Below are 57671 nucleotides of genomic sequence, written 5' to 3' on the forward strand. Positions count from 1 at the left end.
AGGCCGGCCTCGATCCGCTTGGCGAGGTCGACCTCCTCCTCGGCGGTGAGCAGCGCGACCTTGCCGATCTGCTTGAGGTAGGCCCGGACCGAGTCGGCGGAGGCGGTGAGCTCGGCGTCCTTGCGCGCCTTGCGCAGCGCCTCGGACTCCTCCTCGTCCTCCCACTCCGAGTCGGCGGCGGGGGTGCCGGCGTCGCCGTCGGCGTCGTCGTCCTCCGGGCCCTCGGCGACGCCGTCCTTGCCGACGACGGCGGACTCGTCCAGCGCGAGGCCCTTCGCGCCGCCGACGACGGCGACGGTGCTGTCCTCGGTGGCGACCGCGGTGAGGACGGTGCCCTCGGGGGCGTCCTGGCCGGGGGAGGGGGAGATGGTGGGCTTGGTGCGACGGGGACGCTTGGCGGCGGCAGGAGCCGTGGCGCTGGCCCCGGCGGACTTGGCGGCGGGCACTCGAGTTCCTTCCCGTGCTGCGGCGCGTGCCCCGGCGCCGTCAGGCTGACCGGCGACGCTCGGGGACGCCGACAGTGTAGCGAGGGTCACGTCGCCGGCGGCGGGATCCGGCACGCGGCCGGTCCGGAACGGTTGTGCGCGACCGGCTACTGGCCGATGCGCTGCTCCGCGGCGAGCGCGGCGCCCACGATCCCGGCGTCGTTGAGCAGCTCCGCGGGCACGACCCGGGTGCGGGTGGACAGCAGCGGCACCCACTTGTGCGCCTTCTTGCTGACCCCGCCGCCGACCACGATGAGGTCGGGCCACAGGCCCCGCTCGAGGGTGTCGAGGTAGCGGTCGACCCGGGCGGCCCAGTCGGGGTAGGAGAGGTCCTCGCGCTCGCGGGCGGCGGCCGAGGCGGCCTTCTCGCCGTCCTTGCCGTCGACCTCGATGTGCCCGAACTCGGTGTTGGGCACCAGCACGCCGTCGATGAACAGCGCGCTGCCGATGCCGGTGCCGAAGGTCAGCATGAGCACCAGGCCGCGCTGGCCCTTGCCGGCGCCGTAGGCCATCTCGGCCAGGCCCGCGGCGTCGGCGTCGTTGAGGGTCTGCACGGTGCCCGGGACGCGGGTCTCCACGGCCTTGGCCATGTCGGTGCCGATCCAGGAGGGGTCCATGTTGGCGGCGGTGTAGGCCACGCCGCTCTTCATGACGCCGGGGTAGGTGACGCCGACCCGGCCCTCGTACCCGAACTGGCCCACGACGTCGGCGATGACGTCGCACACCGCGTCCGGGAGGGCGGGCTGCGGGGTGGGGATGCGGACCCGTTCCCCGATGAGCTCACCCCGGTCCAGGTCCACCAGGCATCCCTTGATGCCGCTGCCACCGACGTCGACTCCGAAGCCCTGCACGCCGACAGGCTAGTGATCCGGGTCGCGGTCGGCTGCACCAGCCGTGCGCGGCCTCACCCGGCAGGATCAGCGCGTGACCGCAGACCCCCGTCCCGCCCCCGCCGAGCTGCTGGACCTGGCCCTGGCCACCGCCCGCGAGGCGGCCGCCCTGGTCGCCGACGGCCGGGCCAGCGCCGCCGACGACGTGCAGAGCAAGACCACCACGGTGGACGTCGTCACCGCGGTGGACAAGGCCAGCGAGCAGCTGGTGGTCGACCGCCTGCTCGCCGCCCGCCCCGACGACGGGGTGCTGGGGGAGGAGGGGGCCTCCCGGCCGGGCAGCAGCGGTGTGCGCTGGGTGGTCGACCCGATCGACGGGACGGTGAACTTCCTCTACGGCCTGGGCTCCTACGCGGTGTGCATCGCCGCCGAGGTGGACGGCGTGGCGGTGGCCGGCGTGGTGGCCGACGTCCCGACCGGTGAGGTGTACGCCGCGGTGCGCGGCGGCGGGGCGTGGGTGGAGCGCGACGGCGTCCGCACCCCGCTGCGCTGCTCGTCCCCGGCCAGCCTGGAGGTGACGCTGGTGGGCACCGGGTTCGCCTACGACCGCGGCATCCGCACCTGGCAGGGCGAGGTGCTGGCCCGGCTGCTGCCCGAGGTCCGCGACGTCCGCCGGTGGGGGTCGGCGGCGGTGGAGATCTGCCTGGCCGCCGCGGGCCGGGTCGACGCGTTCTACCAGCTCGACCTCAAGCCCTGGGACTTCACGGCCGCCTGCCTGGTGGCCGAGGAGGCCGGCCTGGAGGTGCAGGTGACCACCGGCCAGCGCATGGCCGACCCCCTCGTCACCGCCGCCCCCGCCGGCGTCGCGGACGCGTTCCGGGCACTGGTCGCCCGGGCGCACACCCCCTAGCAGGCGGCGGCGGAGGCGCTGGCTGCGGGCGTGAGGGCGGCGGCGACCGCCTCGGGGGTGGCCAGCTCGGTGAACTGCGGCCCGATGACCAGGTCGACCGTGGCGTCGGCGCGGGTGTCCTGGTACTCGCCGGCGCCGGGCAGGAACAGCTCCAGGTAGCGGGCGGCCTCGGCGCCGCGGGGGCCGAAGCGGACCTCGCCGACCCCGGCCACCTCGGCCCGGCGGGGGGAGGAGTCGTTGGCGAACTCGGTCACGACGAACCCGCGCGACTGCATGGTGGCCGCGACGGTGCCGGCCAGGCCGGCGGTGTCGGTGGCGTTGAGCACCCGGATCTGAACGGTGGTCGGGTCCAGCGAGGGCGCGGCGGCCTCGGCGCTGGAGCAGGCGGCGGCGTCGGCGCGGGCGCCGGCGGCCTCGGTGCGGAAGACGTTCCACCACACGCCGAGGGCGGCCAGGGCGAGCACGAGCAGGAAGATGACCGGGACCAGGGGACGGCGGTCGCGGCTGGCGCGGGCCGGGCGCCGCTCGCTGGTCTGGGTCAACTGCGCTCCACTCCGGGCAGGTCAGGGATCGGCGAGATCGTAGTGCGGCCGGGGCCGCTCAGACCGCACCGTCGGCCAGCGCGGCGCGCCCCAGCGCGACGCAGGGCCCGATCTTGTCCGCGTACCCGGTGGCGTCCTTGCCGGCCATGGCGCCGGCGGCGGAGCGGGCGACGATGCCGGCCAGGATGGAGGCGAACTTGAAGTAGGCGAACCCGACGTACCAGGACAGGTCGCCCAGGTCGGTGCCGGTGCGCGCGGCGTAGCGCTCGGCCACCTGGGCGCGGGTGGGGAAGCCGGGCAGGGTGGTGACCGCCGAGAGGGCGACGCCGCGGTCCTCGCCGGCCTCGGGCCAGTAGACGAAGAGCATGCCGAGGTCGGTGAGCGGGTCGCCGAGGGTGGACATCTCCCAGTCCAGGACCGCCCGCACCCGGCCGGGCACGTCGGGGTCGAGCAGGCAGTTGTCCATCCGGTAGTCGCCGTGGACGATGCCGCTGCGCTGGGTGGCGGGGACGGTCGCGGCCAGCTGGGCGGCCAGGGCGTCGAGGTCGGGCCGGTCGGTGTCGCGGGTGGCCTCCCACTGCGTGGTCCACCGGCGCACCTGGCGGGCCAGGAAGCCCTCGGGCCGGCCGAAGTCGGCCAGGCCCACCGCCGCGGGGTCGACGGAGTGCAGGTCGGCCAGCACGTCGACCAGGCCGTCGCCGAGGGCGCGGCGCTCGCCCTCGGTGTCGGCGTAGCCGGGCGGCAGCTGGTCGACGACGTGCACGCCCTCGACCCGCTCCATGACGTAGAAGGGCGCGCCGAGCACCTCGGGGTCGGTGCACAGGTGCAGCGTGCGCGGCACGGGCACGGGGGTGCCGGCCAGCGCGCTGACCACCCGGTGCTCGCGGGCCATGTCGTGCGCGGTGGCCAGCACGGCACCGGTGGGCGGGCGGCGGAGGATGACCGCGTCGGAGGCGGGGCCCTCGGCGGGGGTCACCACGTAGGTGAGGTTGGACATGCCCGCCGCGATGAGCGACACGTCGACCCGCTGCCAGCGCGGGTCGTCCAGGACGGTCGCGAGGTAGGGGCCGACGACCCCCGGGTCGGCACCCACGATGGCGGTCATCGGCGCAGGGTAGCCTCTGGCGCTCCCGCCCCGGACGACCCCGTTCCGCGGCCGCGCGACGACGCCCACCGGACACGGTGTGTGACGCCCGCCGACCCGGGCACAAACGCGGCACCCGCCACGTTGGGTGGCCTGCCGGAGTCCGGCAGCACCGCGAGCGGGGCCCCGAGGGCCGGCCCGAGACCGCGGCGGCCGGACGGGGCGAGGACAACGGGCCAGCGGCCCGCACGACGAAGAGAAGAAGAGGGGCACACCATGGCCACCGACTACGACGCCCCACGACGCAACGAGGCCGACGAGCTCGGCGAGGACTCGCTGGAGGAGCTCAAGGCCCGCCGGGCCGAGGCGCAGTCCTCCTCGGTCGACGTCGACGAGACCGACTTCAACGAGGCGCTGGAGCTGCCCGGCGCCGACCTGTCCAACGAGGAGCTCACCGTCCGGGTGCTGCCGAAGCAGGAGGACGAGTTCACCTGCTCCAGCTGCTTCCTGGTGCACCACCGCAGCCGGCTGGCCAGCACCAAGGGCGACCGGCTGATCTGCCGCGACTGCGCCTGATCGACCCGGAGGCCACCGTGCAGGAGGAGCCGCGCACCGCACCGGCCCGGGACGTCCCGCGTCCCCGGCCGGTGGCCGAGGCCGTCGACGACACCGCCAGCCCGCTCGCGCGGGCGGCCCGGTCGGTCGCCGACGCGGTGGGCGGCCTCCTGGCCGACCGGCCCGCCGGCGAGGAGCCGCCGGGCAAGGGCGGCCGGGCCGGGGCGGTGCTGCGCGACGTCGTCACCGCCGTCGCGTCGGCGGCCCGCGCCGGCCGCGGTGACGGTGCCGACGACGCCGAGCGCGCCCCCGCCGGCGAGGAGGACCGCGGCGGCGGGTGGCGGCCGGGCACCGTGCTCACCGACCTGCTGCACGCCGCGGCGCCCCGGCTGCCGATCCGGGACGCCGCACGGCTGCGGGCGGCCTACCCCGGCATGGACACTGACGCCGTCGCCGACGCCCTGGTCACCCGCTACGGCCGCATCACCGCCGGCATCGGTGCGGCCACCGGCGGGCTGACCGCCGCGCAGTGGTTCGCGCCGCCGTCGATGGTGGCGCTGCCGCTGGAGCTGGGCGCCGAGACCGTGCTGGTCGCCGCGGTCGAGGTGGTGCTTATCGGCGAGCTGCACGAGCTGCACGGCCGGCCCGCGCCCGGCGACGCCCGGGCCCGCGCGGCGGCCTACCTGACCAGCTGGACCCACCAGCGCGCCGTCGACACCGGCGACGGGGGCGGCGGCGGGCTGCTGGCCACCCTGGGTAGCGCCGGGGTGAACGCGCTGCGCCGCCGGGTCACCCGCCGGCTGGCCCGCAACGTCTCCTCGGCGGCGCCCATGCTGCTCGGCGCCGGCCTGGCGGCGCGCAGCAACCGGAAGGCGACGTCCCAGCTCGCCGAGGCCGTGCTCGCCGACCTGCGCGCCCCCGGCCGGCACTAGCCTCGGCCCGTGCCGTCCCCGTCCGCACCCCTCCCGGCCGCCGTGCCGGTGCCGGTCGTCCTCGCCGAGGGCGCCGTGGCGCCGTCCTACGCGCAGCCCGGTGACGCCGGGGCCGACCTGGCGCTGACCGAGGACCTCGAGCTGGCCCCGCACCAGCGGGCGCTGGTGGGCACCGGGGTGGCGGTGGCGATCCCCGAGGGGTACGCCGGGTTCGTGCACCCGCGCTCCGGCCTGGCCCACCGGGTGGGCCTGGGCATGGTCAACGCCCCGGGCACCATCGACGCGGGCTACCGGGGCGAGATCAAGGTCAACCTGGTCAACCACGACCCCGAGCGCACCATCCGGCTGCGCCGTGGCGACCGCATCGCCCAGCTGGTCGTGCAGCCGGTGGTGCAGGCGGAGTTCCGGCCGGTCGCGGAGCTGCCGGCCAGCGCGCGCGGCACCGGCGGGCACGGCTCCACCGGCGGGTTCACCGCACCGACAGCGACACCGACGCAGACAGAGGGGCAGGCCTGACATGCCGTTCGGACGACGGCGCAACCGGATCGAGCGCAGCGTGCGGGAGCGGGGCGTCCCCCCGGAGCCGCAGGTGCGCGAGCGGCCGCACGAGGAGACCACCGGCCCCTTCGACGAGACCGACGCGCCCGAGGACGGCGTGCAGCGCGTCGACCTCGGGTCGCTGCGGCTGCCCGCCGTCCCCGGCATGGAGCTGCGGGTCGACGTCAACCAGGCGCAGAAGGTGATCGGCGCCAGCCTGCGCTCCGGCGACTCGCTGCTGCAGGTGTCGGCGTTCGCCGCGCCCCGCGCCGGGGGCATCTGGGAGGGCGTGCGCGCCGACCTGGTGACCAGCGCCCGGGGCCAGGGCGGCACGCTCACCGAGCAGGACGGGCCGTTCGGCCCCGAGCTGGCCGGCGTGGTCACCGCGGCCGCGCCGCCGCAGCCCGGGCAGACCGCCCCCGCGGCGCCGGTGCGGCGGGCCGCCCGGTTCATCGGCGTCGACGGCCCGCGGTGGTTCCTGCGCGGGATGATCTCCGGCCCCGCCGCGGAGACGCCCGAGGCGGGGAAGGCCCTGGAGGACGCGTTCCGGCGCATCGTCGTCGTCCGCGGCACCGAGCCGATGCCGGTGCGCGAGCAGCTGCCGATGACGCTGCCCGCGCAGGCCGCCCAGCAGGTCGCCGCCCAGCAGGCGGCGCAGAAGGGTGTGGCGCAGCAGTCGGGGCCACCGGCGGGCACCGGTCCTACCCTGGAGGCGTGACCGAGACCCGTCCGAAGGGCTGGCTGGCCCAGAAGCTGGCCAAGCTGACCGCCGACGACCAGACGATCGACGCGCAGGAGCTGCAGTCCGACGTCGTCAGCTCCGGCTGCGAGCCGGTGAGCATGTGCCAGAAGGGCAAGGTCGTCGCGGTGACCGGCCGGCTCAAGTCGGTGGTCTACACCCCGCGGGAGACCGTGCCCACGCTGGAGGCCGAGCTGTTCGACGGCTCCGGCTCGGTCACGCTGGTGTGGCTGGGCCGCCGGCGCATCCCCGGCATCGAACCGGGCCGGTCGCTGACCGCCCGCGGCCGGTTCGCCTCCTTCGAGGGGCGCAAGGTCATCTACAACCCCTGGTACGAGCTGAGCGCCGGGTGAGCTCTGCGCAGGGGCGCAAGCCGGTCTCCTTCGACCGGCACCTGGTGCTGGAGCAGCTCGGCGGCTGGCGCGGGATGGTCGACGTCTCGCTGCCCACCGTGGCCTTCGTCGTCGCCAACGGGATCGGCGGGCTCACCGTCGGCATCTGGGCCGCCCTGGTCGCCGCGGTCCTGGTGTTCGGGCTGCGGCTGCTGCGCAAGGAGAGCGTGCAGCAGGCGGTCAGCGGGCTGATCGGCGTCGCGATCGCCGTCGCCATCGCGCGCGCCTCCGGCGAGGCCCGGGACTTCTTCGTGCTCGGCCTGGTGCGCAACGCCGCGCTCGGCGTCGTCCTGCTGGGGTCGGTGCTGGTGCGCTGGCCCCTGGTCGGCGTCGCGGCGGAGTTCCTGGCGCCCAGCCACCTGGGCTCGATGGCCGACCACAGCGTGGGGGGCAAGCTCGCGGGGCGGCTGCGCGCCCGCGGGGCGGCCGTCGTCGAGGCGGCCGAGCAGGCCGCCGGGCCCGACGAGGGGACGGCGGCCGAGCGGGAGCCGGACGCCGCCCCGGAGCGGCACTGGCGCGACGACCGGCGGGTGCTGCGCGCCTACACCTGGCTGACCGTGCTGTGGGCGGGCACGTTCCTGGTCCGCTTCGCCGTGCAGGGCGTCCTGTACTGGCAGGACCAGGTCACCCTGCTGGGCACCATGTCGGTGGTGCTGGGCCTGCCGGTCACCGGCGCGGCGCTGGTGGTCACGCTGTGGGTGGTGGCGCGGCTGCACCGCCACCGCACGGCCGACAGCTAGGCCGGCCTCCCGGAGAGGACCTCCTGCAGCTCCTCCTCGACGTCGCCGTGCATGACGAACAGCAGCTCGTCGCCGGCCTCGAGCGGCTCGTCGGGGGAGGGCGTGATGACCCGCTCGCCGCGCAGGATGGCGGTGAGCACTGTCTCCCGCGGCAGCGGCACGTCGCGCAGCGCTCGGCCCACCCAGGGGGTGTCCTCGGCGAGGGTGATCTCGGTGAGGTTGGCCGCGCCCTTGCGGAAGCTCATCAGCCGGACGACGTCGCCCACCGTCACCGCCTCCTCGACCAGCGCGGCCAGCACCCGCGGGGTGGAGACGGCGACGTCGACCCCCCACGCCTCGGTGTAGAGCCACTCGTTGCGCGGGTCCTTGACCCGGGCGACGACGCGGTTGACCGCGAACTCCGTCTTGGCCAGCAGCGAGACGACCAGGTTGGCCTTGTCGTCGCCGGTGGCGGCGATGACGACGTCGCAGGTCGCCAGCTGCGCCTCCTCGAGCGCGGTGACCTCGCAGGCGTCGGCCTGCACCCACTCGGCGCCCGGCACGGCCTTGGCGCGCACCTTCGAGGCGTTCTTCTCGATGAGCATGACGGCGTGGCCGTTGCCCAGCAGCTCCCCGGCGATCGAGCGCCCCACGGCGCCGGCCCCCACGATGGCGACCCGCATCAGTGGTGCCCTCCTTCGGGTGCGTTCTCCACGACGTCGTGCACGGCGGTGGCGATCTCGTCGGTGGCCGCGACCACCAGGTGGTCCCCGGCCTGCAGCACGGTGCCCGAGTGCGGCAGCTGCGCCTCGCCGAAGCGGACCAGCCAGGCCGCCCGGGCGCCGGAGGCGCGCTCGAGCTCCTTGAGCGGCCGGCCGACCCAGCCGTCGGTGACGGTGACCCGCATGAGCAGCACGGTGCCGGTCGGCTCGCGCCAGATCTCGGTGACCTTGACGCTGAGCAGCTCGCGCATCAGCCGGTTCACCGTCCACGGCACGGTGGCGACGCTGGGGATGCCCATCCGCTCGTAGACCTCGGCGCGCTTGGAGTCGTAGATGCGGGCCACGACGTGCTCGACGCCGAAGGTCTCCCGCGCCACCCGGGCGCTGATGATGTTGGAGTTGTCGCCGCTGCTCACCGCGGCGAAGGCGCCGGCGGAGTCGATGCCGGCGTCCAGCAGCACCTGCCGGTCGAAGCCGAGGCCGGTGACCTGGCGGCCGTTGAACTCCGGGCCCAGCCGGCGGAAGGCCTCGGCGTTCTGGTCGATGACCGCGACGCTGTGCCCGATCTTCTCCAGCTTGCGCGCGATGGCCGATCCGACCCGGCCGCAGCCCATGACGACCACGTGCACGTGCGCTCCTGCGGGGTCCAGCCGCCCGGCGCGGACCGCCGTGGCGTACAGGCCGCGAAGCTACACGTGTGCGCGACCCCACCGGCGCGGACGCGGTGGGGGCCTCCCGCGTCCGTACCATCGCCGCGTGCCTTCGCTGTCCGACCTCGGGCAACTCCCCAAGCGCCTCGTGCTCGGCCGCCCGGTCCGCAGCGACAAGGCCGGGGAGTCCCTCCTGCCCAAGCGGCTGGCGCTGCCGATCTTCGCCAGCGACCCGCTCTCCTCCGTGGCCTACGCCACCCAGGAGATCCTGATCGTGCTGACCCTGGCGGGGACGGCGTTCCTCTTCCTGGCGCCGTGGCTGGCGGTGGCCGTCGTCCTGCTGCTGGTCGTGGTCGTGCTGTCCTACCGCCAGGTGGTGCACGCCTACCCCTCCGGCGGCGGGGACTACGAGGTGGCGGCGAAGAACCACGGCCGGTTCGCCTCGCTGGTGGTGGCCAGCGCGCTGCTCACCGACTACGTGATGACGGTGGCGGTGTCGGTCGCCTCGGGCACCGACAACATCATCTCGGCGTTCCCGCAGCTGGCCGAGCACCGGGTGCTCATCGCCGTCGGGCTGGTGGCCTTCCTGGCCGGGGCGAACCTGCGGGGCCTGCGGGAGTCGGGCAAGGGCTTCGCGGTCCCCACCTACCTGTTCGTGGCCGGGATCCTGGTCATGGTGGTGACCGGGTTCGTCCGGTACTTCTTCACCGACGCCTCCCTGGTCGCCGAGAGTGCCGGGTACTCGATCACCCCCGAGCCGGAGTACGGCGACCTGGCCGGGGTGGCCCTGCTGTTCTTCGTGCTGCGTGCGTTCGCCTCGGGCTGCACCGCGCTGACCGGGGTCGAGGCCATCGCCAACGGCGTGCCCGCCTTCCGGCCGCCGAAGTCGAAGAACGCCGCGACCACCCTGGCGCTCATGGGCGGCATCGCCGCCGCCATGTTCGCCGGGGTCACCGCGCTGGCGCTGTTCGCGAACGTCAAGTACGCCGAGTTCCCCTGCGACCTCGAGGGGTTCGCCGACTGCGAGACCCAGCCGCAGCGCACCGTCATCGCGCAGGTGGCCAGCGCGGTGTTCGGCGGGGACAGCTCGGTGGGCTTCTTCTACATCCAGGCGACCACGGCGCTGGTGCTCATCCTCGCGGCCAACACCGCGTTCAACGGCTTCCCGCTGCTGGGCTCGGTGCTCGCGCAGGACCGCTACATGCCCAAGCAGCTGCACACCCGGGGCGACAAGCTGGTCTACAGCAACGGCATCCTGCTGCTGGCCGGGTTCGCCGTGGTGATGATCGTGGCCTTCGAGGCCGACTCCACCCGGCTCATCCAGCTCTACATCGTCGGGGTGTTCACCAGCTTCACCATCGGCCAGTGGGGCATGGTCCGGCACTGGAACCGGGAGATGAAGCTGGTCGAGGGCGCCGAGCGGGCCCGGATGCGGCGCTCCCAGGTGATCAACGCCCTGGGCGGGTCGATCACCACGATCGTGCTGGTGATCATCGTGCTCACCAAGTTCACCCGCGGCGCCTGGATCGTGCTGGTCGCGATGCCGTTCATCTACCTGCTGATGCGGCAGATCAACCGGCACTACACCCACGTCGCCGACCAGCTGGTGCCCAGCGGCGACTCCCGCACGCTGCCCGCGAAGGTGCACGCGGTCGTGCTGGTCAACAAGGTGCACAAGCCGACGCTGCGGGCGCTGGCCTTCGCCCGCGCGACCCGGCCCGACCAGCTCACCGCGCTCACCGTCAACGTCGACGAGGCCGACACCCGCGCGCTGCAGGCCGACTGGGAGCGCTACGACATCCCGGTGGCGCTGACCGTGCTGGAGTCGCCCTACCGGGAGATCACCCGGCCGGTCGTCGACTTCGTCAAGGACATCCGCCGGGACAGCCCGCGCGAGCTCGTGGTGGTCTTCGTGCCGCAGTACGTGGTCGGCCACTGGTGGGAGAACGTGCTGCACAACCAGAGCGCGCTGCGGCTGCGCACCCGCCTGCAGTTCCAGCCCGGCGTCATGATCACCACCGTGCCGTGGCAGCTCGAGGGCTCCCGCGACCGCGAGGAGGTGCTGCTGCGCCAGCCCGAGGGCCCGGCCCCCGGTGACCTGCGCCGCGGCTTCGCGGAGGACCCTGGCGAGAGATGAGCGACGACGGCGGTACCTGGGTCGGGCAGCGGTTCGAGGTGACCGTCGGGCCGGTCGCGCACGGCGGGCACTGCGTGGCCCGGCACGAGGGCCGGGTGGTCTTCGTCCGGCACGCCCTGCCCGGCGAGCGGGTCGTCGTGGCCGTCACCGAGGACCGGCACGCCGGCTACTGCCGCGCCGACGCCGTCGAGGTGCTCGACGCCAGCCCCGACCGGGTGCAGCGGCCCTGCCCCGCGTCCGGCCCGGGGCGCTGCGGGGGCTGCGACTGGCAGCACGTCGACCCCGCCGCGCAGCGCCGGCTCAAGGCCGACGTGGTCACTGAGCAGTTCGCCCGGCTGGCCGGGATGGACGTCGCCCTCGACGTCGAGGAGCTGCCCGGCGGCCCGCTGCGGTGGCGCTCCCGCGCCCGGTTCGCCGTCGACCGGTCCGGGCGCCCGGGTCTGCGCCCGCACCGCTCCCGCGACGTCGTCGTCCTCGAGGACTGCCCGATCACCGTCGAGCCCGCGGTCGAGGCGGTGCTGGGTCGCCGGTGGGACGGCGCCGGGGCGGTCGACGTCGCGGTCGACTCCGTCGGCGGGGTGACGACCACCGTGCTGGACCGGCGTGGGCACGCCCGCTCCACCAAGGTGGCCCGGCCGACCGGGGCCGGGGCCACCGGGTCGCGCGCGGAGCGCAAGGCCTGGCACCGCGACTGGCAGGTCGAGGGCACCGGCTTCTGGCAGGTGCACCCCGCCGCGGCCGACGCCCTGGTCGGCGCGGTGGCCGGGTTCGTCGGCGTCCGGCCGGGGGAGCGGGTGCTCGACCTGTACGCCGGCGCGGGCCTGTTCGGCGGGTCGCTGGCCGCCGGGGTCGGCACCGGTGGCCAGGTGGTGTGCGTGGAGGCCGACGCCGGGGCGTGCGCGGCCGCCGCGGACAACCTGGCCGACCTGCCGCAGGCCGAGGTGTGGCAGGGCGACGTCGACGGCGAGGGCCTCAGCGGGCTGCTCGCCGAGCTGGACGGCCCGCCCGACGTCGTCGTCCTCGACCCGCCCCGCTCGGGCGCCGGCCGCGAGGTCAGCACGGTGCTGGCCGCCTCCGGGGCCCGCGCGGTGGCCTACGTGGCGTGCGACCCTGCGTCGCTGGCCCGCGACGTCGCGGTGTTCGCCGCGGCCGGCTGGCGGCTGGCCGGGCTGCGCGCCTACGACGCCTTCCCCATGACGGCGCACGTGGAGTGCGTCGCCCTGCTGGTGCCCGGTGATCAGCCGGTGGCCAGCCCCGAGAGGTCGTAGAGCTTCGTCGTCCCGGCCGGGACCTGCCGGCCGTGGCCCTGCACCCAGGCCAGGATGCGGGCCGCGTCGGGGCCGCCGCCGGTGCCGCCGACGTAGTAGTGGATCCGGTGCGCGGCGACGTCGGCGGTGAACTGGTCGAGGGTGATGTCGGGGTCCTGCCCGGAGAAGCCGCCGATGTCCATGACGGGCGAGCCCACGGCCAGCTGGATGGATGCACCGTGGTGGCCGGTCGTGGCCGCGACCCAGGTGTAGCCGTCGCCACCGGACTCCAGCAGCTGCAGCGCCCGCGGGTCGACGCCGGCCCCGTCGTGCGGCCCGACCCGCCAGCCGGCCGCGGTGACCGGCGGCGGGGTGGCGTAGACGTTGCTGCTCTGGTTGACCGCCGCGGCGGTGCTCACCGACCAGGTCAGCGGCGCCAGGGTCAGCGCCAGGGCCGCCGCGCCGAGGAACACCCGCGGCCGGCCGGCCCGCCAGGCCACCAGCCCGCCGAGGACGACGGCGCCGAGGACGCCGGCCAGCACGGCCGCGGCCCCGGGGTGGTGCCAGTGGTACTGCGCGTCGACGGCGGTCCACCCCGCGCCCAGCACGACCCCCACGGCCAGCACCGCCCGCCCGGCCCGGCCGCGGCGCCACAGCAGCGTGCCGCCGAGGGCGACCAGCGCGGCGATGGCCGGCGCCAGCTGCACCGCGTAGTAGCTGTGCTCGATGCCCTTCATGGTGCTCAGCACCCCGGCGGTGACGGCCAGCCAGCCGCCCCACATCACCAGCGCACCGCGCACCCGGTCGGTGCGGGCGGCCCGCGCGGTGACCACCAGCCCGGCGACCAGGGCCAGCACGGCCAGCGGCAGCAGCCAGCCGGCCTCGTCGCCGCCGGAGCCGACGAGGCGCCAGACCGAGGTCGCCGTCCGGTGCAGCCCGCCGCCGCCGGACATCTCGTCGCCGTCCAGCCGGCCCAGGCCGTTGTAGCCCAGCGCCAGGCTCAGCGGGTCGTCGTCCTTGGTGCCGCCGACCCAGGGCCGGTCCGCGGCGGGCACCAGCCGCACGGCCAGCACCCACCAGCCCGCCGCGACCACCAGCGCCGCCCCGGCGCCCAGCAGCTGCAGCACCCGCCGGCCCAGCCGCGGGGGGCCGGCCAGCAGGTAGGCCGCCGCCAGCCCCGGCAGCACCAGGAAGGCCTGCAGCGACTTGGTGAGGAAGGCGACGCCGAGGAAGGCCCCGGCCAGCAGCAGCCAGCGGGTGCGGCCGTCCGCGACCGCCCGGCCGACCGCCCAGGCGGCCAGCACGCACAGCAGGGTGAGCAGCGCGTCGGGGTTGTCGTAGCGGAACATCAGCGTGACCACGGGGGTGACCGCCAGCAGCAGCCCGGCCAGCACCCCGGCCCACGGGCCGAGCACCCGCCGCACGGTCGCGGCCAGGACGGCGACGGCCAGCACACCCATGAGCGCCTGCGGCACCAGCAGCGACCAGCTGGACAACCCGAACAGCCGCACCGACAGGCCCATCACCCACAGCGCCGCCGGTGGCTTGTCCACGGTGACCGAGCCCGGGGCGTCGGAGGCGCCGAAGAACCAGGCCGACCAGCTCTGCGACCCGGCCTGCGCGGCGCCGGCGTAGAACGCGTTGCCCCAGCCCGAGCGCGGCAGGGCGACGGTGTACAGCGCCGCGGTGCCGGCGAGCAGCGCGACCAACGCCAGCCGGTGGGCCGGGGGGCGGCGGCGGGTGCGCGCGGGGGCGGGCCCGGTGGCCGGCGCGGGGGCGTCGAGCAGGGTGGTCACGGCTGAGGACGGTGTGCCCGGATGCTGACAGGGAGCTCCGGGCCGGCTGTGGACCAGCCCCGGATCGACTGTCCGGGGGATGTGCAGCGGCCTCACAGGTCGCCTCCCGGGACCTCCCAGCCCGCACCACGACGGTGCCGGGTGTCGATCGAGGAGGATCCCGTGCTCAGCCACCTGTGGCGTTGGTTCATCGCCCTGCACCTGGTCACCGGCCCGCTCTACCAGGCCCTGGTGGCCACGCTGTTCGTCGGTCTGGCCGTGCTCCTGGTCGCCCACCGCCGCCGTCGCTGGTTCACCCGCCGGGTGCCGCTGGCGCTGCTGGCCGCCGCCGTCCTGCTCGGCATCGCCCAGCTGGTCCTGGTCGTCACCAAGCCCTTCCCGGACGGCCTGCCGTGGCTGGTGCCGCTGTGGATCGGCCTGGGCCTGCTCGGCATCACCCTGGCCGTGGCCGGGTGGTCCGGTCAGCGCTGGTGGCGCCGCGGCATCACCGTGCTCGCGCTGGTGGGCGTGCTGCTGGGCGCGGCCAACGCCGTCAACGCGGTCTACCAGCCCTTCCCGACGGTCGCCGCGGCCCTGCAGCTGCCGCCCTACGACCAGGCCGACGCGCAGGACGTGCTCACCACGGCCACCGTCTCGCCGGACAGCCTGGCCGACTGGACGCCGCCGGCCGGGATGCCGTCGACCGGGGCGCTCGCCCAGGTCACCATCCCGGCCACCGCGTCGGGGTTCCCGGCCCGCCCGGCCTGGGTCTACCTGCCGCCGGCCTACCTCAGCTCCGACCGGCCCGACCTGCCGGTGTGGGTGCTGCTCGGCGGCCAGCCGGGCAGCCCGCGCGACTGGATCGACGGCGGCCAGCTGGCCCAGCGGCTGGACGACTGGGCCGACGCCCACCACGGCCTGGCGCCGGTGGTGGTGATGCCCGACGACCTGGGCGGCGAGGGCAGCAACCCGCTGTGCATGGACTCCGCGCTGGGCAAGGCCGACACCTACCTGTCGGTCGACGTCCCGGACTGGATCGCGAAGAACCTGCAGGTGGACACCGACCACAGCCACTGGGCCGTGGGCGGGTTCTCCTACGGCGGCACCTGCGCGCTGCAGCTGGCCACCAACCACCCCGACCTGTTCCCGACCCTCTTCGACGCCTCCGGCCAGCGCGCCCCGACGCTGGGCAGCGCGAGCAGCACGCTGGCGGCCACCTTCGGCGGCCGGGAGGCCCCCTTCGACGCGGTCGACCCGCTGCACCTGCTGGCCGCGCACCGGTACCCGCAGCTGTCGGCCTACCTGGTCGTGGGCGAGGACGACGCCGACTACCGCCCGCAGCAGGAGGAGGTCGTCACGGCGCTGAAGGGGGCCGGCGTCTCCGTCACCTCCACCGAGCTCCCCGGCAGCCACTCGTGGGACGTCTGGGGCCCAGGGCTGCAGGGCGCGCTGCCGTGGCTGGCCCAGCACACCGGGCTGCCGGCATGAGCGCCGCCGCCCCCCGGGGGTGGGCGCTGCTGCGGCGGCTCCCGGTCACCGCGGGGCTGCTCGTCGTCCTGCTGGTCGGGGCACCGCTGGGCACGGCGGCGGCCCTCGGGACCGGCGGCGGGCCGCTGGCCGCCGGACGGTGGTGGACGCTGCTGACCGCCGGCCTGACCGTGGCCACCCCGGCCGGGACGGCGATCACCCTGCTGCTGGTCGCGGGCCTCCTGGGCACCGTCGAGCACCGGGTGGGCAGCGCCCGTGCGCTGGCCGCGCTGGTCGGCGGACAGGTCGCGGCCGGGCTGGTGGGCACCGCGGCCGCCGCCCTGCTGGCCGCCACCGGGGACCGCTGGGGCGGGCTGCTGGTCGGCGCGCTCGTCGTCGGCCCGCTGCCCGGCGTGCTGGCCGCGGTGGCCGCGGCGTCGGCGACCGCGACCCCGCTGGCCCGCCGCCGGGTGCGGGTGGTGCTGAGCACCGGGCTGGTCATGCTGGTGCTCTACGGCGGCACCGGGGGCGACGTGCACCGGTTGGCCGGCTGGCTGGTCGGCCTCGCCGCCGGTGAGGTCGCCCGGCGCGGCCGCGGCCGGCTGCGCGAGCACGCACCGGTCAGCCGCCGGGAGTCCCGCGCCCTGGTCGCACTGGTCGTCGCGGCCGCCGCCGTCGGCCCCCTGCTGGCCGCACTGGCCCGCACCTCCGCCGGGCCGTGGTCGGTGCTGTCCCACCTGTTCGTCGCCGGTTCCCCGGACAGCGGGCTGGTGCGGCAGGTGTGCAGCACCACCGGCGAGGCCGCCGACTGCCGGGTGCTCACCGGCCGGGCCCACCTGGCCGGCCTCGGCCCCACCCTGCTGTCGGCGTTGCCGGTGCTGCTGCAGCTGGTGCTCGCCGAGGGCCTGCGCCGGGGCCGCCGGGCCGCCTGGGTGGGCGCGGTGCTCTTCACCGCGGCGCTGACCGCGGTGGGCGCCGCCGTCGTCGTGGCGGTGCTGACCCGCCCCGCCGACGCGCTCACCGTGCTGGGCACCCCGCGGGCCGGGCTGCCGGTCGTCGCGGTGTGGGCCCCGCTGGTGGCGCCGCTGTCCCTGCTGGTGCTGCTGCTGGCCACCCGCGGCCGGTTCGCGGTGCCGGCCGCACCGGGCACCGCCCGCCGGTGGGCCACCCTGGCCGGCGGCGGGCTCGCCGCGGTGGTCGTGCTGTACCTGGGGCTCGGGCTGCTGCTGCGCGGGGAGTGGGCCACCCCGGCCACGCTTCCCCGGCTGCTGCTGGACCTGCCCGCCCGGATGCTGCCCCCGGGCTGGCTGGGGGAGGTGCTGCCCCGGCTGGCCCCGCTGCGCGGCACGGCGCGGGTGCTGGCCAACTGGACCGGTGTCGCCTGCTGGGCGGTGCTCGTCGGCTCGGCCTGGGTGGTCGTCCGGCCGGCCGTGCCCAGCGGCGACGCCGCCCGGGCCCGCGCCCTGGTCGACCGGGACGGCGACACCGCGCTGTCGTTCATGACCACCTGGGTGGGCAACCGCTGGTGGTTCACCGCCGACGGCCGGGCCGTCGTCGCCTTCCGGGTGGTCGGCGGCGTCGCGCTGACCACGGGTGACCCGGTCGGCCCGCCGGGTGCCCGCGCCCGCGCGGTGCCGGAGTTCACCGCCTGGTGCCAGGCCCGTGGCTGGACCCCGTGCTGGTACTCCGTCACCGACGCCGTCGCCGAGGCGCTGCCCGGCGCCCGCCGGCTGCAGGTGGCCAGCGAGACCTGGCTGCCGCTGGGGTCGCTGGCCTACACCGGCAAGAAGTGGCAGGACGTCCGGACGGCGGTCAACCGCGCCGCCCGCGACGGCGTGCAGGCGCTCTGGGTCACCTGGGCCGACGCACCGCTGGCGCTGCGCGAGCAGGTCGCCCGGTCCTCGGAGGAGTGGCTGGCCGGCAAGGGCCTGCCCGAGATGGGGTTCACCCTCGGCGGCCTCGACGAGCTGGAGGACCCCGCCGTCCGGTGCCTGCTCTCCGTCGGTCCCGACGGCCACGTGCACGGCATCACCAGCTGGCTGCCGGCCACCCGCGACGGCGTCCGGGTGGGCTGGACGCTGGACCTCATGCGCCGCAGCCCCGGCTGCCCGCCCGGCACGATGGAGTTCCTCGTCGGCACCGCGGCGCTGACCTTCCAGGAGGAGGGTGCGGAGTTCGTCAGCCTGTCCGGTGCGCCGCTGGCCCTGCCCGCCGGCAGCGCCGACGACCCGCTGGCCCGGCTGCTGGAGGCCACGGGCCGGCTGATGGAGCCGGTCTACGGCTTCCGCTCGCTGCTGTCGTTCAAGGCGAAGTTCCAGCCCCAGCACCGGCCGCTGTGGCTGGTGCACCTGGACACCGCCGACCTGCCCCGGATCGCCCGCGCGGTCTCGCAGGCCTACCTGCCGCACCTGTCGCCACGGCAGGCGCTGCGGCTGGGCCGTGCCCTGCTGCACGGACGGCGCCCGCGGCCCGCGCCGGCGCCGCAGCCGGCCGAGCCGCCCCGCGAGCTGGTCGGGTCGGGGCAGCGGTGACCCGACGGGCGGTCGTGCTCGGGGCCGCGCTGCTGGCCGTCGCCGGCTGCGCGGGCCAGGTCGCGCCGCCGACCGCGGCACGGGGGACGCCGGCCGCGGCCGACCCGGTGGCCGTGGTGGCGGTGGGGGACTCCATCACCGAGATGGACAGCCCCGACTTCGACGCCGGCCGGATCGGCCGGGGGTCCTGGGCGTGGTGGGCCGTCGGGCACGGCGTGGACGTCCTCGGCGGCTGGGCGCACGCCGGGGCGACCACCGACGACATGCTGGAGGGGGTCGAGAACGCCGGCGTGGGCGACCCGCACCCCGACGTCCTGGTGCTCATGGGCGGCAACAACGACATCGACTGGGGCATCCCCGCCGAGGACACCCTCGACGACCTGGTGCAGGTCGCCGCGCTGGTGCACGCCCACCGCGTGGTGCTGTCCGCCGTCGCCCCCGAGGACGGCCTCGGCGAGCAGACCCTGGCGCTGGACGCCCGGCTGGCCACGCTGGCCCAGCAGCGCGGCTGGCTGTACGTCGACCCGATGACCGGCTGCCGGGACGCCGACGGCGACTACGCGCCGGGCACCACCCTGGACGGCGTGCACCCCACCGAGCAGGCCGCCGCGGCCATCGGCGCGGCGCTGCACGAGGCGCTGGCCGACCCCTCCGGCGGCGCCGCGGCGGGGCAGACTGGGTGACGTGCCCGCCGCCGACCGCCCGCCGCCCGGGCGGGACGGCACCGCGCCGCCCGGCTGGCCGGAGGAGGTGCGCCCGCCCGGGGCCCCCGACTGGGAGCGCACCGCGGTCGCCTGGCTCTACGACCTGGTGCCGCCGGAGTACCGCAGCCACGAGGTGCTGCGCCGCTACCCGGTGCTGCTGGCCCGCTTCGCCGGCGACCACGTCACCGCCGGCCTGGAGGCGGCCCGCGCGGGCTGGCGCACCGTGCGGGTGGAGCTGGCCGGCGAGCTGCCGCCGGAGGCGATGGAGGCGGCGATGACCGCCTACGAGCGCGAGGGCACCCGGCTGGCCGCCGCCGCGAAGGGCGTGGCCCTGGTCGGGGCCGCGCTGCGGGGCGAACGGTGGAACCCGAAGCTGTGAGCCAGGCACCGCGGCTACCCTCGGGTGGTGTCCCTGCTGCGCGACCTGACCGGCCCGGCCGACCTGCGGGCACTCGCCCCCGACCAGCTCCCGACCCTGGCCGCCGAGGTCCGTGACGCGCTGGTCACCAGCGTCGCCCGCACCGGCGGGCACCTGGGGCCCAACCTCGGCGCGGTCGAGCTGACCATCGCGGTCCACCGGGTCTTCGACTCCCCGCACGAGCCCGTCGTCTTCGACACCGGCCACCAGTCCTACGTGCACAAGCTGCTCACCGGCCGGCTCGAGGGGTTCACCGGGCTGCGCCAGCGCGGCGGGCTGTCGGGCTACCCGGCGCGCGCGGAGAGCGAGCACGACTGGGTGGAGAACAGCCACGCCTCCACGTCGCTGTCCTACGCCGACGGGCTGGCCAAGGCCTTCGCCGTCCGCGGCGACGTCCGGCCCGTGGTGGCGGTCATCGGCGACGGCGCGCTCACCGGCGGCATGGCCTGGGAGGCGCTGAACAACATCGCCGCCGCCCAGGACCGGCCGGTGGTCATCGTGGTCAACGACAACGGCCGCTCCTACTCGCCGACCATCGGCGGGGTCGCCGACGCGCTGGCCAGCCTGCGGCTGCGGCCGGGCTACGAGCAGGCCCTCGACGCGGTCCGGGCCTCGGTCACCCGCACCCCGGTGGTCGGCAGTGCGCTCTACGACGCGCTGCACGGCATCAAGAAGGGCCTCAAGGACGTGCTGGCCCCCCAGGGCATGTTCGAGGACCTCGGCATGAAGTACGTCGGCCCGGTCGACGGCCACGACATCGCCTCGCTGGAGTCCGCGCTGCGCCGGGCCCGCGCGTTCGGCGGACCGGTCATCGTGCACGCCCTCACCGTGAAGGGCTTCGGCTACGCCCCCGCCGAGCGCGACGAGGTCGACGCGTGGCACGCCACCGGCGCCTTCGACCCCGACAGCGGGGTCAGCGCGGCCACCGCCGGCCGGGACTGGACGACGGCGTTCTCCGACGCGCTGGTCGAGGCCGGCGCGCAGCGGCCCGACGTCGTGGCCATCACCGCCGCGATGCTGCACCCCACCGGCCTGGCCGCCTTCGCCGCCCGGTTCCCCGAGCGCACCTTCGACGTCGGCATCGCCGAGCAGCACGCGCTGACCTCGGCCGCGGGCCTGGCGATGGGCGGCCTGCACCCGGTGGTGGCGGTCTACTCCACCTTCCTCAACCGGGCCTTCGACCAGCTGCTCATGGACGTCGCGCTGCACCGCCAGCCGGTCACCGTGGTGCTGGACCGGGCCGGGGTGACCGGCACCGACGGCGCCTCGCACAACGGCATGTGGGACACCTCGATCTGCTCGGTGGTGCCCGGCCTGCGGATGGCGATGCCCCGCGACGAGGCCACCCTGGTCGAGGAGCTCGACGAGGCGCTGGCCGTCTCCGACGGGCCGACCGTGGTGCGCTTCCCGAAGGGCTCGGTGCTGCCGTCGCTGCCGGCGCTGGAGCGGGTCGGCCCGGTCGACGTGCTGCGCCGCGGCGCCTCGGCGGAGGTGCTGCTGGTCGCCTGCGGGGCGATGGTCCCGGCCGGGCTCGCCGCCGCCGAGCGGGCCGGGAAGCAGGGCATCGAGGTCACCGTCGTCGACCCGCGGTGGGTGCTCCCGGCGTCCCCGGAGCTGGTCGAGCTGTGCCGCGGCCACCGGCTGGTGGTCACGCTGGAGGACGGCGGCCGGTCCGGCGGGGTGGGGGAGACCCTCGCCGCCGCGCTGCGCGACGCCGAGGTCGACGTCCCGGTGCGCTGCATCGCGCTGCCGCAGGTGTTCCTGGACCACGGCAGCCGGGCCGAGGTGCTCGCCGAGCACGGCCTGACCGAGCAGGACGTCGCCCGCCGGGTGGTCGAGTGGGCCGCCCGGATCGCTGACCGCACCCCGTCGGAGGACACGCATGCTGATCGCTGAGATCCAGGTCGCCCCCAGCCCGCCCGGCACCGCCGAGGAGCCCTACGCGCACGTCAAGGCGGCGATCGCGGTGATCCAGGCGTCCGGGCTGTCCTACGAGGTGGGCGCGCTGGGCACCACGCTGGAGGGCGAGGCCGACCAGGTGTGGGCCACCCTGCGCGGGGTGCACGAGGCCATGCTGGCCGCCGGCGCGACCGCCGGGATCAGCCACATCAAGGTCGCCGAGGTCAACCGCACCATGGACTCCCTCACCGACGGCTTCCGGTAGCCCCCGCCCAGAGCTGCGCGGCGCGGGCGGCTGCGGCGGCCACCAGCTCGGTGAGCTCGGGTCGGTCGGGCACCGGGAAGGACGTGTAGGCGCCGCGCCCGCCGGCGGTGGGCCGGCCGTAGGCCTTGGCGGCGGTGCCGCCGTCGGGCAGCGGCCGCACGGTGAGGGTCTGCAGGGTGAACTCCTCGCCCCGCCGGACGTCGGTCCACCGCAGGTGCTCGGGGACCACCACGTTCAGCGCCAGCGCGACCACCTCGACGTCCACGCCGCCCAGCATGGCGCGCCCCGCAGCGGGGCGCACCGTGCTCAGAGCGCGCCGACCCGCCGCAGGTGGGGGCTGATGCCGCCGAGCCAGAACGGCCAGCCGGCACCCAGCAGCATGGCCAGGTCGATGTCCTCGACGGCCTGCACCACGCCCTCGTCCAGCATCAGCGCGATCTCCTCGGCCAGCGCCCGCTCCGCGTTCGCCCGCAGCTGCCCGGCGTCCGGCCCGGTGCCCGAGGAGGTGAACGCCTCGGCCAGCTCGGGGTCGACCACGCCGGGCTCGCTGAACACCGACGGCTTGCCGAGCTCGACCATCCGGCGCAGCCCGTCGCCGACGGCGAACCGGTCGGGGAAGGCCTCGTGCATCCGCTCGGCGACGTGCAGCGCCACCGGCGGGCCGACCAGCGACAGCAGCTCGAACGGCGTCATGGGCAGGCCCAGCGGGTCCAGGGCGCGCTCGGCGACCTCGACCGGGGTCCCGGCGTCGACCGCCGCGGTGACCTCGCCGAGGAACCGGGTGAGCAGCCGGTTGACCACGAACGCCGGGGCGTCGGCGACCAGCACGCAGGACTTGCCCAGCTGCCTGCCGACGGCGAAGGCGGTGGCCAGCGTGGCGTCGTCGGTCCGGGCGGCCCGCACGACCTCCAGCAGCGGCAGCACCGCGACCGGGTTGAAGAAGTGCATGCCGACGACCCGCTCGGGGTGGCGCAGCTGCGCCGCCATGTCGGTGATCGACAGCGCCGAGGTGTTGGTGGCCAGTACGCACGTGTCCGACACGACCGCCTCGACCTCGGCGAACACCTGCTGCTTGACCGACAGCTCCTCGAACACGGCCTCGACGACCAGGTCGGCGTCGGCGAACGCGGTCTTCTCCAGCGACCCGGTGACCAGGCCCTTGAGCCGGTTCAGCGCGTCGGGGGACAACCGGCCCCGGCCGGCCAGCTTCTCCAGCTCGCCGTGCACCCAGCCCACGCCCTTGTCCACCCGGGCCTGGTCGACGTCGGTGAGCACCACCGGCACCTGCAGCTTGCGCAGGAACAGCAGCGCCAGCTGGGAGGCCATCAGCCCCGCCCCCACGACACCGACCTTCGTGACCTTCCGTGCCAGGGCCTTGTCCGGCGCCCCGGCCGGGCGCTTGGCCCGCTTCTGGGTGAGGTCGAAGGCGTAGAGCGAGCTGCGCAGCTCCGGCGTCGTGATCAGGTCGGCCAGCGCCTCGTCCTCCGCGGCGGTGCCGTCGGTGAACGCCGCGTCGCGCGACAGCTCGAGCAGGTCCACGGCCCGGACGGCGGCCGGCGAGGCACCGCGGGTCCGCGCGGCCACGACCTGCCGGGCGCGGGCGATCGCGTCGTCCCAGGCGGCCGTGTCGACGGCCGGGCGGTCGACCGTGACCGCACCGGTGAGCACGCCGGCGGCCCACTCCAGCGAGCGCTCCAGGAAGTCGGCCGGCTCGAACAGCGCGTCGGCGATGCCCAGCTCCGCCGCCCGCGGACCCGACGTCATCCGGTTCTGCGACAGCGCGTTCTCGACGACCACCGTGACGGCGGCGTCGATGCCGATCAGCCGGGGCAGCAGCTGGGTGCCGCCCCAGCCCGGCACCAGGCCGAGGAACACCTCGGGGAAGGCCACGAACGCGCCCGTCGAGACGGTGCGGTGGTCGGCGTGCAGGGCCAGCTCCAGCCCGCCGCCGAGCGCCGCGCCGTTGACGAACGCGAAGGTGGGAACGGCGGCGTCGCGCAGCCTGGCGAACACCCGGTGGCCCTGGCGGGCGATCTCCAGCGCCTCGTCGCGGCTGCCGATGCGCGGGACGCCGGAGAGGTCGGCGCCGACGGCGAAGACGAACGGCTTGCCGGTGACGGCGATGCCCGCGACGTCGGCGGCGAGCGCCTGGTCCAGCGCCGCGTCCAGCGAGGCCAGCCCGCCCGGGCCGAAGGTGGAGGGCCGGGTGTGGTCGTGGCCGTTGTCCAGGGTGATCAGCGCCAGCGGCTTGCCGACCCCGGGCAGGTGGACCTGCCGCAGCAGCGCCCGGGTGACGACCTCGTCGGGGAACTGCTCGCTCACTTCGCGCCCTCCCAGGCCGGGTTCTCCCAGATGACCGATCCGCCCATGCCGATGCCGATGCACATCGCCGTCAGCCCGTACCGGACGTCGGGGCGCTCGGCGAACTGCCGCGACAGCTGCGTCATCAGCCGGACGCCGGAGGAGGCGAGCGGGTGGCCCACCGCGATGGCCCCGCCCCACGGGTTGACCCGCGGGTCGTCGTCGGCGATGCCGAAGTGGTCCAGGAAGGCCAGCACCTGGACGGCGAAGGCCTCGTTGAGCTCGAACAGCCCGATGTCGTCGATGGTCAGGCCGGTGCGGGCCAGCGCCTTCTCCGTCGCCGGCACCGGGCCGATGCCCATCACCTCGGGCTCGACGCCGGTGAAGCCGAAGCCGACCAGCCGCATGCCGATCGGCAGTCCGAGCTCGACGGCGACGTCCTCGGCGGCCAGCAGCGAGGCGGTGGCGCCGTCGTTGAGCCCGGCCGCGTTGCCGGCGGTGACGTGGCCGTGCGGCCGGAACGGGGTCCTGAGGTCCGCCAGCGCCTCGACGGTCGTGCCCGGGCGGGGCGGCTCGTCGGCGGTGGCCAGGCCCCAGCCCTGCTCGGCCGAGCGGGTGGCCACCGGCACCAGCTCGGGGCCGATCTTGCCGGCCGCCAGCGCGGCGGCGTACTTGTCCTGGCTGCCGACGGCGAAGGCGTCGGCGCGCTGCTTGGTCAGGTGCGGGTAGCGGTCGTGCAGGTTCTCCGCCGTCGAGCCCATCACCAGCGCCGAGGAGTCGACGATCTTCTCGGACACGAAGCGCGGGTTGGGGTCGACGCCCTCGCCCATCGGGTGGTGCCCCATGTGCTCGACGCCGCCGGCGATGGCGACGTCGTAGGCGCCGAACGCGATGCCCGACGCGGTGGTGGTCACCGCGGTCATCGCGCCGGCGCACATCCGGTCGATCGCGAACCCGGGGACGCTCTTCGGCAGGCCGGCCAGCAGCGCGGCCGTGCGGCCGATGGTCAGGCCCTGGTCGCCGATCTGGGTCGTCGCGGCGATGGCCACCTCGTCGACCCGGTCGGGCGGCAGCTGCGGGTTGCGGCGCATCAGCTCGCGGATGCAGCGCACCACCAGGTCGTCGGCGCGGGTCTGGGCGTACATGCCCTTCGGGCCGGCCTTGCCGAACGGGGTGCGCACGCCGTCGACGAAGACGACCTCGCGCAGGGAGCGGGACACGGGACCTCCGTGGGGGTGCGGGTCGCGGCGGGGACCGCGTCGCGCCACAAGTTACCCGTCGGTAACCCCGCGCCCGCCACCGCCCTCGGACCGCCCTCCGCGCCGGGGCGGGGTCCCGGGTCAGGCCAGCGAGGCGGCGTCCGCGAGCAGGTCGCGGGTCAGGTCGACCTGCCACTGCCGCGCCCCGCCGGCGCGCAGCGCGTCGGCGACCGTCCCCGGGGTGACCTCGGCGGGCGGGGACCACATGAGCCGGCGGACCAGGTCGGGGGAGAGCAGGTTCTCCACCGGCACCGACCACTGCTCGGCCAGCGCGGCGAGCCCGGCGCGGGCGGCCTTGAGGCGCTTGTCGGCGTCGGGGTCGCGGTCGGCCCAGCGGTTCACCGGCGGCGGTCCGTCGCCGGGCAGGCTGTGCGGCGGCAGCTGGTCCTCGGGGACGGCGCGGCCCTTCTGCAGCGCGCCGAACCAGGTGCCGGCGATCTTGCGGTTGGACCGACCGCGGAAGACCGGCAGGTCGGCCAGCGCCTCGACGGTCGCCGGGTCGGCGGCGACCGCGGCCACCATCGCGGAGTCGGGCAGCACCCGGCCGGGGGCCACGTCGCGGCGGCGGGCCAGCAGGTCGCGGGCCTCCCAGAGCGCCCGCAGCAGGGCCAGCTGGCGCCGGCTGCGCAGCGAGTGCATGCCGGAGGTGCGCCGCCACGGGTCGACCCGCGGGGCGGGCGGGCCGGCGGCGAGGATGGCCTCGAACTCCTGCCGCGCCCACTCGGTCTTGCCCTGCTCCTCGAGGATCGCGGCGAGGGCGTCGCGCAGCTCGACGAGCACCTCGACGTCCAGCGCGGCGTAGACCAGCCAGTCGGTGGGCAGCGGCCGGGTGGACCAGTCCGCCGCCGAGTGGCCCTTCTGCAGCGTGTAGCCCAGCAGCGACTCCACGACCGCGCCCAGCCCGACCCGGGGCAGCCCGGCGAGGCGGGCGGCGAGCTCGGTGTCGAACAGCCGGGCGGGCACCAGGCCGATCTCGGCCAGGCAGGGCAGGTCCTGGTTGGCCGCGTGCAGCACCCACTCGACGTCGCCGATGGACGCCTGCACGGGGGAGAGGTCGGGCAGCGGGACGGGGTCGACCAGCCCGGTGCCCGAACCTGCCCGCCTCAGCTGCACCAGGTAGGCCTTCTGGCCGTAGCGGTAGCCCGAGGCGCGCTCGGCGTCCACCGCGACCGGGCCGCTGCCGGCGGCCAGCGCCGCGGCGTAGTCGACCAGGGCGGTGGAGGTCTCGATGACCGGGGGCAGGCCGTCGCGCGGTGCCAGCAGGGGCACCGCGGTCGACTCCGCGGCGGGGACCTCGGCCGGCTCGGTCACGAGATCACCCCGCTCCGGATGCCCAGCGCCACCATGTGCGCGCGGTCGCCGGTGCCCAGCTTGCGCGCGATGCGGGCCAGGTGGCTCTTCACCGTGAGGGCGGACAGGTCCACCAAGTCACCGATCTCCTTGTTCGTGTGCCCCTCGGCGACCAGCCGGAGGATGTCGACCTCGCGGGCCGAGAGGTGGCCGGGGCCGTCGTCGGACGGGATCCGGGTGAGGCCGACGGCCAGGCTGCTGGCGATGCCGGGGTCGGCCCAGACCTCCCCGGCGATCGCGGCCCGCAGGCCCTCGGTCAGCACGGCCAGCGGCGAGGTCTTGAGCAGGTAGCCCTGCACCCCGGCGAGGAACGCCGCCCGCACCACGCCCGGGTCGGTGACCGCGGTCAGCGCCACCACCACCGGCCAGCCGTCGGCGCGCAGCACGGGCAGCAGCTCCAGGCCGCGGCCCGGTGGGCCGGGCACCGGGCCGGTGCCGTCGGGCAGGTCGACGTCGAGCACGCACAGCGCCCGTGGCCCGGAGACGTGCGCGCGCACCCGGGCCTCGTCCAGCCCGGCCGCCTCCTCGACGTCCCGGGCGCCCAGCGCGCGCAGCCGCCCGGCGAGCGCCTCGCGGACCAGGGGCGCCGGGTCGACGACGAGGGCGGTGGCGTCGGGGGGCAGCAGCGCACCGTCGGCACGCGTGTGTCCCAGGGTCACCGGCGGTCGCTCCAGCGTCACGGCCGTCCCGTGCGTCGCCGCAGCCGGCCCATCCGTCGTTGCTCCGGATGGAGCAGCCAGCCCACTCTAGGAGGTCGCGCCGCCCGGTGCCCGCCCCTGCCCGAGCAGGTGCACCCCCGGAGGGGGGAGGCCGGCGGCGTTGCCGAGGACTTCGAGCCAGGCGCCGAGGTGGCGGTCGAGGTCGGTGCCGACCGCGGTCCAGGACGCCCGGATCTCCACGTCGACGGAGTGCTCGGGCCCGGCGATGTCGCCGAAGCGGGTGGAGGCCGTGCGGGTCACCGTGCCGCCGAGGGAGTGGTGGTCGGCGCCGTGGTCGACGAGGGCCTCGACCAGCCAGCTCCAGGCCACCGACGAGAACATCTCGTCGTCGACCATCGTCTCGTCGGTGACCGCCGAGACGTAGCCGACGCAGCGGGTGGTGCCGTCCCAGGCCTCGTGCCCGGCGGGGTCGTACAGGACGATGAACCGGCCGCTGGCGATCTCCAGGTCGTCCTCGCCGGGGGCATCGCCGGCGGGTTCGGCCACCCGGGCACCGATGGCGTGCGACCAGGGGGCCAGCCGCTGCGGGGCGGGGATGTGCTCCAGCTGGACCTCGCGGCGGGCGCGGACGGTGGCCAGGGCGTCGAGGCCGGCCTGGAACTCGGCCGGCGGCGGGGGCCGTTCGGCGTCCCCTCCCGGCGCGCGCCCCGTGCTGCGCTGTGGATCCACGCCCGAAGGGTAGGTCGCTGTACCGAGGCGGCGCCTGCGCGACGCGCCAACCGGTCATGCACGCAGAGTGATGAGGTACGGCGTGTCGTGTTCGGCGGGTCGCTGACCGGCCCTCGCGGCACCCCGCGGCCGACCCGCACCGGGTCTGGGAGGATGGCTGGTCGTGGGCACAGCAGCAGGACCGGACACCGCCAGCACGCCGTCCCCGGCCGACTCGGCCCTCGTGCGCGCCGCGCTCGGCCGACCGGTCGACCGCACCCCGGTGTGGTTCATGCGCCAGGCCGGCCGGTCGCTGCCCGAGTACCGCGCGCTGCGCGCCGGCACCGCCATGCTGCAGGCCTGCCAGGACCCCGACCTGGTCACCGAGATCACCCTGCAGCCGGTCCGCCGGCACGGGGTGGACGCCGCGATCCTCTTCTCCGACATCGTGCTGCCGCTGGTGGTGGCCGGGGTGGACATCGAGATCAAGGCCGGCATCGGCCCGGTGGTCGCGCAGCCGGTGCGCAGCGTGGCCGACGTCGACGCCCTGCCCGACCTCGAGCCCGAGGCCCTGGGGTTCCTCACCACCGCGGTCGGCCGGCTGGTCGGTGAGCTGGGCGCCACGCCGCTGATCGGCTTCGCCGGTGCGCCGTTCACCCTGGCCACCTACCTCATCGAGGGCGGGCCCTCCAAGGAGCACGCCCGCACCAAGGCGTTCATGCTCTCCGAGCCCGAGGCCTGGCAGCGGCTGCTGGCCAAGCTGGCGGTCTCGGCGTCGGTGTTCCTGCGCGCCCAGGTCGACGCGGGCGCCTCCGCCGTCCAGCTGTTCGACTCCTGGGCCGGGGTGCTGTCGGCGGCCGACTACGCCGCCCGGGTGCTGCCGCACTCGCGCGCGGTGTTCGACGGCCTGGGCGACCGCGCCGCCGGCGAGCGGGACGTGCCGCGGATCCACTTCGGCGTCGGCACCGGGGAGCTGCTGCCGCTGATCGGGGACGCCGGCGCCGACGTCGTCGGGGTGGACTGGCGGGTGCCGCTGGACGAGGCCGCCCGCCGGGTGGGTCCCGGCTACTCGCTGCAGGGCAACCTCGACCCCGCCGTCCTGCTGGCCGACCGGGCCACCCTGGACGCCGAGGTCCGGCGCATCGTGCAGCAGGGCCGTGCAGCGCGGGGGCACATCTTCAACCTGGGCCACGGCGTGCTGCCCGACACCGACCCGGGCGCGATCACCCACGCCGTGGAGCTGGTGCACGAGCTGAGCGGGTCCGGGGACACCGAGCTGACGGCCCGGGCATGAGCCGGCTGGTCGTCGTCGGGGCCGGCATCACCGGGCTGACGGCGGCCTGGGCCTGGCACCGGGAGCACCCCGACGGCGAGGTCGTGGTGCTGGAGGCCGGTGACCGGGTCGGCGGGAAGCTGGGCCGGGTCCGGCTGGCCGGCACCTGGTACGACACGGGCGCGGAGGCCGTGCTGGCCCGGGTGCCCGACGCGGTCGCGCTGATGGCCGAGCTGGGCCTGGAGACCGTCGTCCCGGCGACCACCTCGGCGTCCGTCGTGCTGCCCACCGGCCGGCACCGGCTGCCGGCCGGCACGCTGCTGGGCGTGCCCACCTCGCCCGACGGGCTGGACGGCGTGCTGTCGCCCGAGGGCGTCGCCCGGGTGCGCGCGGAGGCCTCGTTGCAGCCGCTGCACTTCGACGCCGACCGCACCGTCGGGGACCTGCTGCGCGAGCGCCTGGGTGACGAGGTGGTCGACCGGCTGGTCGAGCCGCTGCTGGGCGGGGTGTACGCCGGGCAGGCCGACCGGCTGTCGGTGCGGGCCACCATGCCGGCGCTGGCCGCGCAGCTGCCCCGGCACACCTCGGTGGTCGCCGCCGCCGCGGCCGCCCGCGACGCCGGGGCGCGCAGCCGGGAGGCCGCCGCGGGCACCCCGGACGGCCCGGTCTTCGTCACGCTCCCCGACGGCGTCGCCGGCCTGCCGCACGCGCTGGCCGCCGCGCTGCCCGGGGGCGCCGTCCGGCTGCGGACCCCGGCGCACACCCTGCGGCGCGATGGCGCGGGGTTCGCGCTCACCGTGGGTGCCGACCACGAGCCGGTGACCGCGGACGCCGTCGTCGTGGCGGTGCCGGCCGGCAAGGCCGCGAGGCTGCTGGCCGACGTCGCGCCGGGCGCGGTCGAGCCGCTGGGCGGCATCCCCTACGCCTCGATGGCGGTGGTCGCGATGGCGTTCCCCGGCCAGGAGGTCGCGGCCGGCTCGGGGTTGCTGGTGCCCCCGGCGACCGGCCGGCTGGTCAAGGGCGTCACGGTGTCCTCGCAGAAGTGGCCGCACCTGTCCGGCGACGGTCTGCTGCGGGTGCGCTCCTCGGTGGGCCGCTACCTGGAGGAGGAGCAGCTGCAGCGCAGCGACGCCGACCTGACCGCCGCGGTGGTCGCCGAGGTCGCCGAGCTGCTCGGGCTGTCCCGGCCGGAGCCGGTGGAGACCCACCTGGTCCGCTGGGGCGGCGGGCTGCCGCAGTACCTGGTCGGCCACCCCGAGCGGGTGGCCGCGGTGCGCGCCGCGGTGGCCGACGTCCCCGGGCTGGCCGTGGCCGGTGCGGCCTACGACGGCGTCGGCGTGCCGGCGTGCATCGGCAGCGGCCGCCGGGCGGTGGCGACCCTCACCTGACCGGCCCCGGTCGGCGGGGGAGAATGGCGGGCATGACCGACCAGCCCGAGCAGAAGAGCATCGGCAAGCGGGCCAACGAGCTCAACGCCACCATCCGCTACACCATGTGGTCGGTGTTCCGGCTCGCCCGGCCCTTCGGCGACGACGACCGGCAGGGCGCGGCCGACGAGCTGCAGTCGCTGGTCGAGGAGCTGGCCGGCAAGGACGTCGTCGTCCGCGGGCTCTACGACGTCGCGGGCCTGCGGGCCGACGCCGACGTCATGGTCTGGTGGCACGCCGCCGACGCCGAGGCCCTGCAGGAGGCCTACACCCGGCTGCGCCGGTCCGCCCTGGGCCGGCGCCTGGAGCCGGTCTGGTCGCAGATGGCCCTGCACCGGCCGGCGGAGTTCAACCGCTCGCACATCCCGGCGTTCCTGGCCGACGAGGAGCCCCGCCGCTTCGTCTGCGTCTACCCGTTCGTGCGGTCCTACGAGTGGTACCTGCTGCCCGACGAGGAGCGGCGGGACATGCTCAAGGAGCACGGCATGCAGGCCCGGCCCTACCCCGACGTGCGCGCCAACACGGTCGCCTCGTTCGGCCTGGGCGACTACGAGTGGATCCTGGCCTTCGAGGCCGACGAGCTGCACCGCATCGTCGACCTCATGCGCGACCTGCGGGCCAGCCGGGCCCGGCGGCACGTGCGCGAGGAGATCCCGTTCTACACCGGCACCCGTCGCTCAGCGGGGGAGCTGGTGGCCGGGCTGGCCTGAGCGGCCGCGCAGCGCCAGGTCCAGCAGCCGGCAGCTGCCCCAGCCGACCAGCACGGGGCCGGCGACGCACACCAGCAGGGCCGTCGAGCAGACCAGGATCGCGCCCCAGTCGGTCGGGCCGGGCTCGCCGGAGGAGATGTTGCGGCCGTCGATCCCGACCATCAGCCCGATGAGCATCCAGGGCGCGATCGCCAGGGCGGGCAGCGCGGCGAGGGCGCCGAGCACCCAGCCGGAGGCGATCGCGGCGCCGTGGCGGCGGGGACGGGGCGGGCGGTTCACGGGGTGCACCTCCGCACGCTCAGCCGGCGCTCAGGGTCGTCGACGGCCTGCTCCCCCACACCGGCCGGTCGGACAGCCAGACCAGCGCGACGTCGACCTCCTGCCCGGCGGTGTCGGTGTAGGTCAGCGACGGCCGCAGCGGCCCGGTCGCCGTCCCGGCCCCGCAGTCGACCCGGGGGTCCCCGCCGGGCGGCTCGTCCGGGTTGACCGGGCCGGTCGTGACCGACGAGCCCACGGCGGTGGTGGACGCCGAGCGGACCACCACCCGGGTGGGCCGCTCGCCGGGGGTGCACGACGCGGTCGCGGAGATCGCCGTCCCGGCCGGGACGGCGACCACGACCCGCTCGGGCGGTGTCGTCCCCGAGGTCACCTCCACGGGCAGGACGGCGGCGACGCGGGTGAGCTCGGCGTCCCAGGCGGCCGCGTCGAAGGGCGCCAGCTCCTGGGTCCACGGCGGGATCGTGCTGGTGGTGTCCAGCGTGGCGTCGTCCAGCCGCACGGTCAGGGCGAGCATCTCGGCCCGGCCGTCGCGCTCGCGGCCGAGGGCCAGCTCGCCCTCCTCGGCCCACCGGCCGACCGAGTCGGGAGACCCGGGCGTGGTCGACCAGCTGCCCAGTGCCAGGCCGCGGGCGCAGGTCTCGTCGGTCGCCCGCACCACGCCGGGGACCAGCGGCAGGACCCCGTAGGCCTGCACGTCCTGGCCGGCGAGGGCGTCGACGACCGCGTGGCAGCGGGCGGTGAGGGTCGCGGCGAGGAGGGGCGACGCCTCGGGGGTGTCCAGGCGGACGGGTGCGCTGATCGACCAGTGCTCGCCGATGCTGCCCCAGGCCTCGCCCTCGGGTTCACCGACGCCGAGCGCGTCGTGCACCTCGGCCGGCAGCGTGGCCCACTGGGCCCGGGCGGCTGCGACGTCCTCGGGCCGGGTCATGCACCCGGCGAGGGCGGTCAGCAGGACGGCGGAGGCGAGGGCACCGGCGACGGCGGTGGTGGTGGGGCGCACGGTGCCCACCCTGGTGGGCGGGCACCGTGCCGCACCTGAGCAGGACTGCTCAGTTCTCCGCGGGGGCGAGCGAGATCGACACGGAGTTGATGCAGTAGCGGTCGCCGGTGGGGGTCTGCGGCGCGTCGTCGAAGACGTGGCCCAGGTGGCTGTGGCAGGTGCCGCACAGCACCTCGGTGCGCACCATGCCCAGCGACCGGTCCGACTTCAGCACCACGTTGTCGCGCGCGGAGGGCTCGTAGAACGAGGGCCAGCCGCAGTGCGAGTCGAACTTGGTCTCCGAGCGGAACAGCTCGGCGCCGCAGGCCCGGCAGTGGTAGACGCCCACGGTCGTGGTGTCCACGTACTCCCCGGTCCAGGGCCGCTCGGTGCCGGCCTGGCGCAGGACCGCGTACTCCTCGGGCGAGAGCTGGGCCCGCCACTCCTGCTCGCTCCTGGTGACGGCGGGCTGCTTGTCGGTCGAGGTCCCGGGGTGCTGCGTCATGCATGCCACGGTACGACCGGGCCGCCACCCCCGCCCCCGGCCGGGGGCGGGGGTGGCCGGTGGTCAGCCGAACAGGCCCAGCAGCCGGTCCACCAGCTCCTGCAGCAGCGACCGCAGGGTGATCGAGGTGCCGGCCGTGTCGCCGGAGGTGCCGGTCAGCACCACCGGCTGCTCGCCGGGGCCCAGCAGCACCGGCACCCGCGGCTGGAGCACCACGGTGCCCTGCGCGTCGGCGGTGCCCGAGCCCGCCGAGCGGCCACCGATGGTCACCGTGACCCGCTCGCCCGGGGCGAACCCGGTGCCGGTGACGGTGACCCGGTCACCGCGGAAGGGCCGGTCCTCGTCCACCGCGGCGGTGGCCGGGGCGTCGAGGGTGAAGCCGATGACGGTCGGGTTGTGGTCGCTGGCCCGGTACGGGTCCGGCGCGTAGAGCGGGTCCACGCCCGAGTCGTACTGGTAGGCGAAGGACTCCACCGCGTTGGTCTCCCACACCGTCAGCCCGGTGGCCTGGGCGGCCAGGGACGGGGTGGCGAAGGCGTGGTCCAGCGAGCCCGAGCCGCCGTCGAAGACGTAGCTGTACTCGTCGGGCGCGAAGGTCTCGCCGAGCTCGGTGTAGCCCGCGCCGCGGACGACGTCCAGCGGGTCCTCGTACCGGTAGGAGTTGAAGTCGCCGGTCAGCAGGACGTCGGGGTCGCCGCTGGTCTGCGCGACCTGCTGGGCGAAGGCGACCAGCTCGGTGGCCTGCTGGGTGCGGTCGCCGTTGCAGTTGCCCGCCCCGCCGACGGTGTCGTCGTTGCCGGTGGCGCAGGCGCTGCCCTTGGACTTGAGGTGGTTGGCGACCACGCTGAAGACCTCGCCGCCGTCGAGCGTGCGGAACGTCTGGGCGATCGGGCTGCGGGCGTTGTCGAAGGCCGGGCTGGTGTAGGCCACCGGCTCGCCGACGGGGGCCAGGACGTCGGTGCGGTACACGACCGCGTTGGTGATGACGTCGCTGTCCTCGTGGGCGGGGGCGTAGGCCCAGGTGTGCCCGTCGGCGGCCGACAGCGCGGCCAGCAGGGTCTCCACCGCGCGGTACGGGGTCGCCGGCGTGGTGATCGCGGAGTTCTCGATCTCGTGCAGGGTGATCACGTCGGCGTCCAGGGCGCGCAGACCGGCGACGATCTTCGCCTGCTGCTCGGCCAGCTCGGCCTCGTCCGCCGCCCCGCGGGAGGCCCCGCCGAAGGTGACGAAGTAGTTCAGCACGTTGTAGTCGGCCACCCGCAGGTCCCCACCGACGGGTGCGGGGGCCGCGGTGCGCGGGTTGGTCGGGGTGAACGTCGTCCCCGAGGTGTCGCCGCCGGCCGGCTGGAGGCGCCAGGTGCCGAAGCCGGCCGAGAGGACGACCGGGCCGAGGTCGGCGGTGTCGCCGATCCGGACCGGGTCACCGGGGGCCAGGTAGGGCGGGACGCTCCCCGAGGCGAGCCGGGTGGACCGGCCGTCGTCGAGGGTGATCGAGCGCAGCACGTTCTCCGCGGCGACGGCCGCGGCGGGGGCACCGGGGTCGGCGGCCTGGGTGGGGGAGAGCAGGCGGCCGCCGGAGGACAGCAGCACCTCGCCGAAGCTGGTCAGGTCGAACAGCTCGGAGACGGTCAGCTCGGTGCCCGGGGTGACGAGCATGCCCTCGTACGCCTCGCGGGTGGCGTCGTCGCTGGGGATCGGCAGCACGGCGGGCTCGGGGAGCTCCGCGGTGCCGCACTCGCTGTAGGACGCCTGGGTCAGCTGGGTGACCGCCAGCGGGTCGTCCGCCGGGAACTCCGCGGCGGTGCCGGTCACGGTGACGACGTCGCCGAGGTCGACCTGGCGGCCGCCGGGGGCGTAGACGAAGACGGCGTCGGAGGTGGCCGGGTCGCCGTCACCGGCGTCCTGGACGTGGAAGCCGTCGAGGCCGCCGTCCTGCAGGTCGGCGACGACGGTGCCGCGGACGGTCACCTGCTGGCCGGCGACCGGGGTCGCGGCGCCGGAGCCCTGCACGCTGCCGATCGGGACGGCCGTGGCGGTGCAGTCCGGGCCGGTCGGCTCGGGCTCGGGCTCGGGGTCGGTGCCGCCCCCGCCGTTCGGGCTGCCGAAGGTGGACGCCAGCGGTCCGGTCCAGGCGCCGTCGACGAGCTGGAGCGACTGCCCGGCGGGTTGGTCCCCGGTCTCCGAGACGCCGATGTCGGTGCTGGTGAGGCCGGCGGCCGGGCCGTTGCTGGCGGTGACCACGCCTTCGTAGGACAGGAACTGCACCACGGTGCCGTCGGCGGCGACGAGCGCGACGCCGTCGGGGGAGCCGTTCTGGATGCCGTTGGCCGGGTAGGTCACGACGGCGATGCCGGTGTCGGAGGCCGGGACTGCCTTGGTGCCGTAGGTGGTGGCGGCCGCAGCGCTGTTCCCGTTGTAGAGCACCAGGGACAGGCCGGTCAGGTCCTCCGCGGACGGGGCGGTGACCTCGATCGCCTCGCCCGAGTCGGTACCTGCGTTGTCGTAGTGGATCTCGGTGATCCGGGCGTCGGTGGGGGCGGCGGCGGCCGGGGCGGCGGTGGTCACCAGGCCGCCGGCGACCAGGGCGCCCACCGCGACGCCGAGGACGGCGGGGCGGGCGGAACGGGAGTGGGACACGGTTCTCCTCGCGGCCGGGTGCGGCCGTTCGCCGGTCAGGGGGTCTCCCGATCCTGTCAGCGAGCTGTGCCCAGGTCCATGAACAGCAGGTGACAATCTTCGCCGGGCTCATGACCCCGGCTCATGATCATGCGGCGCGTAGCGTGGCCCGGTGCCCGAACTCCTGCCCGACTCCTGGTTCACCCGCGACCTGCCCGTGCTGCGCGCCGTCGCCCGGCTCGTGGACAGCCCCGAGCACGGGGGAGCGCCCTACCTCGGCCAGGTCGTCCCCGCCAGCGGCCTGCCCCGCGCGGAGGTCGTCGCGTCGATCCGCGGGCTGGTCGACACCGGTTACGTCGCCGCGCTGACCAACGTCGCCGGCGACGTCGTCCGCGTCACCGGCATCTCCGGCGAGGCCCGCCGGCTGACCGGCCTCTGGCCCACCCCGCAGTCGGAGTGGGAGCGGCTCGGCGAGCAGCTGGAGGCCCGTGCCACCCACGCCCCGACCGACGTCGAGCGGGCCCGGTGGCGCGCGCTGGCCGACGCCGCGGCCGCGGTGGGCGAGCACGACGGGGCGCTGCTGATGAGCGCGCTCATCGGCGGCTACGTGCCCCGGGCGCACTGAGCGCACCCCGTAGACGCAGCAGCGCCCCCCGACCGTGAGGTCGGGGGGCGCTGCCGGTGGTTCAGGTGGCTGGGATCAGCCCCCGCTCAGTGGTTCAGAGCGGGTTGACGTTCGCAGCCTGCGGGCCCTTCTGGCCCTGCTCGACGTCGAACGAGATGCGCTGACCCTCGTCGAGCGAGCGGTACCCGCTGGTCTGGATCGCCGAGTAGTGGACGAAGACGTCCGGGCCGCCGCCGTCAGGGGTGGCGAAGCCGAACCCCTTCTCCGCGTTGAACCACTTCACAGTTCCTTCGGGCATTGCTCGCTCCTAGCTGAGGTCGTACGTCGGGGTCCTGCCACTTACAGAGCCTTCCCGACGTCTGAACCCTAACCACACCTGTCCAGTCCCCCGTGCACGGGCACCCCTCAGGAGGGTGTGTCGACCCGGTTGCCCTCGGCGTCCCAGTGCGCGGCGACCTTCTTGCTCGGCTGCACCCGCGGCGGCTCACCGGGCATCTTCGGGTAGTCCGGCGGGAAGTTGAGCTCGCCGCCGGGCAGGGTCTCCCACAGCCGCAGCAGCGGTGCCAGGTCGTGGGCGACGTCGTCCATCCCGGCCCACGGATCGCCGTCGGCCAGCCGCTCCGGGACGGTGGCCAGGTTCAGCTCGGCCGGGTCGTCCAGCTCGGCCAGCTGGGCCCAGGTCAGCGGGGTGCTCACCGGCGCCCCGGGCCGGGCGCGGGGGCTCCAGGCACCGGCGATGGTGCGGTCGCGGTTGTTCTGGTTGAAGTCGACGAACACCCGCTCGCCGCGCTCCTCCTTCCACCACGCGGTGGTGACCCCGCCGTCGCGGCGCTCCAGCTCCCGGCCGAAGCCGATCGCGGCGTGCCGGACGTCCTCGAAGCTGTGCCCGGTGGCGATCCGCACGTAGACGTGCACGCCCCGGTTGCCGCTGGTCTTCGCGTAGCCGGTGAGGCCCAGCTCCTCGAGCAGCTCGCGGGCGACACCGGCCACCCGGCGGGCGTCGGCGAACCCGGTGCCCGGCTGCGGGTCCAGGTCCAGCCGCAGCTCGTCGGGGGAGTCGACCTCGGGCACCCGGACCGGCCAGGGGTGGAAGGTCAGCGTCCCCATCTGCGCGGCCCAGACCAGGTCGGCGGGCTGGGAGGGGCAGAGCAGGTCTGCGGTGCGGCCGCTGGGGAAGGCCACCCGTGCGGTCGGCACGAAGTCGGGCGCGCCCCGGGGGAGGCGCTTCTGGTAGAAGCCGTCGGCGTCCTTGTCGCCGGGGCCGGTGGCCAGCCGCATGCCCTCGTGCCAGCCGTCGGGCCAGCGCTCCATGGCCGTCGGCCGGCCGCCGATGCTGGCCAGCCACACCGCGCCGACCTCGGCGGCGTACCGGCAGACGTCGAGCTTGGTGAACGCCGGGGTGCGGTCGGTGGCGTCGTAGACCACGCGGTCCGGGCTGGAGACCCGGACCTCGTGGTCACCGACCTCGAGGACGACGGGTGCGGTGCGGGCCATCCCGGAACCCTAGGGCCGGACGGGCGGGTGGGTGCGAGCCGGTCAGGCGGGGCAGGTCAGGTCGGCGGTGGGCGCGGCCAGGTCGACGAGGTAGGCGTTGACCGCGTCGGTGACGCACTGCGACTTCGGGTAGGCGGTGTGCCCGCTGCCCTGCCAGGTCAGCAGCACGCCCGAGGTCAGGTCCTCGGCCATGTCCACCGCACCGGGCAACGGCGTCACCGGGTCGCCCTGGGTGCCGATCACCAGGATCGGCGCGGCGCCCTCGGCGTCGCGGTCGGGCAGCGGGGTGCGCGGGGCGTCCCACGGGGTGCAGGTGTACAGCGACAGCGCGGCGTCGGCGCCGAACAGCGGGTACCGGGTGCCCCAGTCGGCGACCAGGGTGCGCACGTCGGACTGCGAGTAGTCCTCGTCGGTGTCCGCGCAGCTGACGGTGATGTTGGCGTCGATGGTGTTGGTGTAGGTGCCGTCGTCGGCCCGGCCGGTGAAGGTGTCGGCCAGGGTGAGGACGCCGGCGGAGTCGCCCTGCTGCGCGGCGGCCAGCGACTGGGCCAGCTGCGGCCAGGCGGCCGGGTTGTACAGCGCGGACCGGACGGCGGCCAGCACCAGGCCGGGGGTGGCCTGACGGGTCTCGCCCTCCCGGCTGGACGGGATGGGCGCGGTCTCGGCCTGGGTGAGCAGGTCGTTGACCGCCGTGCGCGGGTCGGCGCCGACCGGGCAGCCGCTGACCAGCGAGGTGCAGTTCGCGGCGAAGGCGTCGAAGGCCGCCTCGAAGCCCTGGGCCTGGGCCTCGGCGGCGTCCTGCCGGCTGGCGTCGGGGTCGACCGCGCCGTCGAGCACCAGCGCGCGGACCTCGTCGGGGAACAGCTCGGCGTAGGTGGAGCCGAGGGTGGTGCCGTAGCTGTAGCCCAGGTACGTCAGCTGCTCGTCGCCGACGGCCTGCCGGACGACGTCGAGGTCGCGGGCGGAGTCGACGGTGGAGAAGGCGCCCAGGCCCTCGCCGTACTCGTCCACGCAGCCGGCGGCGACGTCGTCGGCGAGCCCGAAGGCGGCGTCCAGCTGGTCGGCCGTGGTCGGCCGCGGCTCGGCGGCGGTGAGCTCGTCCTTGGTCGCGTCGTCGATGCACGTGACCGGCTGGGACAGACCCACGCCGCGGGGGTCGACGCCGACGACGTCGAAGCGGGCCAGCACGGCGTCGGGCAGGGTGAGCGCGGACTGCACGGCGGCGTCGGTGGCCGACAGGCCCGGGCCGCCGGGGTTGACCACCAGGGAGCCGATGCGGTCGGCCTGGGTGCCCGAGACGGCCCGCACGGCGAACAGCGACAGGGTGGGCCCGGTCGGGTCGTCGTAGGACAGCGGCACCTCGATCTGCCCGCAGCCGAAGGTCAGCGGCCGGTCGGCGCCGGGGCGCCCGGCGATGATCGGCGCGATGTCGGCGGTGCAGTCGGTCCACTCCACCGGCGCCACCGACGGCTCGGTCGGCGTGGTCGGCGCGGCCGAGGAGCTGGTCGCGGCGTCGTCGGGGGAGTCGGAGGACGAGCAGGCCGACAGCACCACGAGGACGACGGACAGCAGCGCCACCAGGACGGCGGGACGGCGGGACGGGGCACTCACGGTGGACCACCCTAGGAGGCCCCGGGCCGTCACGCCCGTCCCGTCGGTCCCTCGTGCCCCATCTCTCAGCCCCCCAGGACCTCCGCGAGGTCGTACCGGACCGGCACGTCGAGCTGGTCGTAGGTGCAGTCGGCGGGGTCCTTGTCCGGCCGCCAGCGCTGGAACTGCCCGGTGTGCCGCAGCCGCTGGCCCTCCAGCTGGTCGTAGCGGATCTCGACCACCAGCTCGGGTCGCAGCGGCACCCAGGACAGGTCCTTGCCGGCGTTCCAGCGGCTCTGCGCCCCCGGCATCCGCTGCCCGGGGTGGCCCTCGGACCACTCGGCCTGCGCGTTGGCCCAGCCGCCCCAGGGGTGCTCGTCCAGGGCGGTGGTGCGGTACGGGGCGAGCTCCTCGACCAGCTCGCCGCGGCGCTTGGTGGTGAAGGAGGCGGCCACGCCGATGTGCTGCAGCTCGCCGTCGCGGTGCAGGCCCAGCAGCAGCGACCCCACCAGCGGCTTCTCCGGCGTGGAGGTCTTGTGCCAGCGGAACCCGGCCACCACGACGTCCGCCGTCCGCACGTGCTTGACCTTGGTCATCAGGCGCTGGTCGGGGGCGTAGGGGGAGTCGGCGGGCTTGGCGACCACGCCGTCCAGACCCGCGCCCTCGAACTCGTCGAACCAGCGGCGGGCGACCTCGGCGTCGGTGGTCAGCGTGGTGACGTGCACGGGTGCCTGCACGCCGGCCAGCGCCTCGCGCAGCCGGGCCTGCCGCTCCCGGAACGGGGCCTCGAGCAGCGACTCGTCGCCCAGGGCCAGGACGTCGAAGGCCAGGAAGGACGCCGGGGTCTCCGCGGCCAGCTTGTCCACCCGCGACTTCGCCGGGTGGATGCGCTGCAGCAGGGACTCGAAGTGCAGCCGGTCGCCGCGCGGCACGACGATCTCGCCGTCCACGACGCACCGCTCGGGCAGCTGCGCCTTGACCGCCTCGACCACCTCGGGGAAGTAGCGGGTGAGCGGGCGCTCGTTGCGGCTGCCCAGCTCCACCTCGTCGCCGTCGCGGAAGACGATGCAGCGGAAGCCGTCCCACTTGGGCTCGTAGAAGAAGTCGCCCTCGGGCACCGTCGTCGCCGCCTTCGCCAGCATCGGCTTGACCGGGGGCATCACGGGCAGGTCCACCCGTGCAGTCAAGCAGGCACGGGGCGATGGCGTAGCGGGCCGCTCAGACCAACCGCAGCGGCGGACGCACCTCGTCGGGTCGCTCGGCGTCGCCCGCAGGGTCTGCCGACTCCTGGAGGGACGGCCGACCGGGCGCCAGCGCGACGACGGCGCAGACCAGGAGGACCAGCGCGCCCAAGCCCTTCGGGCTGTGCAGCACGGCGGCCTGGCGCCCCAGTTCAGGCACCACCCAGCGAGGGGTACCCACCACCGCGGACGCCGGGACCGGCTCCAGGTCGGCCACGTCGTTGGCGTCACCCCGCGTCGTGAAGGCGGGTTCGAGGCCAGTGGTGTCCACCCCGACCACGCGGTGGGTGACCAGCTCGCCGGCGCCGCCGGGCCGCACGAAGGTGATGACCTGGCCGACAGCGACCTCGTCCGGGTCGACCGGTTGGGTGAAGACCATCCCGCCCACGGGGATGCCCGGCTCCATGCTCCCGCTCAGCACCGCCAGGGCCTGCCCGCCCGTCACCTGCGGGTAGACGGCCACACCGAGTGCGGTCGCGGTGGTGCCGAGCAGGACGAGACCCAGGACCCAGGCGAGGACCAGCCGGAGGTACCGCACGGCAGATCGCACGCCACGATGCTGGGCGACACCGGCGATCAACCGCATCATCGAAACTGACGATGCCCGACCGGCTACTCGAGCACCACCCTGTCGGGGTGCCGTCATGCCTCCCGGTCCGCGTGCTCGGGAGCCTGGTGTTGGCCGCGTCGGTCGTCCTCGTCCCCGTCCCCGCGCAGGCGGATGTCGCTCTGGTGCCGGGGGCGCAGTGGAGCACCACGGTCGACCTCCCCGATGCATGGGCGTCCCGCGCAGACCAGCTCGCCGTCTCGGTGGCCTCGCTCGACCAGCAGGAGAACGGTTGCCTCCGGCCGGAGCTCGCGGCCGGCGACACCTCGTGCGACGACGACGGGGGCGATCTTGCCTCGATGGTGTCGGCCGCCGTCGCTGCCGGCCGGTACGAGGGTGGGTCGTGCGTACCGGCAACAGCGGCCCAGCCGCTGGACCTGATGGGGTCGGGTGCCGCCCGGGTGGACATCCTCGGCCCCGAGTGCCTGGTCCTGACGATCGACTTCCCGGGCGGGCCCGACGACGACCTCGCGCAGTCCGACGCGTTGGACATCTCTCTGTTCCTCGTGGCGGGCGGGCCGGGCGCGGAGGTCGGGGCCGCGGCCCCGCCGGTGGTGGCGACGGGCCCGGGGCAGCTGTCCTCGGGTGTTGCGTCCCCCGTCGAGGCCGGGAACGGTGACGCCAGCACGGTCGCCGGTGGCCCAGGTGGCACGAGTCGGGTCGTCGGGGGTGCCGCCCCGGGCGCGGTGACCGACCGGTCCGCTACCGGATCCGTGGAACGTCCGGTGGGCGAGGCGACCGCTGACGTCTCGGTCGGCGCGGAGGGCACCGACGTGCAGTCCGAGTCGGCTGAGCGGTTGCTCGACGACCCGTTGGCCCTGGCGGCCCTGCTGCTGGGGACCACCGTCCTGCTCTGGTTGCTGTTCCTGGTCCTGCGACGACGTCGGGGGGAGCGGGCATGAGGGGCCGACAGATGGGTGTCCTGTCCGTCGGCGTGCTGGCGGTCGTCCTGGCCGGTGCCCCCGATGCGAACCGGTCGTCGACGCTGGCTCTGCTGTCGGACCAGGCGGTCGTCGACGGCGCGGCGCAGGCCGCCGTCCTGTCCCTCGACGTCCAGCTCGACGGTGCGGACGGTCAGCCGACGTCGCCACCGGCACTGGAGGACGGCGGGGACGTGGAGGTCACGGTGACCGGGCAGCTCCGGTGGGAGCTCTCGGTGCAGCTGCTCCCGGTGAACGGGGAACCCGGCTGCGCCGGGGAGGCCGGCGCCATGAACGGCGTTGTGCTCGACGTCGCTTCCGGCGCCGTGGTCCGGTCGGTGGCCAAGTGCGCCCCGGCCCAGGTGATCGGGGCCGGGCAAGGACCCGGGGCGCACCGCCTCGCGGTCGCGGCCGCCGAGGGCGTCGGCACGGAGGATGTCCTCGGCCTGCTCCGCATCCGGGTCGCGCAGGTCCCCGGTGGGTTCTCCGACCTGGTCGACGTGCCCGTCCGGCTGGTTGCCGAGGACGGGGGTGCGGACGAGGGGGGCCGCTCGACTGCCGACGACCCGGGTGCATCGGTGGGGGAGGAGCCGGTCGGGGGAGGCGGCTCCTCCTCGCCTGCAGCACCTCCGGTCAGCGGTGCGTCCCCCGGCGTCGAGACGGCGCCCGGGCCCGGCGCCGCGCCGGAGGCCGGGACCTCACCTCCGCCGGCTGCGGAGGAACCGAGGGCTGCTGAGACACCCGTCGGCGACGCGCCGCCCTCGACCGGGTCCGACGACGCAGGCGAGGAGCCCCCTGCCGAGACGGGGACGTCAGCGACCGAGGAGCCGGCGCCCGACCCGGCGAGCTGAGCCGGGCTCCGGCCGGTCCAGCCAGCCGGCTCGCCGGGCGGCGGCCACGGCCTGCAGCTGGGACTGGACACCGAGCTTGCTCAGCACAGCCCTGATCTGCGTCCGCACGGTTGCCTCGCTCACGTGCGCCGACGAGGCGATCGCGGCGGCCGGTAGACCGGCAGCGAGGTGGCGGAGCACCTCTGCCTCGCGCGGTGTCAGGTGCTCGAACACCGCGAGGCGCTCGGCGACTCCGGCGCGGGTGTGCCGAGCGGCGGCGAGCAGGGCATGCCTGCGCCCGGGGTCGACGACGTCTTCCCCGGTCTGCACACGCCGCACGGTGCGGGCGAGCTCGTCGACGTCCACGTCCTTCGGCAGAACCACCGATGCGCCCTGCTCGAGCGCCGTCCCCCAGACGTCGTCCCCCTGCTCGCCGGTGAGGACCAGGACCCTGCAGCCGACGGAGACGATGGGTTCGATGAGGTCCAGGCCGTCGAGGTCGTCGCCCAGGTGCAGGTCCAGCAGCACGGTCGCGGGCGCGGCGGAGCGGCAGGCGTCCAGCACTGCGGCTGCCGAGGAGGGGGTCACCACCTCGACGACTGCGCCGCCGGTCTCGAGCGCGTAGGAGACCGACTGCGCGAACAGCACGTGGTCGTCCACCACGAGCACCGACCCGGTCACCCGGCCAGCCTCAGCCCGGTGCGGCCGTCGACCACGCCGGTGCCCGGCAGCGGCTCGACGGGGACGGGTAGCGGATGGACCGGCAGGGTGAGCCGGAACGTCGCGCCGGCGGTCGCCGGCCGCGAGACGAGGTCGCCGCCGTGCCGGCGGGCGAGGTCGCGGGACAGGGCGAGGCCGATGCCCTCACCCGGGCTGCCGTCCCGCCGTGCGCCGGCCTCGAACGCACCGAGCCGCTGCAGGTCGGTCAGGCCGGGGCCGTCGTCGCTGACCTGGATGGTCAGTACCTCTGCTACGCGGACCCGGACCTCCACCAGGGCGCCCGGGGCATGCACCAGCGCGTTGCCGAGGAGGTTGCCGACGATCACGGCGACGGCGTCGCCATCGGTGCGCACCGGCGTGCCTGTTCCGCCGTCCCACCGCACCCGCAGGCCGCGTTCGCGGTGCACCGTCACCAGGCTGGACAGGAGGACGTCGAGGTCCACCTCGGCCACGGCTGCAGGGCGCTCGGGCATGCGCAGCATGCGTTGGAGCCGGCGCATCTCGTCGGCGGTCGCGCGTTCCAGCTGCTGGCGCCGTCGGGGATCGGACCGGACGGCGGGGTGGTGGGACGCGGACGTGGCTGCCTGGATGCCGGCCAGGGCGGCGCGCGCGTCGTGCAGGCAGCCCCTCGTCTGCTGCAGCACGAGCTCGTGCTGTGCCAGCTGCTCGACCAGCCCGGCAACGTACCGCTCCTGCCCGTCCAGGGCGTCCCCGATGCGACGGAGGGCCGCTGCGGCGGCGAGGACGCCGGCCCCGAGGAGCAACAGGTCGACCAGGCCACCCACCAGCGGACCGGGCGGGACAACGGCCGACACCCCGGTGCACGCGGTGCCGATGGCGAGGGCAGCAGCGACGAGCGCGACCGCTTGCGACGACGCCCGTCCGCTGTCGCCGAGGGGGTCGGCGCGGTCGGCGACCACGGCGACGGCCGCCCAGAGCAGGGCCGCGCCGAGGAACCCGGCCGCCAATGCGCCACGTACGGTGCCGGGGTCGGACGAGCCGAGCAGCCCCAGGAGCAGGACGGCGATGCCGGTCACGGCGGCGACGAGTCCTCGCCGCAGCACGGCCGGGGCCCGGGGGACGAGGGCGCGGAGCGCGCACACCGCGGCCGCCGCGACCATGGCGGCCTCGGTGGCCCGGGCGAGGACGGCTGCGTCGCCGTCGAGGAGGACGCGGACGACGAAGGACGCAGGCAGGTGCAGCCCGAGGATCACCAGCGCGGCACCGAGCTGGCGGCTGCTGCCGCTCCCGGTCAGCCGGCCCCGCATCAGGTGGGCTGCCCCGGCGGCGAGGAAGGCCAACGAGGCAGCCAGCACGAGCAGCTGGTGCCGGTCGTCCCACGGCGCGACCACCAGGAGTACCCCAGCGACACCGAGGACGGCCCCACCGCGCCCGGCGACGACTTCGCCGGCGCGCACCGCTGCGCGACGGACCGAGCTCGACGAGCGGCCGCGCACCCCGCGCGACCTCCAGCTTCCCCGCATCAACCGACCCCCCGTGGTCGGTGCGAACCACATCACACGATCAGGGGACAGTCCATGAGCCCAGAGTGACGATGCGGAACTGTTGCGTAGCGACTCTCGACACGGACGGCTGACGATCCTCAGAACTGACGATGTGGGTGTGCTGTGCGTGAGGCGAACCTCGACGCATTCGCCGAGCAGGGGCCGGCGAGCAGGCGTCGCAGAGCGGCGAACACGTCAGGAGAGCACCGTGAAGAAGATCGTCCTCGCCTCGGCCGCCATGGGTGGCGCGGCCCTCGTCGCCTTCGGCGCCAGCGGCACCTTCGCCGCCTTCAGCGACCAGGACTCCAGCGATGTCTCGGGCGCTCAGGCCGGGACCCTGTACCTCCAGCGCGATGGCAACGTCGTCAGCGACGAAGCCGTGATCGAGAACCTCGCCCCGGGTGACACCGTCGACTACCAGTTCTACGTGGAGAACGCGGGAAACCTCCCGGGCACGGTGACGGCCACCTTCCGCATTCTGTCCGACCTGGAGAACGGCTGTGTCCCGGCCGAGCAGCGCAACGGTGCCAACGACACCTCGTGCGACGACACGCAGCCGGGTGCGGGGGAGCTGGTCGACCAGCTGACCGGTTCTGCGATCTACGGTCCGGCGACCCGTGAAGAGTGCGAGGACCGCGATGTGCCCAGTTCCTTCAGCCCGCCGACCTTCGCTCAGTTCGACGGCGCGGTCGCGCGGGACCAGGCCGTTCCTGCCGGTGAGGGCTTCTGCGCCGTGGTCACGGTGACCCTGCCGGATCGGGCGGACAACAACCTGGTGCAGTCGGACTCGGTAAGCTTTGGGATCGACTACCGGCTTGACCAGGCCTGATCGCACGCGCGCACGACAGGGCGGGTGGTCCGGCTCCGGCCGGACCACCCGCCCGTGCCGTCAGCGGGTGAGGGCGTAGCGGGCGACGAGGACGCCGTCCTCCTCGAGCAGCTGCACCAGGCGGGCCTGCACCGGGGCGGGCAGCGCGTTCCCGCCGAGCACCCCGGGTGCGCCGCCGGTCAGCAGGGGCGCGGTGGTCAGGCACAGCTCGTCGACCAGCCCGGCGGCGACCGCGTCGCGGAACAGCGACGGCCCGCCCTCGCAGAGCACCGACTCGATGCCCTCGGCGGCCAGCGCGTCCAGGGCCGCGGCCAGGTCGACGTCGTCGTCCCCGCTGACCAGCACCCGGACGCCGGCGTCGGTCAGCGCCGCGCGCCGGTCGGCGTCGGAGGAGCCGCAGGTGACCAGCCAGGTCCCGGGTACCGCGAGGCGGTCACCGGGGGACAGCGAGGCCCGTTTCGACACCACCACGACCGGGGCGGTGGCCGGGCGGCCCAGTGCGGTGCGCAGCCGGCCGACGTCGGAGTCGGCCTCCAGCGGGCCGTACCCCTCCGCCGCGGCGGTGCCGTGCCCGACGAGGACGGCGTCGCACCACGCCCGCAGCACGGTGAACACGCGCTGGTCGGCGTCCGAGCCCAACCCGGCCGAGACGCCGTCGACGCTGCTGGCGCCGTCCAGGGCGTGCACGAAGTTCGCCCGGACGAACCGGCCGTCCGGCGGCCGGTACGCCTCGGTGACCGCTGTGTCGTCCAGCCGGGACCCGCTCGGCGGGACCAGACCCCTCACCGGGTGGCCAGCACGGCCGCCGAGTGCGCGGGCAGCGTGACCGTCGCGCCGTCCAGGCCGGGCAGCTCACCGGTGGCGAACAGCACCTCGGTGGGGGCGGCGTCCAGGTCCACGGTGCGCGGCTCGTCGGCCAGGTTGGCCACCACGCGCAGCGAGCCGCGGCGGACCACCAGCCAGCGCTCGGCCTCGTCGTGGTCGACCGCGACCCGGGTGAGGTCGGCGTCGACCAGCTCCGGGTGGGCCCGCCGCAGCGCCAGCAGGTCGGTGTGCACCCGCAGCAGCCCGGCGTGCGGGTCGCGGTCGAGCTCGGACCAGTCCAGCTTCGAGCGGGTGAAGGTCTGCGGGTCCTGCGGGTCGGGCACCTCCGCGGCGTCCCAGCCGTGCTCGGCGAACTCCCCGATCCGGCCCTCGGCGGTGGCCTTGCCCAGCTCGGGCTCGGGGTGGCTGGTGAAGAACTGCCACGGGGTGCTCGCGCCCCACTCCTCGCCCATGAACAGCATCGGGGTGAACGGGCTGGTCAGCGTGATGGTGGCGCCGACGGCGAGCTGCGCGGGGGACAGGGTCGCCGAGATGCGGTCACCGGTGGCCCGGTTGCCGATCTGGTCGTGGTCCTGCAGGTAGGCCAGGAACTTCCAGCCGGGCAGCCGGGTGGTGTCCACCGGCCGGCCGTGGTGCCGCTTGCGGAACGACGACCAGGCGCCGTCGTGCAGGAAGGCACCGGTGAGCACCTTGGCCAGCCCGGCGAGGCCGGCGTCGGCGAAGTCGCGGTAGTAGCCCTGGCCCTCTCCGGTGAGAACGGCGTGCAGGCTGTGGTGGAAGTCGTCGCTCCACTGCGCGGTCATGCCCAGCCCGCCCGAGGCGCGCGGGGTCACCATCCGCGGGTCGTTGAGGTCGCTCTCGGCGATGAGGGTCAGCGGCCGGCCGACGGCGACCGACAGCGCGTCGACCTCGGCGGCCAGCTCCTCCAGCACGTGCGTGGCGCGCTCGTCGACCAGGGCGTGCACGGCGTCCAGCCGCAGGCCGTCGACGTGCATGTCGCCCAGCCACATCAGCGCGTTGTCGATGATGTACCGGCGCACCTCGTCGGAGTGCGGGCCGGACAGGTTGACCGAGTCGCCCCAGGTGTTCGCCCCGCCCTCGCTGAAGACCGGGAAGAACTCGGGCAGGTAGTTCCCCGACGGGCCGAGGTGGTTGTAGACGACGTCCTGGATGACGCCCAGCCCCCGCTGGTGGCAGGCGTCGACGAACCGCTGGTAGGCCGCCGGCCCGCCGTAGGTCTCCTGCACCGCGTACCAGGCGACGCCGTCGTAGCCCCAGTTGTGCGTTCCGTTGAACCCGTTCACCGGCAGCAGCTCGACGAAGCCGACGCCGAGGTCGACCAGGTGGTCCAGCTTCGCCGCGGCGGCGTCGAGGGTGCCCTCGGGGGTGAAGGTGCCCAGGTGCAGCTCGTAGACGCTGCTCCCGGCCAGCGGCCGGCCGGTCCACGCCCGGTCGCCCCAGGTGTGCGCGGCCGGGTCGAAGCGGCGGGAGAGCCCGTGCACGCCGTCGGGCTGGCGGCGACCGCGCGGGTCGGGCCGGGCCGGGGTGGTGTCGTCGAGCAGGAAGCCGTAGTCGGCCTCCGGCGCGGCGTCGACGACGGTGCGCCACCAGCCGTCGTCGTCCCGGGTCATCGGGTGGACCTCGTCGTCGAGCTGGAGGCGGACCCGTTCGGGGAGGGGTGCCCAGACGGCGAACTCGGTGGGCTGGGCCGGGGGCATGCGGGGTCCTCCAGAGGTGCACGGGGTGGTCGGGGCGTCCATGCCCGGGACGGCGACGGCCAACCGTGGGCCTGGTCATCCCCGGGGACGACCCGACACGGCGTCGTATCGGACTCCGGGAGGACCCCAAGGCCTCGCCGGGCGGCTAGCTTGCTGCGCAGCCGACCCGCCGACCGAGACGAGCCGCGATGAGAGCCCTGCGTTCCGTGGTCCTGCCGACCCTCCGACTGCTGGTGTGGGTGGTGATCGCCGTCGCCCTCGCGGTGCTGGCCTTCCGCGGCCCGGCCACCGAGCAGGCCTCGGGCCCCTCGGAGGCGCCGCCGGTCGACCTGGCCAGCCCGCTGGTGCCGGTGTCCCTGGGCACGGTGAGCAACGTGGTGTCGGTGCAGGGCACCGTCGCCGCCGACCCGGCCACGCCGGTGCGGGCCACCGCGGCCGGCACCGTCCGCCGGGTGCTCGCCGCCCAGGGCGCCGCCGTCACCGCCGGCCAGCCGGTGCTGGAGATCCGCTCGGAGACCGAGCGCGACCCGGTGACCAGCACCGACGCCGACGGCAACACCGTGGTCACCCCGCGCGAGCCGCTGGTCACCACGACCACGGTCAAGGCCGCCTCGGCCGGCACCCTGACGGCGATGACGGCGCTGGTGGACCAGGTGGTGGCCGTCGGCGACACCGTGGGCGAGCTGTCCCCGGGCACGCTGTCCATCACCGCGACCCTCACCCAGGACGAGCAGTTCCGGCTGCTCGCGCCGCCGACCACCGCCGAGGTGACCGTGCAGGGTGGCCCGGCCCCCTTTACCTGCGCCGGGCTGGCCCTCGGCGCCGCCACGTCGACGTCGGGCACCGACCCGTCCACCGGCGGGGACCCCTCGGGCGGCACCTCCGGCGCCCCCGGCACCACCGCCCGCTGCTCGGTGCCCGCCGGCACCGCGGTGTTCCCCGGTATGGCGGCCACCGTCGACGTCGACGCCGGCACCGCCGCCGACGTGCTCACCCTGCCGATCACCGCCGTCCAGGGCTCGGTGCAGAACGGCACCGTCTGGCTGGCCGGCCCCGACGGCGGGGACCCGGTCGAGACGCCGGTGACCCTGGGCCTCAACGACGGCAGCCTGGTGCAGATCACCGGCGGGGTCGCCGAGGGCGACCAGGTGCTGGAGTTCGTGCCGGTGCCCGACGACACGGTCGTGGACGGCGGCATGGGCGGGTTCGGCGGATGAGCCAGCTCGAGCTCACCGGGGTCGGCCGCGAGGTCCGGCTCCCCGACGGCGGGGTGCTGCCCATCCTCACCGGCGTCGACCTCGCCGTGGACGCCGGCGAGCACGTCGCCGTCGTCGGCCGCTCCGGCTCGGGCAAGTCCACCCTGCTCAACGTGCTGGGCCTGCTGGACTCCCCGACGTCGGGGGCCTACCTGCTCGACGGCCAGGACACCGCCCGGCTGCGGGGCCGGCGCCGGGCCCGGCTGCGCGGGGAGTGCTTCGGCTTCGTCTTCCAACAGTTCAACCTGCTGCCCCGCCGCACCGCGGTCGAGAACGTCGCCGCACCGCTGCTCTACGCCCGCGGCCGGGCCTTCCTCACCCGCCGCCGCACGGCCGCCGAGATGCTGGACCGGGTGGGTCTCGGCGCCCGCCTGGACACCATCCCGGAGAAGCTGTCCGGTGGGGAGCAGCAGCGGGTGGCCATCGCCCGCGCGCTGGTCCGCCGTCCTCGGGTCGTGCTCGCCGACGAGCCCACCGGCGCGCTGGACGTCGAGACCGGCCGCGCCGTCATGGCCCTGCTCGCCGAGGCGACCGCCGAACAGGGGGCGGCGCTGATCACCATCACCCACGACCCGGCCATCGCCGCGCTCGCCGACCGGCAGCTGAGGCTGGCGGCCGGCCGGCTCACCGCCGGGGTGCCCGCGTGATCGGCCTGCTGGGCACGCTCGCCGAGGCGTGGAGCGAGGTACGGGTGCACAAGGCCCGCGTCGTGCTCTCCCTGGTCGGGGTCTTCCTGGCCGTGTTCGCGATGACCGGCGTGACCGCGCTGGGCCTGATCGTCACCCAGGTGCAGCAGGAGCAGGCCGAGCGGTACGGCGGCCGCTCGGCCACCGTGTCGGTGTCGGCCTACGACGTCGCGACCGGCACGGCGGCCGACGGCGCCGAGTGGGACACCGCGGTCGGCGACCTGCTCACCCGCTACGGCATCACGCAGTACGCCTCCATCGCCTACACCGACGCCCTGGTGCGGTTCCCGGCCGGCACCCAGCAGCTGCAGACGATGGACGTGTCGCCGTCCTACGGGTTCCTGCACCGCATCGAGCCGATCGCCGGCCGCTGGTTCGTCGACGCCGACCGCAGCTCGCTGTCCCCGGCGCTGGTGGTCAACGAGTTCGTCCTGGACCAGCTCGGCGGGGGACCCTTCACCGGACCGCGCGCGGTCGTCCTCGGCGGCGCGGAGCCGGTGACCGCGACCGTCGTCGGGGTCGTGAAGAACGACGGCGGCGACTACCCGGTCGTCTACCGGATCGACGAGTCCGGGACGCCGGGTCGCGGCCAGGGCCCGGGTGGCTACGGGGGCGGCAGCTCGCTGGAGCTGTGGGTGCCGCCGGCCCAGGTGGACGACGTCGTCACCGCGCTGACCAACGACCTGGGCCGGGTGCTGCCCGGGTACCAGGTCAGCGCCTACCGGCTGGACTCACCGGGGGTCGCCGACGGCCTGGCCACCCTCCGGCTGGCCATCCGCGGCGCGGGCGCGGTCGTCCTGCTGCTCGGTGGGCTCGGCGTCTTCAACGTCGGGATGATGGCCGTGCGCCAGCGCATCCGGGAGATCGGCATCCGCCGGTCCTTCGGCGCCACCTCCGGCCGGGTGTTCGCCGCGATCATGCTCGAGTCGGTCGTCGCGACCCTGCTCGCCGGGGTCGTGGCCGTGGGGCTGGCCGTGGTCGTGGTGCGCAACCTGCCCGTCGCCGACTGGTTCAACGGCGGCGTCCCGCTGGCCGACGTCCCGGGCTTCCCCGTCCAGGCCGCAGTCGAGGGCCTGGTCGCCGCGGCCGGGGTCGGGGCGCTGGCCGGTCTGCTGCCGGCCCTGGTCGCCGTCCGCGTCAAGGTCATCGACGCCATCCGCTACTGACGGCGCTCCGCCCGCCCGGTGGGCGGGCGGAGCGTCGGCTCAGTCCTGGACGAGCAGGGCGACCGGGAGGTGCGCCAGGACGTCGGCGAGGCGGGCGCCGGCGGCGTCGCTCACGGTGCGGGTGCCGGTGAGCAGGTCCCGCCAGCCGCCGCCGGGCAGCGCCAGCGCGGTGTCCCGCCAGCCGCCGTCGGCCTCGAGCCGGACCGGCAGCCGGGTGGCGACGGCGACGACCCCGCCGCGGTCGAAGGCGACGACGTGGTCGGCGGCCGGGCCGGTGGCCTCGACCGGGGTGTGGCCGGCGAAGGCCTCCGGGTGGTCCCGGCGGTGCCGCAGCACCCGGGAGACCACCAGCAGCTTCGCCGCGCCCGAGTCGTCCACGGCCGGGACCTGCCCGCCGTCGAGGTCGGCCAGCAGCTGCCGGCGCTGCGCGTAGTCCACCGGACGGCGGTTGTCCGGGTCGACCAGCGACAGGTCCCACAGCTCGGTGCCCTGGTAGACGTCGGGGACGCCGGCGATCGTCAGCTGCAGCAGCTTCTGGGCCAGCGAGTTCGACCGGCCGGGCGCGGTGATCCGCTCGACGACGCGGTCCACCTCGGCGCGCGTGGTGGGGTCGTCGAAGGCGGCGTCGACCAGCGCGTGCAGCGACGCCTCGAACTCCTCGTCCACCGCGGTGTAGGTGGTCGACGTCCCCGCCTCGCGTGCGGCCTTCTCGGCGTAGGCGTGCGCCCGCTCCCGGCTCAGCGGCCAGGCGCCGACCAGGTTCTGCCACACCTGGTGGGCCAGCGGCCGGTCGGTGAGCGGGTGCCGGTCCAGCCAGCCGCGCACCAGCCCGGCCCACTCCTCGGGCAGCTCGGCCAGCACGGCGAGGCGGGCCCGCACGTCCTCGCTGCGCTTGGTGTCGTGGGTGGACAGCGTCGTCATCGAGACCGCGCGCTCGGCGGCCCGCTGCTGCTGCGCGGCGTGGAAGTCCGCGACCGGCAGGCCGAAGCGGGTGGGGTCGCCGCCCACCTCGTTGAGCGCGACGAAGCGCGACCACCGGTAGTAGGCGCTGTCCTCGACGCCCTTGGCCATCACCGGGCCCGACGTCTGCTCGAACCGGGTGGCCAGCTCCGTGCCCGGCGTGCCGAGCAGGGGGTGCAGACCGTCCAGCGCCGCGGTCAGGTCCGGCCGGCGCTCCCGGACGGCGGTGACGGTGGCGTCCAGGTGCGAGCGGCCGTCGGGCAGGTAGGTGCGGTAGACGTCGAAGGAGGCCAGCAGCTCGGCCAGCGCCTCGGTGACCTCGTCCGCGGTGGTGCCCGGCAGCTCGCCGACCAGGCGGGCCAGCCGGGCGACCTCGGAGCCCAGGATGCCGTCGGTGACCTCGCGCTTGCTGTCGTGCACCAGCTGCGCGTAGTCGACCGGGTGCCCGGCGACCTCGGTGTCCAGCGCGGTGAACGCGGCCTCGCCGGCCGGGTCGACCAGGACGCCGTCCACCTCGGCGAGCGCGTCGTACCCCGTCGTCCCGGCGGTCGCCCAGCTCTCGGGCAGGTCCTCGCCGGGCTCCAGGATCTTCTCCACCACGGTCCAGCGGTGCCCGGACAGCTCGGCGAGCCGGTCCAGGTAGCCGCGCGGGTCGGCCAGGCCGTCGGGGTGGTCGATGCGCAGGCCGTCCACGTACCCGGCGTCGAGCAGCTCGCGGACCAGGGCGTGGGTGGCCTCGAAGACCCGCTCGTCCTCGACCCGGAGCCCCGCCAGGGTGTTGATGGCGAAGAACCGGCGGTAGTTCAGCTCGCGGTCCGCGCGGCGCCAGCCGACCAGCTCGTAGTGCTGGCGGGCGTGCACCTCCTGCGGGGTGCCCTCGCCGGTGCCGGGTGCGACCGGGAAGCGGTGGTCGTAGTAGCGCAGCTCGCCGTCCTCCACGCGGAGCTCGGCGACGTCGTCGTCGGAGCCCAGGACGGGCACCCGGACCTTGCCGCCGCCGGCCTCCCAGTCGACGTCGAAGGCATGCGCGTGCGGGCTGTCGGGGCCGAGCTCGAGCAGGGACCACCACCAGCCCGAGGCGTGCGCGTCCTCGACGCCCATGTGGTTGGGCACCAGGTCCAGCACCAGGCCCAGGCCGTGCTCGTGCAGCGCCGAGACCAGCCGCTCGAGGCCCTCGCGGCCGCCGCGCGCCTCGTCGACGTGGGCGTGGTCGGTGGTGTCGTAGCCGTGGTTGGAGCCCTCGGCCGACCGCAGCAGCGGCGAGGCGTAGGCGTGGCTCACCCCGAGGTCGGCCAGGTAGCCGGCGAGCTCAGCGCCCTGGTCGAGGGTGAAGTCGGCGTGGAACTGCAGCCGGTAGGTGCCCGAGGGCACCCCGCGGGGGGCGCTCCCGGTCACGAGATGCTGCGCAGGACGACCATCGCCCGGCCCTTGACGGTCAGGACGTCGCCGGCCTGGCTCTCGTTGGGCTCGACCGGGCCGAAGTCGGCGGTGTCCACGACGACCGTCCAGCTCTGGGCGTACTCGCTCGGCGGCAGGGTGAACTCGATGTCCTCGTGCCAGGCGTTGAACGCCAGGATGAAGCAGTCGTCGACGACGGCCTCGCCGCGCTCGTCGGTGGACCGGATGCCGTGCCCGTTGAGGTAGACGGCGACGGACTTGGCGAAGTGCGCGTCCCAGTCCTCCTCGGTCATCAGCTCGCCGGCCGGGGTCAGCCAGGCGATGTCCGGGACCGGGTCGCCCTCCTCGCGGCGGACCGGGCGGCCGTTGAAGAACCGGCGGCGCCGGAACGTCGGGTGGTCGTGGCGCAGGTGGGTGACCAGCTTGGTGAACTCCACCAGGCCCTCGTCGACGTCGGACCAGTCGATCCAGGTCAGCTCGGAGTCCTGGCAGTAGCCGTTGTTGTTGCCGCCCTGGCTGCGGCCGAGCTCGTCGCCGTGCAGCAGCATCGGCACACCCTGGCTGAGCATCAGCGTGGCGATGAAGTTGCGGCGCTGCTGCGCGCGCAGCGCGAGCACCTCGGCGTCGTCCGTCGGGCCCTCGACGCCGCAGTTCCAGCTGCGGTTGTGGCTCTCGCCGTCGTTGTTGTCCTCGCCGTTGGCCTCGTTGTGCTTCTCGTTGTAGGAGACGAGGTCGTTGATGGTGAAGCCGTCGTGCGCGGTGACGAAGTTGATGCTGGCCACCGGACGGCGCCCGGAGTGCTGGTAGAGGTCGGCCGACCCGGTGATCCGGCTGGCGAACTCCCCGACCGTCGCGTCCTCGCCGCGCCAGAAGTCGCGGACGGTGTCGCGGTACTTGCCGTTCCACTCCGTCCACAGCGACGGGAAGTTGCCGACCTGGTAGCCGCCGTCGCCGACGTCCCAGGGCTCGGCGATGAGCTTGACCTGGCTGACGACCGGGTCCTGCTGCACCAGGTCGAAGAAGGCCGACAGCTTGTCCACGTCGTGCAGCTCGCGGGCCAGGGTGGAGGCCAGGTCGAAGCGGAAGCCGTCGACGTGCATCTCGGTGACCCAGTAGCGCAGCGAGTCCATGATCAGCTGCAGCGAGTGCGGCTGCCGGACGTTGAGGGAGTTCCCGGTGCCGGTGTAGTCCATGTAGAACTGCGGGTCGTCGTCGACCAGGCGGTAGTACGCCTGGTTGTCGATGCCCTTGAACGACAGCGTGGGGCCCAGGTGGTTGCCCTCGGCGGTGTGGTTGTAGACCACGTCGAGGATCACCTCGATGCCCGCCTCGTGCAGCGTGCGGACCATGCCCTTGAACTCCTGCACGGCCATGCCGGGGCTCTGGTTGCTGGCGTACTCGTGGTGCGGGGCGAAGAAGCCGATCGTGTTGTAGCCCCAGTAGTTGCGCAGGCCCTTCTGCTGCAGGGTGTCGTCCTGCACGAACTCGTGCACCGGCATGAGCTCGATCGCGGTGATGCCGAGGTCCTGCAGGTGCTCGACGATCGCCGGGTGCGCGATGCCGGCGTAGGTGCCGCGCAGCTCCTCGGGCACCCGCGGGTGGGTCATCGTCAGGCCCTTGACGTGGGCCTCGTAGATGACCGACTTGTGGTACGGGATGCGCGGCAGCCGGTCGCTGCCCCAGTCGAAGTAGGGGTTGATGACGACGGACTTCGGCATGTGCTCCGCGGAGTCCTCGTCGTTGCGCTCCTTGGTCTCGAAGTCGTACCCGAAGACCGAGGGGTGCCAGTCGATGCCGCCGTCGACGGACTTGGCGTAGGGGTCCATCAGCAGCTTGGTGGGGTTGCAGCGCTGACCCTGCTCGGGGTCGTAGGGGCCGTGCACGCGGTAGCCGTAGCGCTGGCCGGGCTGGACGCCGGGGACGAAGCCGTGCCAGACGAAGGCGTCCATCTCGGGGAGGGCGATGCGCTCCTCGTTGCCGTCCTCGTCGAAGAGGCAGAGCTCGACCTTCTCGGCGACCTCGCTGAAGAGCGCGAAGTTGGTCCCGGTGCCGTCGTACGTGGCGCCGAGGGGGTAGGCCGTGCCGGGCCAGACCTGGGTGGTCATGAGGTCGTGGATCCTCCTGCGCTGGTCGGCCGCGGTCGATCCGGGCCGGGGGGCGGTGGTGCTCGGGCGTCGGTGCCCCGCGGGACGGGGGCGCACACCCTGTTCTCCGGCGGCCCCCGCGTGGAGTCTGCCGCTCCCCGCCCGCGCCCGCCGGGTGGCCGGGGGTGCTGCTGCCCACGTCGACTGGAATTGTCGGTGGGCCGTCCTACATTCGGGACGTGACGACCCAGACCGACCTCCGGCCGACCCGCGGCACCTTCCAGGTGATCAGCGAGTACGAGCCCTCCGGCGACCAGCCGACAGCGATCCGGGAGCTGGCGGCCGCGGTCAACTCCGGCCAGAAGGACACGGTCCTGCTGGGCGCCACCGGCACCGGCAAGTCGGCGACGACGGCCTGGCTGATCGAGCAGGTGCAGCGGCCCACCCTGGTGATGGCGCCGAACAAGACGCTGGCCGCGCAGCTGGCCAACGAGTTCCGCGAGCTGCTGCCGAACAACGCGGTCGAGTACTTCGTCAGCTACTACGACTACTACCAGCCCGAGGCCTACGTCCCGCAGACCGACACCTACATCGAGAAGGACTCCTCGATCAACGAGGAGGTCGAGCGGCTGCGGCACTCGGCCACCCAGAGCCTGCTCACCCGGCGCGACGTCGTGGTGGTCTCCACCGTCTCCTGCATCTACGGCCTGGGCACCCCGCAGGAGTACGTCGACCGGGCGCTGAAGGTCTCGGTGGGGGAGGAGCGCGACCGCGACGAGCTGCTGCGCACCCTGGTCACCGAGCAGTACACCCGCAACGACCTGGCGTTCAGCCGCGGCACCTTCCGGGTGCGCGGCGACACCATCGAGGTGTTCCCGGTCTACGAGGAGCTCGCCGTCCGGATCGAGATGTTCGGCGACGAGGTCGAGCGGCTGTACTACCTGCACCCGCTGACCGGCGAGGTCGTGCGCGAGGTCCAGGAGCTGTTCGTCTTCCCGGCCACCCACTACGTCGCCGGCCCCGAGCGCATGGAGCGCGCGATCCGCGGCATCGAGCTGGAGCTGGAGCAGCGGCTGGCCGAGCTCGACAAGCAGGGCAAGCTGCTGGAGGCCCAGCGGCTGCGCATGCGCACCACCTACGACATCGAGATGATGCGCCAGGTCGGGTTCTGCTCGGGCATCGAGAACTACTCGCGGCACATCGACGGCCGCGGTGCCGGCACCGCCGGTGCCTGCCTCATCGACTACTTCCCGAAGGACTTCCTGCTCGTCGTCGACGAGTCGCACGTGACCGTGCCGCAGATCGGCGGCATGTACGAGGGCGACATGAGCCGCAAGCGGACCCTGGTCGACCACGGCTTCCGGCTGCCCTCGGCGATGGACAACCGCCCGCTCAAGTGGGAGGAGTTCACCGACCGCATCGGCCAGGCCGTGTACCTGTCGGCCACCCCCGGCAACTACGAGCTGGGCCGCACCGGCGGCGAGTTCGTCGAGCAGGTCATCCGGCCCACCGGCCTGGTCGACCCCGAGATCGTGGTCAAGCCGACCAAGGGCCAGATCGACGACCTGGTGCACGAGATCCGCACCCGCACCGAGAAGGACGAGCGGATCC

Annotated in this window: 54 protein-coding genes (2 of these 54 only partly in view); 26 read left to right on the forward strand and 28 right to left on the reverse strand. The window is 75.1% G+C overall.

All coding sequences use genetic code 11. From position 1 onward, the window contains the following. Together BM158_RS13175 and ppgK are read right to left on the reverse strand one after the other, a co-directional pair. On the reverse strand, positions 1-446 hold the start of the coding sequence (locus BM158_RS13175; protein WP_091559565.1) for an RNA polymerase sigma factor. 817 nt of this gene lie to the left of the window's left edge; the window shows 446 of its 1263 coding nt (coding positions 1-446); it begins with the start codon at positions 444-446; the stop codon falls past the left edge of the window. A 146-nt stretch (positions 447-592) separates the two neighbouring features. Further along, positions 593-1336: a polyphosphate--glucose phosphotransferase gene (ppgK, locus tag BM158_RS13180; RefSeq protein ID WP_091559569.1), complete on the reverse strand. Its 744-nt coding sequence runs from the start codon at positions 1334-1336 to the stop codon at positions 593-595. A gap of 73 nt (positions 1337-1409) precedes the next feature. Between ppgK and BM158_RS13185 the strand changes: the two genes are divergently transcribed. After that, positions 1410-2225 carry an inositol monophosphatase family protein gene (locus BM158_RS13185; protein ID WP_091559573.1) on the forward strand — a complete coding sequence of 272 codons (816 nt, stop codon included), beginning with the start codon at positions 1410-1412 and terminating at the stop codon, positions 2223-2225. Here the strand turns inward: BM158_RS13185 and BM158_RS13190 are convergent. Both BM158_RS13190 and BM158_RS13195 read right to left on the reverse strand, forming a co-directional pair. Beyond that, entirely contained in the window at positions 2222-2767 is a 546-nt protein-coding gene (locus BM158_RS13190) for a LytR C-terminal domain-containing protein (RefSeq protein WP_091559577.1), read from the reverse strand. The two genes, BM158_RS13185 and BM158_RS13190, sit on opposite strands and share 4 nt — an antisense overlap. A 58-nt stretch (positions 2768-2825) precedes the next feature. Further along, complete coding sequence (locus BM158_RS13195) at positions 2826-3872, reverse strand: phosphotransferase family protein (protein ID WP_091559581.1); 1047 nt, start codon at positions 3870-3872, stop codon at positions 2826-2828. Positions 3873-4127: 255 nt separating this feature from the next. On the opposite strand from BM158_RS13195, the gene BM158_RS13200 reads away from it, so the two are divergent. The 6 genes from BM158_RS13200 to BM158_RS13225 are packed head-to-tail and all read left to right on the forward strand — an operon-like array spanning position 4128 to position 7746. Beyond that, complete coding sequence (locus tag BM158_RS13200; RefSeq protein ID WP_091062581.1) at positions 4128-4427, forward strand: DUF4193 domain-containing protein; 300 nt, start codon at positions 4128-4130, stop codon at positions 4425-4427. A gap of 17 nt (positions 4428-4444) precedes the next feature. Beyond that, on the forward strand, positions 4445-5338 hold the full coding sequence (locus BM158_RS13205) for a hypothetical protein (protein ID WP_091559584.1): 894 nt from the start codon (positions 4445-4447) through the stop codon (positions 5336-5338). A gap of 9 nt (positions 5339-5347) precedes the next feature. Further along, positions 5348-5854: a dUTP diphosphatase gene (gene dut, locus BM158_RS13210; protein WP_091559589.1), complete on the forward strand. Its 507-nt coding sequence runs from the start codon at positions 5348-5350 to the stop codon at positions 5852-5854. A 1-nt stretch (position 5855) separates the two neighbouring features. Beyond that, positions 5856-6593, forward strand: a complete 738-nt coding sequence (locus BM158_RS13215; RefSeq protein ID WP_091559593.1) for a DUF3710 domain-containing protein — start codon at positions 5856-5858, stop codon at positions 6591-6593. Continuing rightward, complete coding sequence (locus tag BM158_RS13220; RefSeq protein ID WP_091559596.1) at positions 6590-6967, forward strand: OB-fold nucleic acid binding domain-containing protein; 378 nt, start codon at positions 6590-6592, stop codon at positions 6965-6967. Before BM158_RS13215 ends, BM158_RS13220 begins: the two co-directional genes overlap by 4 nt. Beyond that, positions 6964-7746 carry a DUF3159 domain-containing protein gene (locus BM158_RS13225; protein ID WP_229827420.1) on the forward strand — a complete coding sequence of 261 codons (783 nt, stop codon included), beginning with the start codon at positions 6964-6966 and terminating at the stop codon, positions 7744-7746. Before BM158_RS13220 ends, BM158_RS13225 begins: the two co-directional genes overlap by 4 nt. Here BM158_RS13225 and BM158_RS13230 read toward each other — a convergent pair. Both BM158_RS13230 and BM158_RS13235 read right to left on the reverse strand, forming a co-directional pair. Next, the gene (locus BM158_RS13230; RefSeq protein WP_091559600.1) at positions 7743-8408 is read right to left on the reverse strand and encodes a potassium channel family protein; all 666 of its coding nucleotides are present in this window, start codon (positions 8406-8408) and stop codon (positions 7743-7745) included. The genes BM158_RS13225 and BM158_RS13230 overlap by 4 nt on opposite strands. Further along, positions 8408-9076, reverse strand: coding sequence for a potassium channel family protein (locus BM158_RS13235; RefSeq protein WP_091559603.1), 669 nt, complete (start codon positions 9074-9076; stop codon positions 8408-8410). Before BM158_RS13235 ends, BM158_RS13230 begins: the two co-directional genes overlap by 1 nt. A gap of 127 nt (positions 9077-9203) precedes the next feature. On the opposite strand from BM158_RS13235, the gene BM158_RS13240 reads away from it, so the two are divergent. Both BM158_RS13240 and BM158_RS13245 read left to right on the forward strand, forming a co-directional pair. Next, positions 9204-11234: an APC family permease gene (locus tag BM158_RS13240; RefSeq protein WP_091559606.1), complete on the forward strand. Its 2031-nt coding sequence runs from the start codon at positions 9204-9206 to the stop codon at positions 11232-11234. Then, positions 11231-12502 (forward strand): class I SAM-dependent RNA methyltransferase, encoded by a 1272-nt coding sequence (locus BM158_RS13245; RefSeq protein WP_091559609.1) that lies wholly within the window; start codon positions 11231-11233, stop codon positions 12500-12502. The genes BM158_RS13240 and BM158_RS13245 overlap by 4 nt, the downstream gene beginning before the upstream one ends. Here the strand turns inward: BM158_RS13245 and BM158_RS13250 are convergent. Further along, positions 12472-14277 (reverse strand): glycosyltransferase family 39 protein, encoded by a 1806-nt coding sequence (locus BM158_RS13250; RefSeq protein WP_091559613.1) that lies wholly within the window; start codon positions 14275-14277, stop codon positions 12472-12474. The genes BM158_RS13245 and BM158_RS13250 overlap by 31 nt on opposite strands. Positions 14278-14439: 162 nt before the next feature. Between BM158_RS13250 and BM158_RS13255 the strand changes: the two genes are divergently transcribed. From BM158_RS13255 to BM158_RS13280, 6 genes are read left to right on the forward strand one after another with little or no spacing between them, the layout of a single operon-like run. Then, positions 14440-15744, forward strand: a complete 1305-nt coding sequence (locus BM158_RS13255; RefSeq protein ID WP_207506558.1) for an alpha/beta hydrolase — start codon at positions 14440-14442, stop codon at positions 15742-15744. After that, entirely contained in the window at positions 15741-18254 is a 2514-nt protein-coding gene (locus BM158_RS13260) for a bifunctional lysylphosphatidylglycerol flippase/synthetase MprF (RefSeq protein WP_091559620.1), read from the forward strand. The genes BM158_RS13255 and BM158_RS13260 overlap by 4 nt, the downstream gene beginning before the upstream one ends. Continuing rightward, positions 18251-18937: an SGNH/GDSL hydrolase family protein gene (locus tag BM158_RS13265; protein ID WP_091559623.1), complete on the forward strand. Its 687-nt coding sequence runs from the start codon at positions 18251-18253 to the stop codon at positions 18935-18937. The genes BM158_RS13260 and BM158_RS13265 overlap by 4 nt, the downstream gene beginning before the upstream one ends. Position 18938: 1 nt before the next feature. Further along, a complete protein-coding gene (locus tag BM158_RS13270; RefSeq protein WP_091559626.1) occupies positions 18939-19337 on the forward strand; it encodes a hypothetical protein in 399 nt (132 codons plus the stop codon). Positions 19338-19364: 27 nt separating this feature from the next. Continuing rightward, positions 19365-21272 (forward strand): 1-deoxy-D-xylulose-5-phosphate synthase, encoded by a 1908-nt coding sequence (dxs, locus tag BM158_RS13275; RefSeq protein ID WP_091561156.1) that lies wholly within the window; start codon positions 19365-19367, stop codon positions 21270-21272. Next, a complete protein-coding gene (locus BM158_RS13280; protein ID WP_091559630.1) occupies positions 21259-21540 on the forward strand; it encodes a thiamine-binding protein in 282 nt (93 codons plus the stop codon). Before dxs ends, BM158_RS13280 begins: the two co-directional genes overlap by 14 nt. On the opposite strand, the gene BM158_RS13285 is transcribed toward BM158_RS13280, so the two are convergent. The 6 genes from BM158_RS13285 to BM158_RS13310 all read right to left on the reverse strand — a co-directional run bounded on the left by BM158_RS13285 (position 21521) and on the right by BM158_RS13310 (position 27838). Beyond that, complete coding sequence (locus BM158_RS13285) at positions 21521-21805, reverse strand: hypothetical protein (protein WP_229827419.1); 285 nt, start codon at positions 21803-21805, stop codon at positions 21521-21523. The genes BM158_RS13280 and BM158_RS13285 overlap by 20 nt on opposite strands. 41 nt (positions 21806-21846) lie before the next feature. Next, the gene (locus BM158_RS13290; protein WP_091559637.1) at positions 21847-23862 is read right to left on the reverse strand and encodes a 3-hydroxyacyl-CoA dehydrogenase NAD-binding domain-containing protein; all 2016 of its coding nucleotides are present in this window, start codon (positions 23860-23862) and stop codon (positions 21847-21849) included. Continuing rightward, on the reverse strand, positions 23859-25061 hold the full coding sequence (locus BM158_RS13295) for a thiolase family protein (protein ID WP_207506566.1): 1203 nt from the start codon (positions 25059-25061) through the stop codon (positions 23859-23861). The genes BM158_RS13290 and BM158_RS13295 overlap by 4 nt, the downstream gene beginning before the upstream one ends. 120 nt (positions 25062-25181) lie before the next feature. Next, entirely contained in the window at positions 25182-26411 is a 1230-nt protein-coding gene (locus BM158_RS13300) for a ribonuclease D (protein ID WP_091559640.1), read from the reverse strand. Then, complete coding sequence (locus BM158_RS13305) at positions 26408-27109, reverse strand: response regulator transcription factor (RefSeq protein ID WP_091561163.1); 702 nt, start codon at positions 27107-27109, stop codon at positions 26408-26410. The genes BM158_RS13300 and BM158_RS13305 overlap by 4 nt, the downstream gene beginning before the upstream one ends. An 87-nt stretch (positions 27110-27196) precedes the next feature. Next, on the reverse strand, positions 27197-27838 hold the full coding sequence (locus BM158_RS13310) for a DUF3000 domain-containing protein (protein WP_091559643.1): 642 nt from the start codon (positions 27836-27838) through the stop codon (positions 27197-27199). Positions 27839-28001: 163 nt separating this feature from the next. Between BM158_RS13310 and hemE the strand changes: the two genes are divergently transcribed. Genes hemE through hemQ form a run of 3 tightly spaced genes read left to right on the forward strand, consistent with a single transcriptional unit; the run spans position 28002 to position 31227 of the window. Beyond that, the gene (gene hemE / locus BM158_RS13315) at positions 28002-29111 is read left to right on the forward strand and encodes a uroporphyrinogen decarboxylase (protein ID WP_191328526.1); all 1110 of its coding nucleotides are present in this window, start codon (positions 28002-28004) and stop codon (positions 29109-29111) included. Continuing rightward, positions 29108-30478 (forward strand): protoporphyrinogen oxidase, encoded by a 1371-nt coding sequence (hemG, locus tag BM158_RS13320; protein ID WP_091559650.1) that lies wholly within the window; start codon positions 29108-29110, stop codon positions 30476-30478. Before hemE ends, hemG begins: the two co-directional genes overlap by 4 nt. Positions 30479-30510: 32 nt before the next feature. Then, positions 30511-31227 carry a hydrogen peroxide-dependent heme synthase gene (gene hemQ, locus BM158_RS13325; RefSeq protein WP_091559652.1) on the forward strand — a complete coding sequence of 239 codons (717 nt, stop codon included), beginning with the start codon at positions 30511-30513 and terminating at the stop codon, positions 31225-31227. Here hemQ and BM158_RS13330 read toward each other — a convergent pair. The 4 genes from BM158_RS13330 to BM158_RS13345 form a co-directional block, all read right to left on the reverse strand. Continuing rightward, a complete protein-coding gene (locus BM158_RS13330; RefSeq protein ID WP_091559655.1) occupies positions 31195-31506 on the reverse strand; it encodes a hypothetical protein in 312 nt (103 codons plus the stop codon). The two genes, hemQ and BM158_RS13330, sit on opposite strands and share 33 nt — an antisense overlap. 19 nt (positions 31507-31525) lie before the next feature. Beyond that, complete coding sequence (locus BM158_RS13335; RefSeq protein WP_131802044.1) at positions 31526-32506, reverse strand: hypothetical protein; 981 nt, start codon at positions 32504-32506, stop codon at positions 31526-31528. A 49-nt stretch (positions 32507-32555) separates the two neighbouring features. Beyond that, positions 32556-32990: a peptide-methionine (R)-S-oxide reductase MsrB gene (gene msrB / locus BM158_RS13340; RefSeq protein WP_091559662.1), complete on the reverse strand. Its 435-nt coding sequence runs from the start codon at positions 32988-32990 to the stop codon at positions 32556-32558. 63 nt (positions 32991-33053) lie between these two features. After that, the gene (locus BM158_RS13345; RefSeq protein WP_091559666.1) at positions 33054-35627 is read right to left on the reverse strand and encodes an ExeM/NucH family extracellular endonuclease; all 2574 of its coding nucleotides are present in this window, start codon (positions 35625-35627) and stop codon (positions 33054-33056) included. A 151-nt stretch (positions 35628-35778) separates the two neighbouring features. Between BM158_RS13345 and BM158_RS13350 the strand changes: the two genes are divergently transcribed. Beyond that, positions 35779-36231, forward strand: coding sequence for a hypothetical protein (locus tag BM158_RS13350; RefSeq protein ID WP_091559671.1), 453 nt, complete (start codon positions 35779-35781; stop codon positions 36229-36231). Positions 36232-36325: 94 nt separating this feature from the next. On the opposite strand, the gene BM158_RS13355 is transcribed toward BM158_RS13350, so the two are convergent. The 5 genes from BM158_RS13355 to BM158_RS13375 form a co-directional block, all read right to left on the reverse strand. Then, complete coding sequence (locus BM158_RS13355) at positions 36326-36529, reverse strand: cold-shock protein (RefSeq protein WP_091062538.1); 204 nt, start codon at positions 36527-36529, stop codon at positions 36326-36328. Between the two features lie 107 nt (positions 36530-36636). Further along, positions 36637-37725 (reverse strand): DNA polymerase domain-containing protein, encoded by a 1089-nt coding sequence (locus BM158_RS13360; protein ID WP_091559676.1) that lies wholly within the window; start codon positions 37723-37725, stop codon positions 36637-36639. Between the two features lie 42 nt (positions 37726-37767). Further along, a complete protein-coding gene (locus BM158_RS13365; protein ID WP_229827418.1) occupies positions 37768-39336 on the reverse strand; it encodes an alpha/beta hydrolase in 1569 nt (522 codons plus the stop codon). A gap of 65 nt (positions 39337-39401) precedes the next feature. Beyond that, positions 39402-40490, reverse strand: coding sequence for an ATP-dependent DNA ligase (locus BM158_RS13370; protein ID WP_091559683.1), 1089 nt, complete (start codon positions 40488-40490; stop codon positions 39402-39404). A gap of 43 nt (positions 40491-40533) precedes the next feature. Next, positions 40534-41106 (reverse strand): signal peptidase I, encoded by a 573-nt coding sequence (locus tag BM158_RS13375; protein WP_165628926.1) that lies wholly within the window; start codon positions 41104-41106, stop codon positions 40534-40536. 86 nt (positions 41107-41192) lie between these two features. Here BM158_RS13375 and BM158_RS13380 point away from each other — a divergent pair, with 86 nt between their 5' ends. Then, positions 41193-42065 (forward strand): hypothetical protein, encoded by an 873-nt coding sequence (locus BM158_RS13380; RefSeq protein WP_165628927.1) that lies wholly within the window; start codon positions 41193-41195, stop codon positions 42063-42065. Beyond that, positions 42062-42934 (forward strand): hypothetical protein, encoded by an 873-nt coding sequence (locus BM158_RS13385; protein WP_091559696.1) that lies wholly within the window; start codon positions 42062-42064, stop codon positions 42932-42934. Before BM158_RS13380 ends, BM158_RS13385 begins: the two co-directional genes overlap by 4 nt. On the opposite strand, the gene BM158_RS13390 is transcribed toward BM158_RS13385, so the two are convergent. Both BM158_RS13390 and BM158_RS13395 read right to left on the reverse strand, forming a co-directional pair. Then, complete coding sequence (locus BM158_RS13390; RefSeq protein ID WP_091559699.1) at positions 42896-43594, reverse strand: response regulator transcription factor; 699 nt, start codon at positions 43592-43594, stop codon at positions 42896-42898. The two genes, BM158_RS13385 and BM158_RS13390, sit on opposite strands and share 39 nt — an antisense overlap. After that, on the reverse strand, positions 43591-44985 hold the full coding sequence (locus tag BM158_RS13395; RefSeq protein WP_091559702.1) for a sensor histidine kinase: 1395 nt from the start codon (positions 44983-44985) through the stop codon (positions 43591-43593). Before BM158_RS13395 ends, BM158_RS13390 begins: the two co-directional genes overlap by 4 nt. Positions 44986-45346: 361 nt before the next feature. On the opposite strand from BM158_RS13395, the gene BM158_RS13400 reads away from it, so the two are divergent. Next, positions 45347-45967, forward strand: coding sequence for a TasA family protein (locus tag BM158_RS13400; protein ID WP_091559703.1), 621 nt, complete (start codon positions 45347-45349; stop codon positions 45965-45967). Between the two features lie 60 nt (positions 45968-46027). Here BM158_RS13400 and BM158_RS13405 read toward each other — a convergent pair whose 3' ends face one another. Next, on the reverse strand, positions 46028-46753 hold the full coding sequence (locus BM158_RS13405; protein ID WP_091559706.1) for a dihydrofolate reductase family protein: 726 nt from the start codon (positions 46751-46753) through the stop codon (positions 46028-46030). Beyond that, positions 46750-48510 (reverse strand): malto-oligosyltrehalose trehalohydrolase, encoded by a 1761-nt coding sequence (treZ, locus tag BM158_RS13410; RefSeq protein ID WP_091559710.1) that lies wholly within the window; start codon positions 48508-48510, stop codon positions 46750-46752. Before treZ ends, BM158_RS13405 begins: the two co-directional genes overlap by 4 nt. Before the next feature lie 188 nt (positions 48511-48698). On the opposite strand from treZ, the gene BM158_RS13415 reads away from it, so the two are divergent. From BM158_RS13415 to BM158_RS13425, 3 genes are read left to right on the forward strand one after another with little or no spacing between them, the layout of a single operon-like run. Continuing rightward, a complete protein-coding gene (locus BM158_RS13415) occupies positions 48699-49727 on the forward strand; it encodes an efflux RND transporter periplasmic adaptor subunit (RefSeq protein ID WP_091559713.1) in 1029 nt (342 codons plus the stop codon). Next, positions 49724-50413 (forward strand): ABC transporter ATP-binding protein, encoded by a 690-nt coding sequence (locus BM158_RS13420; RefSeq protein ID WP_091559716.1) that lies wholly within the window; start codon positions 49724-49726, stop codon positions 50411-50413. The genes BM158_RS13415 and BM158_RS13420 overlap by 4 nt, the downstream gene beginning before the upstream one ends. Beyond that, entirely contained in the window at positions 50410-51618 is a 1209-nt protein-coding gene (locus BM158_RS13425) for an ABC transporter permease (protein ID WP_091559719.1), read from the forward strand. Before BM158_RS13420 ends, BM158_RS13425 begins: the two co-directional genes overlap by 4 nt. A 39-nt stretch (positions 51619-51657) precedes the next feature. Here the strand turns inward: BM158_RS13425 and treY are convergent, their stop codons facing one another. Next, positions 51658-53973, reverse strand: coding sequence for a malto-oligosyltrehalose synthase (gene treY / locus BM158_RS13430; RefSeq protein ID WP_091559722.1), 2316 nt, complete (start codon positions 53971-53973; stop codon positions 51658-51660). Then, a complete protein-coding gene (gene glgX, locus BM158_RS13435; protein WP_091559724.1) occupies positions 53970-56081 on the reverse strand; it encodes a glycogen debranching protein GlgX in 2112 nt (703 codons plus the stop codon). The genes treY and glgX overlap by 4 nt, the downstream gene beginning before the upstream one ends. Before the next feature lie 218 nt (positions 56082-56299). Between glgX and uvrB the strand changes: the two genes are divergently transcribed. Further along, positions 56300-57671 carry the 5' portion of an excinuclease ABC subunit UvrB gene (gene uvrB / locus BM158_RS13440; RefSeq protein ID WP_091559726.1) on the forward strand. 755 nt of this gene lie beyond the right edge of the window, so the window shows 1372 of its 2127 coding nt (coding positions 1-1372); the start codon lies at positions 56300-56302; its stop codon lies beyond the right edge, outside the window.

The sequence above is a fragment of the Klenkia taihuensis genome (genome assembly GCF_900112525.1).
Classification (GTDB): Bacteria; Actinomycetota; Actinomycetes; order Mycobacteriales; family Geodermatophilaceae; genus Klenkia; species Klenkia taihuensis.

Bases quoted from the DNA above. Each gene is read 5' to 3' on its own strand.
- BM158_RS13195 (WP_091559581.1), bottom strand. From the start codon at position 3,872: ATGACCGCCATCGTGGGTGCCGACCCGGGGGTCGTCGGCCCCTACCTC.
- BM158_RS13200 (WP_091062581.1), top strand. From the start codon at position 4,128: ATGGCCACCGACTACGACGCCCCACGACGCAACGAGGCCGACGAGCTC.
- BM158_RS13215 (WP_091559593.1), top strand. From the start codon at position 5,856: ATGCCGTTCGGACGACGGCGCAACCGGATCGAGCGCAGCGTGCGGGAG.
- BM158_RS13230 (WP_091559600.1), bottom strand. From the start codon at position 8,408: ATGCGGGTCGCCATCGTGGGGGCCGGCGCCGTGGGGCGCTCGATCGCC.
- BM158_RS13245 (WP_091559609.1), top strand. From the start codon at position 11,231: ATGAGCGACGACGGCGGTACCTGGGTCGGGCAGCGGTTCGAGGTGACC.
- BM158_RS13260 (WP_091559620.1), top strand. From the start codon at position 15,741: ATGAGCGCCGCCGCCCCCCGGGGGTGGGCGCTGCTGCGGCGGCTCCCG.
- BM158_RS13280 (WP_091559630.1), top strand. From the start codon at position 21,259: ATGCTGATCGCTGAGATCCAGGTCGCCCCCAGCCCGCCCGGCACCGCC.
- hemG (WP_091559650.1), top strand. From the start codon at position 29,108: ATGAGCCGGCTGGTCGTCGTCGGGGCCGGCATCACCGGGCTGACGGCG.
- hemQ (WP_091559652.1), top strand. From the start codon at position 30,511: ATGACCGACCAGCCCGAGCAGAAGAGCATCGGCAAGCGGGCCAACGAG.
- msrB (WP_091559662.1), bottom strand. From the start codon at position 32,990: ATGACGCAGCACCCCGGGACCTCGACCGACAAGCAGCCCGCCGTCACC.
- BM158_RS13355 (WP_091062538.1), bottom strand. From the start codon at position 36,529: ATGCCCGAAGGAACTGTGAAGTGGTTCAACGCGGAGAAGGGGTTCGGC.
- BM158_RS13360 (WP_091559676.1), bottom strand. From the start codon at position 37,725: ATGGCCCGCACCGCACCCGTCGTCCTCGAGGTCGGTGACCACGAGGTC.
- BM158_RS13385 (WP_091559696.1), top strand. From the start codon at position 42,062: ATGAGGGGCCGACAGATGGGTGTCCTGTCCGTCGGCGTGCTGGCGGTC.
- treZ (WP_091559710.1), bottom strand. From the start codon at position 48,510: ATGCCCCCGGCCCAGCCCACCGAGTTCGCCGTCTGGGCACCCCTCCCC.
- BM158_RS13415 (WP_091559713.1), top strand. From the start codon at position 48,699: ATGAGAGCCCTGCGTTCCGTGGTCCTGCCGACCCTCCGACTGCTGGTG.
- BM158_RS13420 (WP_091559716.1), top strand. From the start codon at position 49,724: ATGAGCCAGCTCGAGCTCACCGGGGTCGGCCGCGAGGTCCGGCTCCCC.
- glgX (WP_091559724.1), bottom strand. From the start codon at position 56,081: ATGACCACCCAGGTCTGGCCCGGCACGGCCTACCCCCTCGGCGCCACG.